This window comes from Micromonospora orduensis, from assembly GCF_006228125.1.
GTDB classification, from domain to species: Bacteria; Actinomycetota; Actinomycetes; order Mycobacteriales; family Micromonosporaceae; genus Micromonospora; species Micromonospora orduensis.
Genome location: NZ_VDFY01000197.1, coordinates 1 through 41,881, shown reverse-complemented (window position 1 = coordinate 41,881; position 41,881 = coordinate 1). Strand labels below are relative to the sequence as shown.

The 41,881-nt window shown below is 72.1% G+C and carries 40 protein-coding genes and 1 pseudogene; 24 read left to right on the top strand and 17 right to left on the bottom strand.

The window, feature by feature from the left end; genetic code table 11:
* Together FHG89_RS22860 and pheA are read left to right on the top strand one after the other, a co-directional pair.
* Positions 1-327 (top strand): annotated as a pseudogene (locus FHG89_RS22860) (hypothetical protein); the annotation flags it as partial.
* Between the two features lie 10 nt (positions 328-337).
* On the top strand, positions 338-1,294 hold the full coding sequence (gene pheA, locus FHG89_RS22855; RefSeq protein WP_139586455.1) for a prephenate dehydratase: 957 nt from the start codon (positions 338-340) through the stop codon (positions 1,292-1,294).
* A 52-nt stretch (positions 1,295-1,346) separates the two neighbouring features.
* Here the strand turns inward: pheA and FHG89_RS22850 are convergent, their stop codons facing one another.
* From FHG89_RS22850 to FHG89_RS22840, 3 genes are all read right to left on the bottom strand, one after another.
* Positions 1,347-2,069 (bottom strand): AIM24 family protein, encoded by a 723-nt coding sequence (locus FHG89_RS22850; RefSeq protein WP_030487734.1) that lies wholly within the window; start codon positions 2,067-2,069, stop codon positions 1,347-1,349.
* A 103-nt stretch (positions 2,070-2,172) separates the two neighbouring features.
* Positions 2,173-2,520, bottom strand: a complete 348-nt coding sequence (locus FHG89_RS22845; protein ID WP_208761067.1) for a metallopeptidase family protein — start codon at positions 2,518-2,520, stop codon at positions 2,173-2,175.
* 128 nt (positions 2,521-2,648) lie between these two features.
* Positions 2,649-3,080, bottom strand: a complete 432-nt coding sequence (locus tag FHG89_RS22840) for an OsmC family protein (protein WP_139586453.1) — start codon at positions 3,078-3,080, stop codon at positions 2,649-2,651.
* Between the two features lie 131 nt (positions 3,081-3,211).
* Between FHG89_RS22840 and FHG89_RS22835 the strand changes: the two genes are divergently transcribed.
* From FHG89_RS22835 to FHG89_RS22825, 3 genes are all read left to right on the top strand, one after another.
* Positions 3,212-3,934, top strand: coding sequence for a hypothetical protein (locus tag FHG89_RS22835; protein ID WP_139586452.1), 723 nt, complete (start codon positions 3,212-3,214; stop codon positions 3,932-3,934).
* 246 nt (positions 3,935-4,180) lie between these two features.
* Positions 4,181-5,002, top strand: coding sequence for an HAD family hydrolase (locus FHG89_RS22830; protein ID WP_139586451.1), 822 nt, complete (start codon positions 4,181-4,183; stop codon positions 5,000-5,002).
* Positions 5,002-5,814 (top strand): Cof-type HAD-IIB family hydrolase, encoded by an 813-nt coding sequence (locus FHG89_RS22825; protein ID WP_139586450.1) that lies wholly within the window; start codon positions 5,002-5,004, stop codon positions 5,812-5,814. Before FHG89_RS22830 ends, FHG89_RS22825 begins: the two co-directional genes overlap by 1 nt.
* Before the next feature lie 10 nt (positions 5,815-5,824).
* Here the strand turns inward: FHG89_RS22825 and FHG89_RS22820 are convergent, their stop codons facing one another.
* Entirely contained in the window at positions 5,825-6,436 is a 612-nt protein-coding gene (locus FHG89_RS22820) for a bacterial proteasome activator family protein (RefSeq protein WP_139586449.1), read from the bottom strand.
* An 84-nt stretch (positions 6,437-6,520) separates the two neighbouring features.
* Between FHG89_RS22820 and FHG89_RS22815 the strand changes: the two genes are divergently transcribed.
* Both FHG89_RS22815 and FHG89_RS22810 read left to right on the top strand, forming a co-directional pair.
* Positions 6,521-7,318: an alpha/beta hydrolase family protein gene (locus FHG89_RS22815; protein WP_139586448.1), complete on the top strand. Its 798-nt coding sequence runs from the start codon at positions 6,521-6,523 to the stop codon at positions 7,316-7,318.
* A gap of 82 nt (positions 7,319-7,400) precedes the next feature.
* Positions 7,401-8,585: an ABC transporter substrate-binding protein gene (locus tag FHG89_RS22810; protein ID WP_139586447.1), complete on the top strand. Its 1,185-nt coding sequence runs from the start codon at positions 7,401-7,403 to the stop codon at positions 8,583-8,585.
* Between the two features lie 75 nt (positions 8,586-8,660).
* On the opposite strand, the gene ddaH is transcribed toward FHG89_RS22810, so the two are convergent.
* Entirely contained in the window at positions 8,661-9,494 is an 834-nt protein-coding gene (gene ddaH / locus FHG89_RS22805) for a dimethylargininase (RefSeq protein WP_341874270.1), read from the bottom strand.
* A 59-nt stretch (positions 9,495-9,553) separates the two neighbouring features.
* Here ddaH and FHG89_RS22800 point away from each other — a divergent pair, with 59 nt between their 5' ends.
* Positions 9,554-10,015, top strand: coding sequence for an Lrp/AsnC family transcriptional regulator (locus tag FHG89_RS22800; protein WP_007453771.1), 462 nt, complete (start codon positions 9,554-9,556; stop codon positions 10,013-10,015).
* 60 nt (positions 10,016-10,075) lie between these two features.
* Entirely contained in the window at positions 10,076-11,032 is a 957-nt protein-coding gene (locus FHG89_RS22795; RefSeq protein WP_139586446.1) for a zinc-binding dehydrogenase, read from the top strand.
* On the opposite strand, the gene FHG89_RS22790 is transcribed toward FHG89_RS22795, so the two are convergent.
* From FHG89_RS22790 to mobA, 3 genes are read right to left on the bottom strand one after another with little or no spacing between them, the layout of a single operon-like run.
* On the bottom strand, positions 11,029-12,126 hold the full coding sequence (locus FHG89_RS22790; RefSeq protein ID WP_139586445.1) for a YbjN domain-containing protein: 1,098 nt from the start codon (positions 12,124-12,126) through the stop codon (positions 11,029-11,031). The genes FHG89_RS22795 and FHG89_RS22790 overlap by 4 nt on opposite strands.
* A 51-nt stretch (positions 12,127-12,177) precedes the next feature.
* Positions 12,178-12,462: a DUF6457 domain-containing protein gene (locus FHG89_RS22785; protein ID WP_139586444.1), complete on the bottom strand. Its 285-nt coding sequence runs from the start codon at positions 12,460-12,462 to the stop codon at positions 12,178-12,180.
* Positions 12,459-13,061, bottom strand: coding sequence for a molybdenum cofactor guanylyltransferase (gene mobA, locus FHG89_RS22780; RefSeq protein WP_139586443.1), 603 nt, complete (start codon positions 13,059-13,061; stop codon positions 12,459-12,461). The genes FHG89_RS22785 and mobA overlap by 4 nt, the downstream gene beginning before the upstream one ends.
* Before the next feature lie 100 nt (positions 13,062-13,161).
* Between mobA and fdhD the strand changes: the two genes are divergently transcribed.
* Entirely contained in the window at positions 13,162-14,028 is an 867-nt protein-coding gene (fdhD, locus tag FHG89_RS22775; RefSeq protein WP_139586442.1) for a formate dehydrogenase accessory sulfurtransferase FdhD, read from the top strand.
* Positions 14,029-14,081: 53 nt separating this feature from the next.
* Here the strand turns inward: fdhD and FHG89_RS22770 are convergent, their stop codons facing one another.
* The gene (locus FHG89_RS22770; protein WP_139586441.1) at positions 14,082-15,128 is read right to left on the bottom strand and encodes a DUF4192 domain-containing protein; all 1,047 of its coding nucleotides are present in this window, start codon (positions 15,126-15,128) and stop codon (positions 14,082-14,084) included.
* Between the two features lie 152 nt (positions 15,129-15,280).
* On the opposite strand from FHG89_RS22770, the gene FHG89_RS22765 reads away from it, so the two are divergent.
* The 5 genes from FHG89_RS22765 to FHG89_RS22745 all read left to right on the top strand — a co-directional run bounded on the left by FHG89_RS22765 (position 15,281) and on the right by FHG89_RS22745 (position 21,965).
* Entirely contained in the window at positions 15,281-16,195 is a 915-nt protein-coding gene (locus FHG89_RS22765) for a fructosamine kinase family protein (protein ID WP_139586440.1), read from the top strand.
* On the top strand, positions 16,192-17,205 hold the full coding sequence (gene moaA / locus FHG89_RS22760) for a GTP 3',8-cyclase MoaA (RefSeq protein ID WP_139586439.1): 1,014 nt from the start codon (positions 16,192-16,194) through the stop codon (positions 17,203-17,205). Before FHG89_RS22765 ends, moaA begins: the two co-directional genes overlap by 4 nt.
* Positions 17,206-17,223: 18 nt before the next feature.
* Entirely contained in the window at positions 17,224-17,463 is a 240-nt protein-coding gene (locus FHG89_RS22755) for a MoaD/ThiS family protein (RefSeq protein WP_139586460.1), read from the top strand.
* A gap of 13 nt (positions 17,464-17,476) precedes the next feature.
* Positions 17,477-18,721, top strand: coding sequence for a metallophosphoesterase (locus FHG89_RS22750; RefSeq protein WP_139586438.1), 1,245 nt, complete (start codon positions 17,477-17,479; stop codon positions 18,719-18,721).
* 61 nt (positions 18,722-18,782) lie between these two features.
* On the top strand, positions 18,783-21,965 hold the full coding sequence (locus tag FHG89_RS22745; protein WP_139586437.1) for a UvrD-helicase domain-containing protein: 3,183 nt from the start codon (positions 18,783-18,785) through the stop codon (positions 21,963-21,965).
* Positions 21,966-21,968: 3 nt separating this feature from the next.
* Here FHG89_RS22745 and FHG89_RS22740 read toward each other — a convergent pair whose 3' ends face one another.
* Positions 21,969-22,598 (bottom strand): A24 family peptidase, encoded by a 630-nt coding sequence (locus FHG89_RS22740; protein WP_139586436.1) that lies wholly within the window; start codon positions 22,596-22,598, stop codon positions 21,969-21,971.
* A gap of 10 nt (positions 22,599-22,608) precedes the next feature.
* Positions 22,609-23,601 carry an EamA family transporter gene (locus FHG89_RS22735; protein WP_208761066.1) on the bottom strand — a complete coding sequence of 331 codons (993 nt, stop codon included), beginning with the start codon at positions 23,599-23,601 and terminating at the stop codon, positions 22,609-22,611.
* 316 nt (positions 23,602-23,917) lie between these two features.
* Between FHG89_RS22735 and FHG89_RS22730 the strand changes: the two genes are divergently transcribed.
* The 3 genes from FHG89_RS22730 (at position 23,918) to FHG89_RS22720 (ending at position 26,658) form a co-directional block, all read left to right on the top strand.
* Positions 23,918-24,442, top strand: coding sequence for an LppU/SCO3897 family protein (locus tag FHG89_RS22730; RefSeq protein WP_139586458.1), 525 nt, complete (start codon positions 23,918-23,920; stop codon positions 24,440-24,442).
* A gap of 383 nt (positions 24,443-24,825) precedes the next feature.
* The gene (locus tag FHG89_RS34335; protein ID WP_425280206.1) at positions 24,826-25,281 is read left to right on the top strand and encodes an LppU/SCO3897 family protein; all 456 of its coding nucleotides are present in this window, start codon (positions 24,826-24,828) and stop codon (positions 25,279-25,281) included.
* Between the two features lie 135 nt (positions 25,282-25,416).
* Entirely contained in the window at positions 25,417-26,658 is a 1,242-nt protein-coding gene (locus FHG89_RS22720; RefSeq protein WP_139586435.1) for an ATP-binding protein, read from the top strand.
* Between the two features lie 9 nt (positions 26,659-26,667).
* Here the strand turns inward: FHG89_RS22720 and FHG89_RS22715 are convergent, their stop codons facing one another.
* Positions 26,668-27,216 carry a GNAT family N-acetyltransferase gene (locus FHG89_RS22715; RefSeq protein WP_139586456.1) on the bottom strand — a complete coding sequence of 183 codons (549 nt, stop codon included), beginning with the start codon at positions 27,214-27,216 and terminating at the stop codon, positions 26,668-26,670.
* Positions 27,217-27,349: 133 nt separating this feature from the next.
* Between FHG89_RS22715 and FHG89_RS22710 the strand changes: the two genes are divergently transcribed.
* The gene (locus FHG89_RS22710; RefSeq protein WP_139586434.1) at positions 27,350-27,898 is read left to right on the top strand and encodes a DoxX family protein; all 549 of its coding nucleotides are present in this window, start codon (positions 27,350-27,352) and stop codon (positions 27,896-27,898) included.
* 215 nt (positions 27,899-28,113) lie between these two features.
* On the top strand, positions 28,114-29,559 hold the full coding sequence (locus FHG89_RS22705) for a glycosyltransferase 87 family protein (RefSeq protein ID WP_139586433.1): 1,446 nt from the start codon (positions 28,114-28,116) through the stop codon (positions 29,557-29,559).
* Between the two features lie 4 nt (positions 29,560-29,563).
* Here FHG89_RS22705 and FHG89_RS22700 read toward each other — a convergent pair whose 3' ends face one another.
* The 5 genes from FHG89_RS22700 to FHG89_RS22680 form a co-directional block, all read right to left on the bottom strand.
* Positions 29,564-29,992 carry a molybdenum cofactor biosynthesis protein MoaE gene (locus FHG89_RS22700; protein ID WP_139586432.1) on the bottom strand — a complete coding sequence of 143 codons (429 nt, stop codon included), beginning with the start codon at positions 29,990-29,992 and terminating at the stop codon, positions 29,564-29,566.
* Positions 29,989-31,245: a molybdopterin molybdotransferase MoeA gene (locus FHG89_RS22695; RefSeq protein ID WP_139586431.1), complete on the bottom strand. Its 1,257-nt coding sequence runs from the start codon at positions 31,243-31,245 to the stop codon at positions 29,989-29,991. Before FHG89_RS22695 ends, FHG89_RS22700 begins: the two co-directional genes overlap by 4 nt.
* Positions 31,246-31,298: 53 nt before the next feature.
* Positions 31,299-31,769 carry a MogA/MoaB family molybdenum cofactor biosynthesis protein gene (locus FHG89_RS22690; protein ID WP_139586430.1) on the bottom strand — a complete coding sequence of 157 codons (471 nt, stop codon included), beginning with the start codon at positions 31,767-31,769 and terminating at the stop codon, positions 31,299-31,301.
* Positions 31,766-32,257: a cyclic pyranopterin monophosphate synthase MoaC gene (gene moaC, locus FHG89_RS22685; RefSeq protein ID WP_139586429.1), complete on the bottom strand. Its 492-nt coding sequence runs from the start codon at positions 32,255-32,257 to the stop codon at positions 31,766-31,768. The genes FHG89_RS22690 and moaC overlap by 4 nt, the downstream gene beginning before the upstream one ends.
* A gap of 266 nt (positions 32,258-32,523) precedes the next feature.
* Positions 32,524-35,592 carry an AfsR/SARP family transcriptional regulator gene (locus FHG89_RS22680; RefSeq protein WP_167517499.1) on the bottom strand — a complete coding sequence of 1,023 codons (3,069 nt, stop codon included), beginning with the start codon at positions 35,590-35,592 and terminating at the stop codon, positions 32,524-32,526.
* 1,421 nt (positions 35,593-37,013) lie between these two features.
* Between FHG89_RS22680 and FHG89_RS22675 the strand changes: the two genes are divergently transcribed.
* The 4 genes from FHG89_RS22675 to FHG89_RS22660 form a co-directional block, all read left to right on the top strand.
* On the top strand, positions 37,014-39,536 hold the full coding sequence (locus FHG89_RS22675) for a putative bifunctional diguanylate cyclase/phosphodiesterase (protein WP_139586427.1): 2,523 nt from the start codon (positions 37,014-37,016) through the stop codon (positions 39,534-39,536).
* 68 nt (positions 39,537-39,604) lie between these two features.
* On the top strand, positions 39,605-40,945 hold the full coding sequence (locus FHG89_RS22670) for a glycosyltransferase 87 family protein (RefSeq protein ID WP_139586426.1): 1,341 nt from the start codon (positions 39,605-39,607) through the stop codon (positions 40,943-40,945).
* 41 nt (positions 40,946-40,986) lie between these two features.
* Entirely contained in the window at positions 40,987-41,619 is a 633-nt protein-coding gene (locus tag FHG89_RS22665; RefSeq protein ID WP_139586425.1) for a phosphoribosyltransferase, read from the top strand.
* A gap of 19 nt (positions 41,620-41,638) precedes the next feature.
* On the top strand, positions 41,639-41,881 hold a 243-nt coding region (locus FHG89_RS22660), incomplete at its 3' end, for a TFIIB-type zinc ribbon-containing protein (protein WP_167517498.1).

The window sequence follows — 41,881 nt, the reverse complement described above, 5'->3', positions numbered from 1 at the left end:
GACCCCGGGCTGGTCGCGGCGCCCTGCCGGAACGGGCCGACCGGGCAGCGGATCGTGCAACTGCTGCACGGCCGGGCCGGCGTGCTTCCACCCAGCGTGCGGGTCCAGGTCCGCACCGGGCCGCTCTGCGCCGCCGACTGGCAGTACACGGTGCTGGAGGTGACCGGGCACGAGGAGCTCCAGGTCGTCACCCGGGGCCGGCCGACCGCGCCGGAGCTGGTCACCGCCGGCACCGACGTGTGCACCATCGAGGTACGCGCCACCGGGCCGACCGGGATCCGGACGCTCGCCTGCGACGCCGGCCCGGTCGTCGGGCCGGGTGCGTAGGCTTGTCGACATGCCGGGAACACCACCGACGCGCTTCGTCTACCTCGGTCCGGAGGGCACCTTCGCCGAGCAGGCCCTGCGCACCCTCCCCGCCGCCGAGCGCGGCACCCGTACGCCCGCCCGCAGCGTCGGGGAGGCGTTGGACCACGTCCGGGCCGGGGACGCCGACGCCGCGCTGGTGCCGCTGGAAAACTCGATCGGCGGCGCGGTGGGCGTCACCCTCGACGAGATGGCCGAGGGCGAGCCACTGGTGATCACCCGGGAGGTGATCCTGCCTGTGGAGTTCGTGCTCGGCGCCCGGCCGGGCACCTCACTGACGTCGGTCCGCGTCGTCGCGGCCCATCCGCAGGCGTCCAACCAGTGCCGGGGCTGGCTGCGCGACCACCTGCCCGACGCGGTGGTGGTGGATGTGCTCTCCAACGGTGCGGCGGCCGCCGGCGCCGGTTCCGGCGAGTACGACGCGGCGATCTGCGCGCCCATCGGGGCGACCCGGCACCGGCTCACCGTGCTCGCCGACAAGATCGCCGATCATCCGGACGCGGTGACCCGGTTCGCGCTGGTGTCGCGCCCCGGGCCACCCCCGCCGCCGACCGGCGACGACCTCACCTCGCTCGCCGTCTACATCGCCCACGACCGGGTCGGCGCCCTGCTGTCGGTGCTGATGGAGCTGGCCGTCCGGGGGGTCAACATGACCCGGATCGAGTCCCGGCCGACCGGCGAGGCCCTCGGCCGGTACGTCTTCTTCCTGGACTGCACCGGGCACGTGGCCGACGTACGGCTTGGCGAGGCGTTGCAGGGTCTGCGCCGGGTCTGCGCCGACGTGCGCTTCCTGGGCTCGTACCCCCGGCACCGCTGGACGCAGGCGGCGGCCGAACGGCCGGTGCCGGCCCCGGCCGGTCTGTCCGACGCCGACTACGCCGACGCGGCGGCCTGGCTGGCCCGGCTGCGCACCGGCGAGTTGACCTGACCGCAGAAACGCGGGCGTCCCCGATGACCCGGGAACGCCCGCAGTGGTGTGCTCAGCTCAGCAGACCGCCGAGCAGACCGCCCTCCTGCTGCTGCTGACCGCTGCCCATGACCGGCGGCTCCTCGGACGGCTGAACCACCACGAAGCCCTGACCGGCGAAGCTCATCGTGAACGACTCCCCGGTACGACGGCCCAGTAGCGTGCCGAGGCCGAGCTGCTCGGCGCGGTGGTAGCCGGTCTGGAGGTTGGCCGACCAGCAGACGGCGGCCTGCGGGTCGACGTACGTGGGCGCGTCCACGTTGAGCACCACCGGGGTGCCCTTGGTGGTGATGGCGATCCGGCCGTAGCCGCTGAACACGCAGTTGAACAGACCGGACGAGGACGCCATCCCGGCCCCGCCGACCATCCTGATGTCGTACTGCAGGGTGGAGTCGAAGGCGAGCACGCTGGACCCGTTGATGGAGAGGGCGTCGCCCGGCTCCAGGTCGATGATGTGCACGTCCTTGGCCAGTTCGGCGAGGAAGACGTCACCCTGACCGGAGACCTTCATCAGCGGGACGCCCTCGCCGGTGAGCTTCTGCTTGAGGAACTTGCCGAGCCCACCCGAGCCCAGCGCCTGGAACTGGACGTTGCCCTGGTAGGCGACCATCGACCCGACCCGGGCCATCGCCTCGCCGTTGAGCTCGATCTTCAACATTTTGGAGTTCTGCAGCCGCATGCCGGGCTGCGCGGACTCCTTCTCCAGATTCTCCGCGGAGAACAGCTCGCTGCGCATGAAAGGGCCTCCTGAATAGGGTCGCGTTCGCTGCACCGACGGTAGGCGACCCCGGCAACCAGGGACCATCAGCCGAGCGGCGCGGCGGGGTCGGCCCCGGGGTTCAGCCCCAGCCCAGCGCGTGCAGGCGCGCGTCGTCGATGCCGAAGTGGTGGGCGATCTCGTGCACCACGGTCACCGCCACCTCGTCGATGACGTCCTCGTCGTTGTCACAGATCCGCAGGATCGGACGGCGGTAGATGAAGATCCGGTCCGGCAGCACGCCCGAGTAGTCCCAGCCGCGGTCGGTGAGCGCGTGCCCCTCGTAGAGGCCGAGCAGCTCGGACTCGCCCGGCGGCGGGTCGTCCTCGACCAGGATGACCACGTTGTTCATCAGGCCGAGCAGTTCTTCGGGCACCTCGTCGAGGGCTTCGCCTACCAACTCCTCGAAGCGCTCACGGCTCATCTCCACCGGCACCTCGCCCATTGTGCCCGACGCGGAGGCACCCGGCCCGGGTGCTGATGGACGACCGGGACCCGCGCGTCCACGAAAGGGGAACTCTCCCGTTCCGTGGACGCGCGGTGTGCCTGTCGTCCGGCTCAGGAAGCCAGGCGCGCGGTGAGGGTGATCTCGGCGCCCGGCGAGAGCAGGCGGGAGATCGGGCAGTTGGCCTTGGCGGCCTCGGCGAGCTTCTGGAACTCCGCGTCGTCGATCCCCGGCACCTGGCCGACGGTCTCCAACTCGATCCGGGTCACGGTCATCCCGGCGTCGGTCTTGTCCAGGTGGACCTTGGCGGTGGTCTCGACCGAGGTGGGGGTCGAGCCGGCGTCGGCGAGAGCCTTGGAGAACGCCATCGAGAAGCAGCCGGCGTGCGCGGCGGCGATCAGCTCCTCCGGGTTGGTGCCCTCGCCCTCCTCGAAGCGCGACTTGAAGGAGTAGTTGCCCGACAGGCCGCCCTTACCGGTGCGGACGGTGCCGGAGCCCTCGGTGAGGTTGCCCTGCCATTGTGCTGAAGCGGTACGAATTGGCATGAGCAGAACGCTAGCGGAAAGGCGACCGCCGAGCGACCGACCGGGACCGACGACCGCCCTGCGATTCCGGTCACCAACCGCTGACTGTGCCATGATTCGACGCAGGCCCGTGACCGGCGGAGGGATGGCCGATGTCCGAGGAGCTGCCGATCCCCCGGCAGGGCGACCCGCCCGACGGCCCGGCCGTGATCGAGTGGGGCGGCGACGACGATCCGGCCCCGGCCCGGCGGTTCGGCCGGTCCCTGGCCGGTCTCACCCGGGATCCCCGGCTGCCGCTGCTGGCCGCCGGTCTCGGCGCGGTCGCCGGTGTCGCGTCGATGGTGGGCGAGTGGCTGGTCATGACCCTGCCCAACGGCGGCCCTGAGGGAAACAGCTCGATCGAGGTGCCGGCGGGCGTGAACGAGATCGGCGGCTTCGGCATCGGTTATCTGGTCGGGCTGCTCCTGCTGGTGTGCACCGTGGCGCTGGCGCTGGGGGGCACGGCGGCCGTCCGAACGAACGCCCGGTTGGTGGGGCTCACCCTGGCCGGCGCGCTTGTGGCGTTGCTGGTCGCGGCCACGGCGACACTCAACGATCCCGGCCAGCGGAACTTCTTCTACTCGCCGCAGGACGGTTTCCGGGCCGAGTACGGCCGGGGCCTGGTGATGGCGTTCGTCGCCTGCGTCCTGTTCGGGGTGGCCCTGCGGCTGGCGCCGACGGCACGAGTGGAGGACGACCGGCCAATGGGCGGGACGGGGCCTCTCTGGCCCCGCCGCCGCCACGGGGACCCGGTCGAGGACGAGGACGGCCTCCGCGCCCCGGCCGACCTGACAGTCACCCCGACAACCCCCTTCGCCCACCCACAAAACCCCTGACCACGCGCCGATTCCGCACTTCCTGGGCCGACAGAAGGTGTAGAACGCCACAGAACGGCGACCGAACGTGCAGGATCACGGGGATGTCGGGCGACATGCCACAGGCACCCGGCGTTGGGGTCCGATTCGCCTGGAAGCCATGGTTGGAGGCTGTTTCGCGAGGTACGGTTGCTGCCCGCCGTCACGCCGGGTCTCTGCACCAGGACCGCACGGCTGGCTGCGACGGCGGCGGGCGAAGGAGGAACGATGACCCGCCCCGGACTACCCAAGCTGATCGCGACCGACCTCGACGGGACGCTGGTCCGCAGCGATGACACCGTCTCCGCGTACACCCATGGGGTGCTCGACCGGGTGCGGGCCGCCGGAATTCCGGTGGTCGGCGCTACCGGACGCGGCCCGCGGTTGACCGAGCTGACCCGCAACGACATCCGGGCCGCCGACTTCCTGGTGATGGCCGGCGGTGGCCGGGTGGTCGACCAGAGCGATCCCGCCGGACCCGTCGTGCTCCGCGACGAGCGGCTGCCCGCCGAGGTGCTGGCCCGCCTGCTCACCGACCTGGAGGCCGAGGTCGGCCCGCTGACCGTCATGGTCGAGGCTTCCGACGAGCACGACGCGCCGCTCTGGGGCGACTACCACGAGAGCTGGCCCTACCAGGACCGGTTCGAGGCACGCACCCGCGACGAATGCCTCTCCTGCGACGTGATCAAGGCATTCGCCAGGACCGCCGACCACCACGTGGACGAGTTGCTGGCGGTGGCCCGCCGGATCATCCCGCCGCAGGTGGCCACGCTCACCCAGGCCGGGCTCGGCTTCGTGGAGATCTGCCCGCCGGGTGTGGACAAGGCGACCGGGCTGACAGTGGTGGCGCAGAGCCTCGGGGTGGACCCGGCCGACGTCCTGGTCTTCGGTGACATGCCCAACGACCTGCCGATGTTCGAGTGGGCCGGCTGGTCCCGGGTGGCGGTCGCCAACGCGCACCCCGCCCTGCGTGCCGCCGCCGACGAGGTGACCCTGCGCAACGACGACGACGGAGTGGCCGTGTACCTGGACCGGCTACTGTCCAGGTGATGGGAGAGACACCCCGCCTGATCGCCACCGACATCGACGGCACGCTGATCCGCGACGACCACACAGTCAGCCCACGCACCGCCGACCTGATCGCGCGGATCTCCGCGCGCGGCACGCCGGTCGTGCTGGTCACCGGCCGCCCGGTCCGCTGGCTCAAGATGGTGTACGACCAGCTCGCCGAGCCACTGCCGGCGGTCTGCGCCAACGGCGCCGTGGTCTACGACCCGTTCGCCGACGAGGTGGTCCGTGCCGATCCGCTCGCACCACAGCACCTGGCGGAGGTGGCCCGGCGGCTGCGCGCCGAGGTGCCCGGCATCAGCTTCGCGGTGGAGATCCTGGACAGCCGGGAGATGCGGCACGAGGCGCACTACCCGCTGCGCTGGGACGCCGACGCCGACGGCATCCGACCGATCGAGACGCCCGAGGAACTGCTCTCGGTCCCGGCGGTGAAGCTGCTGGCCCGAGCCGGCGAGCAGGACCCGGATGCTTTCGCCGAGCTGATCGCCGCGGCGGTGACGGGGCTGGCCGAGGCGACACACTCGTCGGCGTCCGGCCTGGTGGAGATCTCCGCCGCCGGCGTGACCAAGGCCGCTGGCCTGGCGTGGTACTGCGAGCGGCTCGGGATAGCCGCCGAGGACGTGCTGGCCTTCGGCGACATGCCCAACGACGTACCGATGCTGACCTGGGCCGGGCGCGGCGTGGCGGTGGCCAACGCGCACCGCGCCGTCCTGGCGGTCGCCGACGAGGTGACGACGGCGAACACCGAGGACGGCGTGGCGGCCTATCTGGAGAAGGTCTTCGGGGTGGACTGAGCGGGAACGCTTACAGGTACTGGCCGGTGTTGTGACCCTCGCCACCACCGGGCTGGCCGATGCCCGGCATCCCCGGTACGACGCCGCCGACGCCGCCGGGGCCGCTGGGCAGCGCCTGCCGGCCACCGCGCATCTGCTCCAACTGGACCCGGGCTGCCATCTGCTGGGCCACCAGGGCCGCCTGGATGCCGTGGAACAGGCCCTCCAGCCAGCCGACGAGCTGCGCGTGCGCGATCCGCAGCTCGCCCTCGCTGGGGGCCTTGTCCTCGGTGAACGGCAGCGAGATCCGTTCCAGTTCGTCGCGCAGCTCGGGCGCGAGGCCCTCCTTGAGCTCGACGATCGACCGCTCGTGGATCTCCCGCATCCGGTTGCGGCTGGCGTCGTCCAGTGGGGCGGCCTTGACCTCCTCCAGGAGCTGCTTGATCATGCTGCCGATCCGCATCACCTTGGCCGGCTGCTCGACCAGGCGGGTCGGGTCCTCGCCCTGACCCTCCTCTGTCTGCATCGTGCCGATCGGTCGGCCGTCCGGGCCCACCACCACCACGGTGCCGGACTGGCCGGAGTCGTCGGGGCCGGGCTCGTCGTTGTGTCCAGCGGAGCGCGCTTCGGTCATGGGGTCCATCTTTACCCAGCGGACGCGAGCCATGCCTCCCGGGACCGACTCCCGGGGCCGAACCACCCGGGCGGGGCGCGCTACCGTCGCGCCATGCCTGCCGACCCGCGTGCCGTGCTGACCCGGCCCGCCCCGGAGCCCGACCACACAGTGACGTACGGCGATCACCCGGACCAGGTTGCCGACCTGCGGTCCCCGGCGGGCAGCGGACCGGCGCGGCCGCTGGTCGTCGTGGTGCACGGCGGCTTCTGGCGGGCCGAGTACGACAGGCGGCACACCGGTCCGCTGGCCGCCGCACTCGCCGCACTCGGCTATCCGGTGGCGCAGCTGGAGTACCGGCGTACCGGGCAGCCTGGCGGTGGTTGGCCGGGCACGCTGCACGACGCGCTGACCGGCGTCGCCGCACTACCCGGACTGGCCGCCGAGGTGCTGCCCGACCGGGTCAACCGGGCGGCCCCGATCCTGGTCGGGCACTCCGCCGGCGGCCACCTGGCGCTGTACGTGGCGGCCACCTCGCCGACCACGGTGGCCGGGGTGCTCGCCCTCGCCCCGGTGGCCGACCTGGGCGAGGCGTACCGGCGGGATCTGGACTCCGGCGCGGTGGCGGCGCTGCTCGGGGGCGGCCCGGCGGACGTTCCGGACCGGTACGCGGCGGCCGATCCACGGATGTTGGTGCCCGTGCGAACACGGACAGTGGTCGTTCATGGTTCGGAGGATCAGCAGGTTCCGGTGGCGATGAGCCGTGAATTCGTCGCGGCAGCCCATGCCTCAGGATCCGATATTTCCCTTCTTGAACTGCCCGGACACGAGCATTTCGGGCTGATCGACCCGCAGTCCTCGGCCTGGCCCCGAATCCTCGATGTGTTGCGGTCCCTACACGATGATCAATAGCCATTGACGCAGCGTCGCGGAGCAGGTAGAACGCCGGAGGGGCGGTGTGTTCTGCCCTGCAACGCTCCTGGGAAGGAACTCGGTGTCACAGATGAATCGCAGGCGGGCGCTCCAACTCCTGGCCGCGCTCGGTACCACCGGATTCGCCGCCGGTTGTGGCTCCGACACCGACGCCCAGCCCGCCGACCGGAGCCCGATCAAGATCGGTCTGATCACGCCGCAGGCCGGCGGCTTCAAGAGCATCGGTGACGACATCACCAACGGCTTCCAGCTCTTTCTGGACCTGCACGACCAGCGGTTGGGCGGTCACCCGGTCACCCTGCTGACCGCCGACGAGGGCGACAACGCCAAGACCGGCAAGGCCGCCGTCGACGACCTGCTCAAGCAGGGCGTGCTGGCGCTCACCGGGGTCGTCAACTCGGCCGTGATGGTCGGCATCCGGGACACCGTGGAGCAGGCCCGGGTCCCCCTGATCGGCTCCAACGCCTCACCGAGCAGCCTCCAGAGTGTCTTCTACATCTGGCGTACGTCCTACGTGCTGGACGAGGCCGGCCGGGCGCTCGGCCGCTACCTGCGTGACCAGCTGCCGGCCAACGGCCGCGTCGCGATCATCATGCCGGAGAACGTCGGCAGCCCGGACGTGGTGCGAGGCTTCCGGCAGGAGTTCGGCGCCACCGACCCGCGGATCGCCGACCCGGTGACCTACACCACCGCCAACGCCAACCCGGGGAAGACCGCGTTCACCGTGGACATCAACAAGGCGCTGGCCAAGAAGCCGACGGCGGTCTTCTGCTTCTTCGCCGGCGCCGCCGCGGTGGAGTTCATCAAGCAGCTGCGCGAGAAGTTCTCCGGCCCCGTCTACGCGCCCGGTTTCCTCACCGAGGGCACCGTGCTGGAGAACCTCAAGGACAACGCGCTGGGCATCCAGACCGCGCTGAACTACTCGGCCGACCTGAACAACACGTCCAACCGGGTCTTCGCCTCGGCGTACCGCAAGAAGTACCAGGCCACCCCGACCACCTACGCCATGGCGTCGTACGACGCGGCGCAGGTGCTCGACCAGGCCATCCAGCTGACCGGTGGGAAGCCGACGCCGCAGCAGGTCAACCTGGCGCTCGGCAAGATCGGCCAGATCGACAGCCCGCGCGGGATCTGGCAGTTCAACCAGCCGCGTACCCCGCAGCAGAAGTGGTACCTGCGGGAGGTGCAGCGCGACGGCCAGGTCATGTCGAACGTGCTGATCAACGAGCTGGCCACGCTGGGCTGACCGCCCGCGCCCGCAGCAGCAGGGGCCGACCTCCCGTCGGGAGGTCGGCCCCTGGCGTACGCGGCAGTGTTCGGGTCAGTGCCGCAGTTCGGCGATGCAGCACTTCACGCTGCCGCCGCCCTTCTTCAGCTCGCCCAACTCGACCGGGACGGGGTGGTAGCCGGCGGCCTTGAGCTTGCCGGCCAGCCGGGTGGCCTCGCTGTTGAGCACGACGTTCGCGCCGTCGCTGACCAGGTTGAGCCCGAAGGCCATGGCGTCCTCGTCGTCCGCGAGCACGGCGTCCGGGAAGAGCTGGGTCAGCACCCGCTGACTGGCCGCCGAGAACGCCCCGGGGAAGTAGACGACGTTCGAGTCGTCGATGGCGGCGAGCGCCACGTCCAGGTGGTAGAACCGCGGGTCGATCAGGCGCAGCGACACCACCGGCCGGCCCAGCGCCTCCTGCGCCTCGGCGTGCGCCGGGACCTCGGTGCGGAAGCCGTGCCCGGCCAGGATCAGGCCACCGTGCGCCTCCGGCACGTACGCGAAGTCACCCTCGCCCTCGTTGGTCTCGCTCGGGGCGATGAACCGCCAGCCCTGCGCCTCGTAGAAGGCATGGTGCGCGGCGGCCTCGGCGGCCCGCTGCTCGTGCTTGAAGCGGGCGCCGTAGACGCTGCCGTCCACCATGAATGCGCCGTTGGCGGCGTAGACCATGTCCGGCAGGCCCGGCTCGGGGGTGAGCAGGTGCACGTCGTGGCCGAGGCCGACAAGCGTCTCGCGCAGCCGGTCCCACTGCTTGACGGCCAGGTCCCGGTCCACCGGGGTGGTCACGTCCATCCACGGATTGATCGCGTACTCGACCGCGAAGTGCTCGGGCGAGCACATGAGATATGTCCGCTTTCGCGAGACTCGCTGCTGGTTCACGGTCACCAAGAGTAGGTACCGTAGAACTTTGGTAACAGCCACAACCGTTGCTTCCCAGAGGCGGAACGTTGCAGATAGACGCGGTAGACCAGCGGATCATTGCGTTGCTCGTCGCCGACGCCCGTGCGTCGTACGCCGACATCGGCACGCGGGTGTCACTCTCCGCCCCAGCGGTCAAGCGCCGGGTCGACCGGCTGCGGGCCACCGGCGTGATCAGGGGGTTCACGGCCGTGGTCGATCCGGCCGCCGTCGGCTGGACGACTGAGGCGTTCGTCGAGCTGTTCTGCGCCGGCCGGACCACCCCCGCGCAGATCGGCGTCGCCGCGCGTCGACACCCGGAAGTGGTCGGCGCGTACACCGTCTCCGGCGAGGCGGACGCGCTGGTGCACCTGCGCGCCGCCGACATCGCCCACCTGGAGGCGGCCCTGGAGCGGCTGCGCGCGGAGTCCTTCGTGACCTCCACCCGCAGCACCATCGTCCTGTCCCGGCTGGTGGAATCCCCGGGCGTCGGTCCGTCCACCCGGGCTTGACCTCAAGCGCGGTTCAGGTGGTGGACTCGTGGCGGCCTGACACGACACGAGGGGGACTCCATGCGGGCGATCTGGTTACGTGAGTTCGGTGGGCCGGAGGTGCTGGTGCCCGACACCGCGCCCGACCCGACGCCCGGCCCCGGCCAGGTGTCGATCGACGTCGCGCACGCGAACATCACCTTCGTCGAGACCCAGCAGCGCTCCGGCCGGCCCGGCCCGTTCCGGGTCACACCCCCGCTGATCCCCGGCAACGGCGTCGGCGGCGTGATCACCTTCGTCGGGCCGGACGTCGACCCGGCGCTGCTCGGGAAGCGGGTGGTGAGCGCCACCGGCGGCTTCGGCGGGTACGCCGAACGCGCGGTCGTGGACGCGGCAGCAACGATCGAGGTGCCCACCGGCCTGGCCCTCGACGAGGCGGTGGCGCTGCTGGCCGACGGGCGTACCGCCACCATGCTCATCGACGCCGTCGGCGTACGCCCCGGCGACCGGGTGCTGGTGGAGGCCGCCGCGGGCGGCGTGGGCAGCCTGCTGGTGCAGCTCGCCGCCCGGGCCGGCGGCCGGGTGGTCGGCGCCGCCGGCGGGCCACGCAAGGTGGACCTGCTGCCCGGGTTCGGCGCCGAACTGGCCGTCGACTACCGCCGGCCCGGCTGGGCCGAGCGGGTCCTGGACGCCATGGGCGGGGTCGACGTCGTGTTCGACGGCGTCGGAGGGGACATCGCCGCGACAGCGTTCGACCTGCTGGAACCCGGTGGCCGCATGGTCAGCTTCGGGCTGGCCAGTGGCACCTGGTCCCCCATCTCCCCCGAGGCCGCCACGGCCCGACAGGTCACGCAGGTCCGCCCGGAGGTGTCGCCCGAGCGCCTGCGGGCGTACACCGGGCAGGCCCTCGCGGACGCGGCGGCCGGCCGACTCCGGCCGCTGATCGGCCAACGCTTCCCACTGGAGCGCGCCGCCGACGCGCACGCCGCCATCGAGGCGCGCGCGACGGTCGGCAAGACGCTGCTGGACGTCGCCTAGAGGTACATGCCGGTGCGGTGGTCCGACTCGTCGCGGCGGACCGGCTTGTCGCCCTCGCCGAAGAACCGCTTGCCGCCGAACTCGCCGTGCAGCCGGTCGTCCAACTCGTCGGCGAGGCCCGTCATCACCTGCACGGCCAGCATCAGATGGGTGGCCTGGAAGTTGCGGCCGAACACCGGGATGGACGCCCATACCGTGTCGTCGGCGCAGTAGAGCCGGCCGATCGGCATCCGGTTGGTCAGCTCGGAGAGCTTGACGTAGAGCCGCTCGGTCGGCTCCACCTCGGTCAGAACCGGGGAGAAGACGTCCACCAGCGGCGGGTTGTCCCGCACCCGGACGAAGACCATCGCCGAACCGGCGCGGATGTTGATGTCGCCGTCCGAGTCGATCTGCAACCGGTCGGTGTCGGACTTGAGCATGGTGGAGACGACCGTGCGCACCCGGTCGGCCAGGTCGAGCACGTCGTCCCGTTCCACCTGCGCGGCGGCAGCCTCGGCCAGCGCCTCCTCCAGGTCGGCCTCGACGTCGGCGTCCGGACCGAACTCGCTGCGCGCGGTGCCCAACGGCTCCACGGCCAGCGGCTCACCCTCGGCGTCCTGCACCAGGTAGACGAGGAACGCCGGGTGCGGGGCACCGTAGACGTCGCGCAGCGTCCGGGAGAGCAGCGCGGCGACGCGGGTCGCCTCCGCCGTCGTACCGTCCAGCCCGAAGGAGTTGCCCGAACCGGTCACCACACCCGGCGGAGACCAGCCGAGCGCGATCATGTCGGCCACCGCGGCGCGGTCCAGCCGGTAGCCCGCCGGCAGGGCGGCGTTCCCGACCGCCCGGGCGGAGAGGCCGCCGGCATCGTCGACGTCGACACTGATCGAGTAGACGGCGTCCCCCGTCCCGGAGGCGGTCGGGTCCAGGGTCAGCTCAAGGTGCGCGCCCGCGGACAGCTCCCGCAGACGTACGGCCAGGGCTCGGGCGAACTCCTGCCACGCCTCGGTCACCTTGGCCCGCAGGTCGGTGCTGCTGGGTTCGTCGAGCAGAATCGATTCCGCCGCTCCGCCTGGCAGCTCACCGTCCGGCGCCGAGGGGTGGTCAGCCGTCATGATCGCCTCCGTCCGTCACGGCCACCCTACCCACGCCGTCCGGAGGTCGGATCAGCCCGGACCGGGATCGGACAACGAGCCGCGGTCGGCACGGTCGGCGCCCAGCTCCACCGGCCAGCTGGCCGCGAGAGCGCTCAGCCGGGCCGCGGCGTCCGCCGGCTCGGCGCCCCGGCCCACCGCCAACCCGAGCAGGTACGCGCTGACCGGCGCACCCGGTCGCAGCACCTGGTGGGCGACGTCGCGGGCCACGTCCAGCACCGCCGACACGGGGACCTGGGTCGAATCCAGGTCCAACTCGGCGCAGGCCGCCGTGACCCAGTCGTCCAGCACCGTCATCGCACCCACTCCTCCGCCCGGCGTACGTCCTCGTCAGTGTCGCAGTCGAACCAGGGCTGCGGGCCGGCACCGCCCCAGGGCACCTCCCCGACGAGGAGACCGCCCAGCAGCGACCGCACCGACGCCCCGGCCAGGTCGCCGTCGCGCTCCGCCGCCAGCCGGTCCAGTCCGACGCGCAGCGCGGCGACCCGCCACACCCCGCACAGCGACTGCCGTCGACCGTCGGCGTCGACGAAGCACACCCCGTCGAGCTGCCGCCGCCCGTCGAGGCCGGCCAGCAGTTCGCCGATCGCGGCACGGGTGAGCAGCGGCAGGTCGGCGGCGAGCAACGCGACCACCGTCGAGTCGGGATCGAGCAGCGCCAGCCCCGCCGCCGTCGCGGCGACCGGCCCCCCACCGGCAGGGGCCTCCCGGGTGACCCGCACGCCGGACGGTACGGCCTCGGCCGGACCGACCAGCACGCGCGGCGCGGCATCGGCGACAGCCGCCAGCACCCGGTCACGCATCGACCGGCCGCCGACCGGAAGCGCGGGCTTGTCCACCCCACCCATCCGTCGGGCTGCCCCGCCCGCGAGCACCACTGCGGCGTACGACCCCATCCGGTCACGGTAGCCGCGCCGCCCCCGGTCCGCGGCCGGTGCGGGCGCGCGATGGGCGGTGGCCGTGCGGGCGTACCGCCGCGGGGTGCAGGATGGCGGGATGGGACGGGCAACTGACCGACGGGGCGTACTCCGGATCGACCTGGACGCGGCGGGCGACGGACGCGGAGCCGTCCGACGGCCGGACACCCTCGCCGTGGAGGAGCCGCTGGAGATCCGGGTGGGCGCCGCCGGCCCGGGCCGCCGTCGTCCGCTCGCCGTCACCATGCGCACCCCCGGTGACGACCTGGACCTGGCCATCGGCTTCCTGCTCACCGAGGGGCTGATCCGGTCCACCGATGACGTGCACACGGCGCAGCTGTGCGCCGGCGCGGAGACGCCGAACACGTACAACGTGGTGGACGTCGTGCTCGCCCCCGGCGTGCCGGAGCCGACCACCGACCCGTCCCGGAACTTCTACACGACCAGTTCCTGCGGCGTCTGCGGCAAGGCCAGCATCGACGCGGTCCGTACCCGGTCGCTGTTTCCGGTCTCGGCGGACCCGCTCACCGTGCCGGCCACCCTCCTCGCCGAACTGCCCGACCGGATGCGCGCCGCCCAACGCGGCTTCGACCGGACCGGCGGACTCCACGCGGCGGGCCTGTTCACGCCCTCCGGCGAACTCGTGGTGCTCCGCGAGGACGTGGGCCGGCACAACGCGGTGGACAAGGTGATCGGCTGGGCGGTGCGGGAACGCCGGCTGCCCCTGGCCGGGTACCTGCTGCTGGTGTCCGGCCGGGCCAGCTTCGAACTGACCCAGAAGGCGTGGATGGCCGGCCTGCCGCTGCTCGCCGCCGTGTCCGCGCCGAGCACCCTCGCCGTCGAGCTGGCCGACGAGGCGGGGATGACGCTCGTCGGCTTCCTGCGCGGCCGGACCATGAACGTCTACGCCGGCCCGCAACGGATCGCGGTGGAGCAACCGGCCTGACACCCCCGCGACTCAGCGGTCGAGCGGCACTACCGGACGTCCAGCCGGGTCGGTCAGCGCCGGCCACGTCGGCTCCGCTTGCGGGGACGGACCACGCCCGGCATCCCGACCGACGGCCAGCCGTCCAGCTCGGACGGGGGCACCCCACGCCGGAGCAGGTCGTCCAGGAGTTGGGCCAGCGAATAGTCGGGGTGCAGGGCCAGCACACGCTCCAGAGCGACCGCTGCCAGCGCTCCCTGCCCCGCCCGCCAGGCGGCGAACGCCAGCAGCGCGCCGGGTGCGGCGGTCAGCTCCGGTTCGGCGCGGCGCAGCACGTCGGTCCAGAGGGCGATGTCCCGGTCCCGGCCGTCGGTGCGTTCCCAGGCGTGGTCACGGATCGGCAGGTGGGTCAGCAGAACGCTCAACCAGGCCACCTCGTCGTCGTCGAGCCGTACGCCCCGCCGCTGCGCGCGCTGCGCCTCGCGGATCGCCGCCACCCCGGCGGAGCGCAGTGCGCGACCGCCGAGCAGGTCGCTCGCGGGCGCCTGCCCGACCAGCTCGGTCAGTCTCAGCCCGGCGCGGGTGGTGGCGGCGCGGGCCGCGTCCCGGGCGTCGCCGACCACCGGCGCCACCTGCGCCACGAGGGCGGCGCGGTCGGGGAGGGCGACCTGGCCGGCGAACACCGCCGAGGCGGTCACCTGGTTGGCCGTGGCGTCGTAGCGCCGACCTTCGGGAGGGCAGCAGTCGGCCTCGGGGCAGAGGTAGGACCACCAGCGGTCGTCGGTGACCCGCAGCGCGTCGAGCACCTCCAGCCCGGCGCCCGCGAGGGCGACGCGCACCGCGTCCACGCTCGGCGTCACCCGTTCGGGAGGCCCGTAGCCGACCACGGTGGCTGCCTCCGCGCCCTGCCGCAGGATCACCCCGGCCAGGTGCCGGGCCTGCTCGACAGGATCGGTGGACGGGGCCGGCAGGTCGGCGCGGGCAGCGAAGATGATCTGCCGGCCGCGCAGCGCCACCGCGACCACGCTGTCGGCGGGGTGGAAGCCGAGCAGGTACGGCACGGCGGCGATCAGGTCGGCGGGCGAGCGGACGGCGAGCTGGGCACGTTCGGTCGAGGTCATGTCCGGAGCCTGCGACCCACCCAACCGTCCCCGCCGCCCCTGTGGATGACACGCGGCTTATCCACAGTTACTGAGCGTATTTGTCCAGGTGAACGCATTCCGATGTGCTCACACGACACAGATGTGTCACGGGGAGCGGTTACCGTGCGCTGATGGACCTGGCGTACCTGCGCGCGCACCCGGCACACCTGCCGACGTTCCGTACCCACCAACGGATCCGGGAGACACCGGTCGCCGGTGGGGACATCTGCGCGGCGGCCCGGCTCACCCTCGACGACGGGCACTCCGTCTTCGCCAAGTCCTGGCCCGAACAGGCCGACCGGCCGGCGCCGGAGGGATTCTTCGAGACCGAGGCGGCCGGGTTGCGCTGGCTTCGGGAGGCGGGCGCGGTGGCCGTACCCGAGGTGCTCGTGGCGTTGCCCGACCTGCTGGCGCTCGACTGGGTGGAGCCCGGCGAGCCGACGAGGGAGGCGGCGGAGCGGTTCGGCCGCGAGCTGGCCGACCTGCACCGGGCCGGCGCCCCCGCCCTCGGCGCGCCCTGGCCCGGCTTCATCGGAGCGCTCCCGCAGGACAACACGGCCGACGACGGTCCCTGGTCGACCTGGTTCGCCGAACGACGACTCGCCCCTTACCTGCGCCACTCGGTCGACCGGGGCGCTCTGACAAACGAGGACGCCGCGCTCGTCGAGCAGGTGATGGGCCGGTTGGGCGAGTTCGGCGGCGACGAGCCGCCGGCACGCATCCACGGCGACCTGTGGCCGGGCAACGTGCTGTGGGGCGCGGACGACCGGGTCTGGCTCGTCGATCCGGCGGCGCACGGCGGGCACCGCGAGACCGATCTCGCCCAGCTGGCGCTCTTCGGCGGCCTCCCCCACCTGGACACGGTGCTGGCTGCCTACCGGGAGAGCTGGCCGCTGTCGGCCGGCTGGCGCGAACGGGTGCCGCTGCACCAACTCCACCTGCTGCTCGTGCACACCGCGCTGTTCGGCGGCGGCTGGCGCGATGCGGTCGTCGAGAATGCCCGCGCCGCCCCTGGCCGGGCCGGGCGCGCTACGGTCGACAGGTGAGCGTCGCCCCACGGACCGACGGCGTCCTCGTCGACCGGTACGGCCGCGTCGCCCGGGACCTGCGCGTGTCCTTGACCGACAAGTGCAATCTGCGCTGCACCTACTGCATGCCGGCCGAGGGGCTGCCCTGGCTGGCCGGCCCCGAGCTGCTCACCGACGCGGAGATCGTCCGGCTGGTCCGGTTGGCCGTCGAGCGGCTCGGCGTGACCGAGGTGCGGTTCACCGGGGGCGAGCCGCTGATCCGGGCCGGCCTGGTCGACATCGTGGCCTCGGTGGCCGCCGTCGAGCCCCGCCCCCGGATCTCCCTCACCACAAACGGCATCGGCCTGGACCGGCTCGCCCCGGCGCTGCGTACGGCCGGCCTGGACCGGGTGAACGTCTCCCTGGACACGCTCGATCCGGCCCGGTTCACCCAGCTCACCCGTCGTCCCCGGCTGGACGCGGTGCTCGCCGGGCTCGCCGGGGCCGCCGCTGCGGGCCTCGACCCCGTGAAGATCAATTCGGTGCTGATGCGCGGCGTGAACGAGGACGAGGCGCCGGCGCTGCTCCGCTTCGCCCTCGACCACGGCTACCAACTGCGGATCATCGAGCAGATGCCGCTGGACGCCCAGCACGGCTGGGACCGCGACACGATGGTCACGGCCGAGGAGATCCTGGCGTCCCTGCGTACCCGATTCGACCTCAGCCCCGATCCGACCGAACGCGGCGCGGCCCCGGCGGAGACCTGGCTGGTCGACGGCGGCCCGGCCCGCGTGGGCGTGATCGCAAGCGTCACCCGCCCGTTCTGCGGTGACTGCGACCGCACCCGGCTGACCGCCGACGGCCAGGTCCGCGCGTGCCTCTTCGCCACTGAGGAGTCCGACCTGCGGGCCGCGCTGCGCGGCGGCGCGGACGACGAGGAGCTGGCCCGACGCTGGCGCACCGCCATGTGGGGCAAACGCGCCGGGCACGGCATCGACGACCCCACCTTCCTCCAGCCGACCCGCCCGATGTCCGCGATCGGAGGCTGACCCGTGGACCCGACACCGATGACCGTCCGCTACTTCGCGGGCGCCCGCGCCGCCGTCGGGCGCTCCGAGGAGGTCGTGCCCGCCGGCCGGTCGCTCGACGACCTCACCGCCGACCTGGCCCGACGGCACGGCGACCGTCTCGCCGCCGTGCTGCGCGTCGCGAGTTTCCTCGTGGACGGCGTCAGCTGTCATGATCGTGCGACACCCCTGCCGGGCGGGGCCACGATCGACGTCCTGCCGCCGTTCGCGGGCGGCTGAGGGAGGCGCACAGATGTTGGCGGTTGTGGGGTTCGTGGCCGTCCTGGCGCTGGTCACCGGCCTCATCCACCTCTACCTGTGGAAGCGGCTCGTCCGGGACACCACCACGCCGGGCCGCTGGCGGCGGGCCGGCGGGGTCGCGGCGCTGGTGCTTGCGTTCCTCGTGCCGGTCACCCTGACCGGCACTCAGGCCGGCCTCTACTGGCTCGCCTGGCCGGGTTACCTGTGGCTCGCGCTGATGTTCTACCTGCTCGTCGCGCTCATCGTGCTGGAAGTGCCGATGCTGGTCACCCGGCTGGTGCTGCGCCGCCGCGTGGTGGCCGCCGAGCCCACCACCGCCGCACCCGAGCCGGTGCTTGTCGGTGCCGCCGGGCCGACCGAGCCGCCGGCCGCCGCGGCCACCGTGGCGCCCGACCACGACCCGTCCCGTCGGTTGCTGCTCGCCCGTGGGGCGGCCATCTTCGCCGGCCTCACCGCCGCCGGCGTCACGGGGTACGGGGTGCGCACCGCCCTCGGCCCGCCGCGACTGGACCGGGTACGGATCCCGCTCGCCAAGCTCCCGCGCAGCATGGATGGCCTGCGCATCGCCACCGTCTCCGACATCCACCTCGGCCCGCTGCGCGGCCGGGCGCACACCGAGCGGATCGTCGCCGCCATCAACCGGCTCGACGCCGATCTGGTGGCGGTCGTCGGTGACCTGGTCGACGGCTCGGTGGCCGAGCTGGGTTCGGCCGTCGCGCCGCTTCGTGGCCTGCGCTCCCGCTACGGCAGCTTCTTCGTCACCGGCAACCACGAGTACTACTCCGGCGTCGAGGAGTGGGTCCAGGAGGTCGACCGGCTCGGCCTGCGGGTCCTGCAGAACCGGCGGCAGGAGATCCAGGCCCGGGGCGGCGTACTCGACCTGGCCGGCGTGAACGACCTCACCGGCGCGGGCACCGGCCTCGCCGCCGGTCCGGACTTCGCCGCCGCCCTCGGTGACCGCGACCCGAGCCGTCCGGTGATCCTGCTCGCACACCAGCCCCTGGCGGCGGTGGAGGCGGCCACGTACGGCGTCGACCTGCAACTGTCCGGGCACACCCACGGCGGTCAGATGGTGCCGTTCAACCTGGCCGTGCGGTTGGAGCAGCCGGTGGTCAGCGGGCTCGGCGAGGTCGACGGCACCAAGGTCTACGTGACCAACGGCGCCGGTTTCTGGGGCCCTCCGGTGCGGGTCGGCGCGGAGCCGCAGATCAGTCTGGTCGAGTTGCGCTCGGCATAGCGGACGTCACGTCCGCGCGTGGCGGCGGGCGACCCGCGCGGCGGGCGTGACAGGATGCGGCGTGCCCCCGTTCAGCGCCGTACCCTCCGGTGGCCTTTCGCCATTCGTCGCGGACCTGCACATCCACTCGAAGTACTCGCGCGCGTGCAGCCGGGACCTCACTCTGCCGAACCTCGCCTGGTGGGCGCGGCGCAAGGGCATCGCCCTGCTCGGCACGGGGGACTTCACCCACCCCGCCTGGTACGACCACCTGGTCGAGACGCTGCGCCCGGCGGAGCCGGGGCTCTACCGGCTCGACCCGGAGGCGGAGCGGGACATCGCCCGCCGGCTGCCACCGCGGCTCGCCGGTACGACCGACACGGACGCGGTCCGGTTCATGCTGAGCGTGGAGATCTCCACCATCTACAAGCGGGACGACCGGACCCGCAAGGTGCACCACCTGATCTACCTGCCGGATCTGGAGGCGGTGGCCCGGTTCAACACCGCGCTGGGGCGGATCGGCAACCTCGGCTCCGACGGCCGACCGATCCTGGGCCTCGACTCGCGGGATCTGCTGGAGATCACCCTGGAGGCGAGCCCGGACGGCTATCTCGTCCCGGCGCACATCTGGACGCCGTGGTTCTCCGCGCTGGGCTCCAAGTCGGGCTTCGACGCGATCGCGGACTGCTACGCCGACCTGGCCGGGCACATCTTCGCGGTGGAGACGGGCCTCTCCTCCGACCCGGCGATGAACTGGCGCGTCGGCAGCCTGGACGGCTACCAACTGGTGTCCAACTCGGACGCGCACTCGCCGCCGGCGCTGGGCCGGGAGGCCACCGTGCTGACCGCCGAGCGGGACTTCTTCGCCGTCCGGGAGGCGCTGCGCACCGGCGACGGCCTGGCCGGCACGATCGAGTTCTTCCCGGAGGAGGGCAAGTACCACGCGGACGGGCACCGGCTCTGCGGGGTCAACTGGTCCCCGGAGCGGACCCGGGCCGCCGGGGGGCGCTGCCCCGAGTGCGGCAAGCCGCTCACCGTGGGCGTGCTCAGCCGGATCGAGGAGCTGGCCGACCGTCCGGAGGGGCACCGCCCGGCGCAGGCCCGCGAGGTCACCCACCTGGTGCCGCTGGCCGAGATCCTCGGCGAGATCAACAAGGTGGGCGCCCGCTCGAAGAAGGTCGAGGGGCGGTTCAACGAGCTGCTCGCCGCGCTCGGCCCCGAGCTGGAGATCCTGACCACGACGCCGCTGACCGACATCGCGCAGGTCGGTGGTGAGCTGCTCGCGGAGGGCATCGGCCGGCTGCGGCGCGGCGACGTGCGCCGGGTGCCCGGCTACGACGGCGAGTACGGAGTGATCACCCTGTTCGACCCGTCCGAGCTGGGTACGCAGGAGACGCTGTTCGACGTACCCGTGCCGGCGCAGCGGCGTCCCGCGGAGCCGGCGCCCCGGGCCGCGACCAAGCGCCCGGCGGCGCCCAGGGCGGAGCCGAAGCGCAAGGCCCCGACGCCGCCGCCCGCCCCGCCGATCGCGTCGCCGCCATCGCCACACGAACCCTTCGAGCCGATGCTCTCCGGCATGGAGGAGGTCGGCACGGGTCTGCTGGACCGGCTGGACGCGATGCAGCGGGTGGCCGCGTCCGCGCCCGGCGGGCCGCTGCTCATCGTGGCTGGTCCGGGCACCGGCAAGACGCGGACGCTCACCCACCGGATCGCGTACCTCTGCGCCGAGCTGAACGTCTTCCCCGAGCACTGCCTTGCCATCACGTTCACCCGCCGCGCGGCGGAGGAGCTGCGGCACCGCCTCGACAGTCTGCTCGGCCCGGTCGCCGAGGACGTCACCGTGGGCACGTTCCACGCGCTGGGGTTGACCATCCTGCGGGAGAACGCCGACGCGGTGGGCCTGCCGGTCGGTTTCCGGATCGCCGACGACCCCGAGCGGGCGGCGGCCCGGTCGGAGGCCGGCGACGACCTCGACGCCTACACGGCGCTGCTGCGCAAGCAGGACCTCGTCGACCTCGACGAGCTGGTGAGCCTGCCCGTGGAGCTGCTGCGGGCCGACCGGAAGCTGGTCGAGCGGTACCGGGACCGCTGGCGGTGGATCTTCGTCGACGAGTACCAGGACGTCGACGCGGTGCAGTACGAGCTGCTGCGGCTGCTCAGCCCCGCCGACGGCAACCTGTGCGCGATCGGTGACCCGGACCAGGCGATCTACTCGTTCCGGGGTGCCGACGTCGGCTACTTCCTGCGCTTCTCGCAGGACTTCACCGACGCCCGACTGGTCCGGCTCAACCGCAACTACCGCTCGTCGGCGCCGATCCTGGCCGCCGCCGTGCAGGCCATCGCCCCGTCCTCGCTGGTCCGGGGCCGGCGGCTGGACCCGGCCCGACTCGACCCGGAGGCGCCGCTGGTCGGCCGCTATCCGGCGGCGTCGGTCGCCGAGGAGGCCGACTTCGTGGTGCGTACGGTCGACGAGCTGGTCGGCGGGCTGTCCCACCGTTCACTGGACTCGGGCCGGATCGACGGCCGGGCCACCTCGCTGTCGTTCTCCGACATCGCCGTGCTGTACCGCACCGACGCGCAGGCCGCGCCGATCGTGGACGCCCTGGCCCGGGCCAACATCCCGGTGCAGAAGCGCTCGCACGACCGGCTGCGGGACCGGCCGGGGGTGGCGGCCATCGCGCGCGAGCTGCGGCACGCCGACGGGTTGTCCGGCTCGCTTGCCGCCCGGGTGCGGCTGGCCGGCCAGGTGGTCGCCGAGCGGTTCGCGGTGCCCACCCTGGACGGCGCCGGCGGGGCTGTCCGTCCCGAGGACGTCCGCTCGGCGGTGGATCTGCTGACCCCGTTGGCCCGTCGCTGCGGCGACGACCTGGAGGCCTTCCTGTCGCAGTTGGCCACCGGCGCGGAGGTGGACGCGCTCGACCCGCGCGCGGAGGCGGTCACCCTGCTCACCCTGCACGCCGCGAAGGGCCTGGAGTTCCCGGTGGTCTTCCTGGTCGGGGCCGAGGACGGGCTGCTGCCGCTGCGCTGGCCGGGCTCGACGCCGGACGAGGACGCGGTCGCCGAGGAGCGCCGGCTCTTCTTCGTCGGCCTGACCCGGGCCCAGGACCGCCTGTACGTCAGTCACGCCGCCCGCCGCACCCGGCACGGTGTGGAGCGCGAGTGCGACCCGTCGCCGTTCCTGAACACGATCGACCCGGGCCTGTTCGAACGGTTCGGCGAAACCGAGCCCCGCCGCCCCAGGGACCGCCAGCTCCGCCTCATCTGACCGTCAGGTCACGAGCACCGCGAGCCAGGTGCCGGTGAGCAGGGCTGGCCCCAGGGGGAGCATCGTTTTCCGGTCCACTCTCCTGGTGGCCAGCAGGGTGAGCACCAGGGCGCCGTGCAGCAGATGCGGCAGGAGCAGGCCGGTGAGCAGGGCGTCGCGGCCCAGCCAACCGAGCGGCAGGCCCAGGACGGCTGCGAGTTTCACGTCCCCGAAGCCCAGCCGCGACCCGGGGAGCAGAGCCAGCAGCACGTGCGCCGCCCCGGCGACAGTCGCGCCGGCCAGCGCACCGAGCAGCCGCGCCGCGTCGTTGGCCAGCACGGCCGCGCCGGTCAGGCCGGCGAGGGCCAGCACGCCCGCGGCGAGGACGAGCGGGTCGGGCAGCCGCAGGCAGACCAGGTCGACCCCGGCCAGCACCAGCCCCACCGCCGCCACCGCCAGGAACACCGGCAGCGCCGGATCGTCAGCCTGCGAAACGGCGAGCCCTCCGAAAACCACCGCCGCCACCACCGGACCGAGCCGGAACCACCGGCCGCGCCGGGCCGGCGGGCCGGTGAAACGCCAGGCCAACGGGGGTACGACAAGACCGACCAGCCCGCCGAGCACCACCACCCCGAGCAGCACAGCCGCCGACATGGGCCGGACGTTACCGGCGGTCTCCCACCGGCGCGGCCCCCGAACGCGTCTCCGCGCTGACCCGGCGCGGCCGTTCGGTGCTCACCACCACGGCCACCCCGGCCACGATCACCGCACCGCCGAGCAAAGTCTGGGCGGTGACCGGCTCGGCCACCAGCAGCGCGCCGAGCGCCATCGCGACCGCCGGATTGACGTAGGCGTACGTCGAGACCAGCGAGAGGGGCGCGTTGTGCAGCAGCCACACGTACGCGGTGAAGGCCACCAGCGAGCCGGCCACCATGAGGTACGCCAGCGCCAGCCAGGATCGGGTGCTGACCGAGGCGGGGTGGAAGTCGCGCAGTTCGCCCCGGCCGGCGGCGATGACGGCGAGCACCAGCGCGCCGGCCAGCATCTCGTACACCGTCGCGACGAACGGGTCGGCGGGCATCCGCAGACGTCCGGACAGGAATGATCCAACCGACCAGGACGCGGTCGCCGCGACCACGGTCAACGCTCCGACCAGCGGCACCACGCTCGTGCTGCCCGCCGGCAGCACGAGCAGGACCAGGCCGACGAAGCCCACGGTGACCCCGACGAACGTCCACGCCGGTGGCCGGTCCCCGGTGCCGGAGCGCAGCAGCACCACGAGCAGCGGCACGGTCGCCACCAGCAGCGCGGCGATGCCGGAGGGCACCGCCACCCCGGGCGGCCCGGACTCGGCGAGCACCACCAGGCCGTTGCCGCCGGCGAGCAGGAGCACCCCGACGAACGCGGCGGAGGCGAGCTGCCGACGGTCCACCCGCAGCGCGCCCGGCCCGCGACGCAGCCGTAGCACCACGGCGAGCACCAGACCCGCGGCGGCGAACCGCATGGCCGCCGACGTCAACGCGGGCAGCGTCTCCACGGCGATCCGGATGGCCAGGTAGGTGGAGCCCCAGAGGACGTAGACCACGATCAACGCGGTCCAGATCAGGGTCGGTGCGGCGCCGGGGCGGCCTGCGGCACTCGTCGGAGATGAGCTCATCGGTGGACCACGCTACGGTGACGTCGGAGCCCGCGTCCCGCTTTGGTGGCCGGCCTCACCACTCGTGCAGGAGGGCGGCATGACGAACTACGGACCACCGGGTGGCGGCGTGCCAGGAGCATGGCGTGGGCAGCGACCCGACGAGACGCCCGGTCGCCCGGTGCAGCAGCCCTACCCGCCGGTGCAGCAGCCGTACCCGCCGGTGGCCCAGCCCTATCCGCCGGCGCAGCAACCCGGCCGACCCGGTCAGTACGGTGACGGCTCCTACGGTGGGGCGCCCACCTACGGCGGCGAGTCCTACCGGCCGGCCGAGCCGGTGACGCCGTACGGCGGGCAGCCGTACCGGCCCGACGACCCTCCGTACGGCGGGGATCCCGAACCGCCCCCGGGTCGCTCGGGCCGCTTGCCGCTGCTCGCGGTGCTTGTCGTCCTGCTGCTGCTCGTGGCCGGTGGCGGCGCCTACTGGTTCTTCAGCAATCGGGACGACCCCGCACCGGTTGCCGCGCCGACCGCCTCGGCTCCGGCCGTGGACGCCGCACCGAGTGTGGACGCGACCGAGCCGGCACCGAGCGCGGCGGCACCGGAGTCGTCGGCCGACCCGAGGTTCGCCAAGGTCGGCCAGTGTGTCCGCAACGACGGCGCGGCCGGTGGCAAGCCCAAGCTGCTGATCAGCGAATGCGCACCGAAGTCGTACCAGGTGCTGAGCCGGATCGACGGCGCGACAAGTGGCGAGCGTGACGCCGAAGCCAAGTGCGCCAAGGTCGAGGGCTACACCAACTGGTACTTCTTCGACAGCGAACTGGACACCCTCGACTTCGTCCTCTGCCTCAAGCAGCGCTGAGCCCACCCACCCCTGGGGATGACATGACGACCTACGGCCCACCGGGCTCCGGACAGCCGGACGACCCGTACCAGCGCCCGCCGACCGGCTCCGACGGCCCGCCGCCGGTCGACCCGACCGTGCCGCAGTGGGACCAGTCCCCGCAGTGGGGTCCGCCACCGCCCGGCGACGATCCGACCAGGCAGCAGTGGGGTCCCCCGCCGGCCGGCGGGGAGCCGCCGACGGCGCCCCTGTGGGGGCCGCCGCCAACGTCGGGACCGGGTTACCCGCCGCCCACGTCGGGACCGGGTTACCCACCGCCGCCCGGTCCGTTTCCGCCGGCCGGGCCGACGCCGGGAGCGGCGCCCGGTCCGTGGGGTCCGCCGATCCCCGGTGGGTACGGAATGCCGCCCGGCCCACCGGCGAAGAGGTCCGGAGGGAAGATCGCCCTGATCATCGGCCTCGTGGTGGTGCTCCTGCTGTGCCCGTGTCTGGGTCTGGCGGGGTGGGCGATCTGGAGGGCGGCCGACACGGGCGACGACGCGGCGTCCGCCCCGCCGACGAGGACGACCGCTCCGATCGTCCCGCCCGCGCTGCCCAGCGCCGCCCCGAGCCCGAGTGAGGACGACGACCAGGACGAGTTCGCCAAGGGTGACTGCGTGGTGAACGACGGCACCGAGGACGACGCTGAGCTGCGCAAGGTGTCCTGCGCCCCGGGCACGTACCAGGTTCTGCTGCGGATTCCGGCGACCACCGACGGGGACCGGTGCGAGACGCTCGCGCCGCAGGCCACCGCGAACTACGTGCACGACAACTCGATCGACCTGTTCGACTACGTGCTCTGCCTGAAGAAGCGGTAACCGGTAGACAAGACTAGGGCTGTCTAGCGTGGACGCTAGACAGCCCTAGTTTGTTGTCGACGATTCCCGACACGCCGGTAGCTCCATCTATCCATGTCTAGGCCCCCAGCTAGATGGCCCGATACTCTGCGATGCGTGGATCCGGTCCGCAACCCGTACGCACCGGGCGCCGGTCAGCGCCCGCCCGAACTCGCCGGGCGGGGGCGGGAGCTGGACGTCTTCGACATCGTGCTGGAGCGCATCGCCCGGGGCCGACCCGAGCGCAGCCTGATGCTCACCGGGCTACGCGGCGTCGGCAAGACAGTCCTGCTGAACACCCTCCGTTCGCAGGCGATCAACCGGCTCTGGGGCAGCGGCAAGATCGAGGCTCGTCCGGACCAGTCGCTGCGCCGCCCGGTCGCCGCCGCGCTGCACATGGCGGTCCGGGAGCTGGCTCCCCGCCACCGGGCGCCGGACCGGATCGACGCCTTCCTCGGCGTCCTCAAGGCATTCGCCCAGCGGTCCACCCCGACCGGTCGGGCCGGCGCGTCCACCAAGCTCCGGGACCGGTGGCAGCCCGGTATCGACGTGCCCGCCGCCAGCGGCCGGGCCGACTCCGGCGACATCGAGATCGACCTGGTCGAGCTGCTCAGCGACGCCGCCGCCGTGGCCAGCGACGTGGGCACCGGCATCGCCATCTTCATCGACGAGATGCAGGACCTCGGCTCGGAGGACGTGTCGGCGCTCTGCGCCGCCTGCCACGAGCTGTCCCAGCTCGGCGCGCCACTCATCGTCGTCGGTGCCGGCCTGCCGCACCTGCCGGCCGTGCTCAGCGCCGCCAAGTCGTACTCCGAACGGCTGTTCCGCTACCAGCGCATCGACCGGCTCGACCGGATCGCCGCCGACCAGGCGCTCTGCGCGCCGGCCGACCGGGAGGACGTCGAGTACGAGCAGAAGGCGCTCGACCTGCTCTACGAGAAATCCGGCGGCTACCCGTACTTCGTCCAGGCGTACGGGAAGGCGACCTGGGACCACGCGCCCCGCTCACCGATCACCGCCGCCGACGTGCGGGTCGCCGCGCCGGAGGCGGAGGCCGAGCTGGCGGTCGGCTTCTTCGGCTCCCGGTTCGAGCGGGCCACCCCGGCCGAACGCGAATACATGCGGGCGATGGCCACATTGTCCCTGGTCGAGGGCGAGTCCGGCGGCGTGGTGCGCGACGACATGGACGCCGCGGTGCCGACGGCGGAGATCGCCCGAGCCCTCGGCCGCAAGCCCGCGAGTCTCTCGCCGGCCCGGGACGCCCTGATCAAGAAGGGGCTGATCTACTCCGGCGAACGCGGCACTGTGGCGTTCACCGTTCCGCACTTCGGCAGGTACCTGCGCACCCAGCCGGCCTGACCGGCCCGGTCAGACCCGGGACCAGGGGGCCGGAAAGACCACCTCGCCGCGGGGCGGCGCCCCCTCCTCGCTGGTGGACGGCGGCAGCACCAGCGCCTGCCAGGGCTCACCGAGGCCGGCCCACGGGCTGGTCAAACCCAGGTCGCCGGCCGGTCCGAAGCCGAACCGGCGGTAGAAGGCCGGATCGCCGAGGACCACCACGAGACGCTCACCCAGCTCGGTGGCGGCGTCCAGAGCGGCCTGTACGACTGCCGTCCCGTGCCCGACGCGCTGCCGGTGCGGGGCCACCGCCACCGGGCCGAACGCCAACGCCGGCGCGGCGACTCCCCGGTCCGGTCGGACTCGGACGCGGCTCAGCAGCGCGTACCCGACCACCTCGCCGCCGTACTCGGCGACCATGGCCAGCTCCGGCAGCCAGGCGTCGGTGCCGCGCAGCTCGTCGACCAGGACCACCTCCGGCGGCGTCGTCACGTCGGGGCGGGCGAAGGCGGCGGCCAGCACCCTACGTACCGGCCCGGAGTCGGCCGGGTCCTCGGGGCGTAGCCGCAGCGTGGTCACCCGCGCGACGTTACCCGCCACGGCTCGTCCATCAGCGATGGTCGCTCGAATCGGCGTGGCGACGTGCACGCTCACCGATTCGGATCCGGCGGTTGCCGGGGTAGGAAACGCCGCGACGGGGTATGACTGATCCATGAAGCCTGTACGCTCCCTCGCTCGCGCCATGCTGAGCGGCATCTTCGTGGTCAGCGGATACCGCAACTTCCGCGCGCCGCAGCGGCTGGCCCAGAAGGCCGCGCCGGTGACCGACCGGGCCGCGCCGCTGCTGCGGAGGGTGCACCCCAACTTCCCCACCGAGACCGAGCAGCTGATCCGGCTCAACTCGGCGGTGCAGCTCGGCGCCGGGCTGATGCTCGCCACCGGGCGGCTCACCCGGCCGGCCGCCCTGGTCCTCGCCGGCACGATCGTGCCGACGACCATCGCCGGGCATCCCTTCTGGAACAAGGAAGACGATGCGGCCACCCGCGATACGAACAAGATCCACTTCCTGAAGAACATGGGGCTTCTCGGCGGGCTGCTGCTCGCCGCCGCCGACACCGAGGGCAAGCCGGGTCTGCGTTGGCGTACCGGCCACCGCATCGGCCACTCTCGACGTTCCGTGAAGCGTGCCGTCCGGACGGCCCGGCGGGAGGCGCGGATCGCCGTCCGATCCGCCGCAACCGCTCGACGCATCCCGGGCTGACCTGCGTCGATCCTCCCCCTCGCCGCCGCCACCCCCCGATAAGGCCGCGAATTACCTGAACCACCCGGTAGGCGTTAACGCGGTGGAAATGTCAAAAACATGTGTGGGATCGGACACGGTCGCATAACGTGGGAGGCACTGACGTGAGGTGCCGTTCTAGGCTCCGTGCAGGACCTGGACGGGTAGGACGACCTTGGTACGGGGGTGGCCACGCCATGCCGACGGCTGTCGGTAGACGGGCGGACCGCCTCGCCCCAATCCAACGCGTGACGCGCAGGATCGATCGCAGGAAAGTCGTACGTGGCGCCATCGTGGCTGCCGTCGCCTATGCCGCATGGCTCGCCATCGGCACCTTCGGGCGTCCGTACAACTTCTTCGATATGAAGATCTACCACGGCGCGGTGGTGTGGTGGGCGAGCGGTCACGAGCTCTACGAGTTCATCGCGCCCGGCACCACGCTCGGTTTCACCTACCCTCCGTTCGCCGGGCTGGTGATGCTGCCGATGGCGCAGCTGCCGATCGAGGCCGCCGGCATGGTCAACGCCCTCGCGAGCATCGCCGCGCTGGCCCTGGTGCTGGCCGGGCTCCTGCGGCCCATCGTGGACCGGCTGGCCTGGCCACTGTGGTTCACCGTGGCCCTGGCAGTGCCGCTCGCGGTCGCCATCGAACCGGGCCGGGAGACCCTCGGCTACGGCCAGGTCAACATCCTGCTGTTCGCGTTGATCATGGCCGATCTGATCGGGCTGCGCTGGCGTTCCCGCCGGGGCACCCACTACGCCGCGACGGACGGCCCCCTGCTGCGCTTCGTCTACGGCGGCGCCTGGGCGGGCGCCGGCATCGGTCTCGCCACCGCCGTCAAGCTCACCCCGGCGCTGTTCATCGCGTACCTGCTGATCACCCGCCAGTGGCGGGTGGCGGCCACCGCCATCGGCACCACGATCGGCGTGACCCTGGGTACGTTCGCGATCGTCGGCGACGAGTCGCGGACGTACTTCGGCAGCGTGCTCTGGCAGACCGAGCGGGTCGGCGCGGCGGACATGACGCCGAACCAGTCGCTCGCCGGCCTGCTGGCCCGGCTGTACGACTCGATCGAGACCCCGGGGCTGCTGTGGTTCTCCTTCTCGGTGCTGATCCTGGCGCTCGGCCTGTCCCGGGCGGCCAGTTCCCGCGCCGACGGTGACGAGCTGACCGCGTTCACGCTGGTCGGGCTGACCGCCAACGTGATCAGTCCGATCTCCTGGACGCACCACCTGGTCTGGGTCATCCCCGCGATCATTGTCCTGGCCGACGCGGCCGTACGCCGCCGCGAGGCGAGCCGGGGGGTGACGCAGCGCGCCGGCCAGGGCCCGGCGTTCGGCGGGTTCCCCGGGCTCAACGGGCTCCGCCCGCCGATCTGGTATCCCACGTTGACCGGGCTCCGGCACGGTGTCGCCGCGATCGGGCTCTACCTGCTCTTCCTGATCTCGCCGATCTGGCCGTACGAGCACCAGCTGCCCGAGATGTCGCATTACCAGGACGGCCTGTTCGGCGCACTGATGGAGAACTCGCTCGCGCTGGCGCTGATCGTGCTGGTCGCCGCGTTGCCCTGGCGGCCGGGCGCCGAGCCGGCGTTCTACGGCGATCGGCTCGCCCGGGCCGTGACGGTCAACGGCCGCCGCTGAACGATCAGGGGCAGTTGACCCATTCCTCAGTGCCGTCGGCGAAGACCTGCCGCTTCCAGATCGGCAGCCGGGCCTTGGCCTCGTCGACGAGCCGGGCGCACGCGGCGAAGGCCGCCGCGCGGTGCGCGGTGCTCACCGCGGCGACCAGCGCCACGTCACCGATGGCCAGCGGCCCGACGCGGTGCGACACCGCCACCGCGTAGACGTCGGGGTCGGCCGCGATCTCGGCGGCCACCTCCCGTAGCACCTGCACGGCACTCGGGTGCCCTTCGTACTCCAGACTCACCACGGGTCGGCCGTGGTCGTGGTCGCGGACCACGCCCTGGAAGGAGACAACCGCGCCGGCCCTGCGGTCAGCGACGGCCGCCTCGTGCGCGGCGAGGTCGAGCGGCTGGTCGGTGACCTCGCCGAAGGTGATGGCCGGCGCGGTCACGACGCACGCTCCCCGGGCAGCAGCGGCAACGGCACGATCGGCACCCGGTCGCCCGCGGCGGCGCTGGTGCCCGGCCGGATCACGGCGAACCCGTCCGCGCCGGCCAGTCCACGGAGCATCGCCGAGCCGACGTGCCGCACCGGGAACGCGGTGCCGGTCAGCCGGTCCACACGGACCAACGCCAGGTGGGTGTGGTCACCGCGACCGGGCACCGCCTCGGCCAGTGTGACCTGCGGCAGCATCGGCATCGGGCGGCCCTGGAGGCCGGCGAGCAGCGGGGCGACAAGCGACACCAACGCGACGATCGCGGACTGCGGATTACCCGGCAGCCCGGCCACGAACCGGACCCGCCCGTCGTCACCGACCAGGCGGGCCAGCAGCATCGGGAAGCCCGGCCGGACGGCCACCGTGTTGACCACGTAGTCGGCGCCGAGCGCCTGCAACGTCGGGTGCAGGTGGTCGACCGGGCCGTTCATCGTGCCGCCGGTGGTGCAGACCAGATCAGCGCTGGCCAGGGCGGCGCGCAGGGCCGCCACGTGCGCGGGCAGCGTGTCGGCCACCGGGCCGACCACGTCCGCCGCCCGCACCTGGCAACCGTACCGGCGAAGCCACCCCGGCACCGCCGGGCCCAACGCGTCCCGAACCCGACCGGCTGCGGGCGGCCCGGCCGTGAGCAGCTCGTCGCCGAACACCAGCAGCGCGGCACGCGGCGCCCGCCGGACCCGCAGCGTGTCGTGCCCGCAGGAAGCCGCCAGGCCGATCACCGCCGGGTCGACAGGCGTGCCGGCGGGCAACAGCTCCTCATCGGCGTACGCCTCCTCGCCCGGCTGCCGCCACTCCGGTGTCGACCGGGGAGTGCCGCGCACCAGGCCGTCGGCGACCGTCGACTCCTCCACGCGCAGCACCGCCGTGGCGCCCTCGGGCACCATCGCGCCGGTCGCGATCTCGACGGTCGTGTCGTCCTCGGTGAGCGGCGCCGGGGTGTTGCCGGCCAGCACCCGACCGACGACGCGCCACGGGCCGGCGCCGCGCACCGCCCAGCCGTCCACGCTCGAGGTGGGGAAGGCGGGCAGGTCGGTGCGGGTGGTCAACGGCTCTGCCAGGGTCGACCCGTCGGTGTCGGCCAGCGGTCGGGCGACCACGGGGAGCGCGGCGGCCAGGCCGACCGCGTACACCCGGGATCGCGCCTCCTCCCAGCCGGCCGGCGGGGGAGCGGCGACCCGGTCCGTGGGTGGTGCCGTTTCCGTACTCACCGGCCGAGCCTATCGGGACGCGCCGACACCCGTCGGTGCCTGGCAGGGACCGGTCAGTGGTCGCCGCCGCGAAGCTGGTCGACGGTGTGCCCGAGGATCGGGCCGAGCACGGCCAGCCCGTCGCGCGCGCCGCCGGTGGAACCCGGCAGGTTGACCACAAGCATCCGGCCGGCCACCCCGGCCAGCCCTCGGGACAGCACCGAGGTGGGCACCCGCTCCCGGCTGTGGGCGCGGATGGCCTCGGCGATGCCGGGGATCTCGTAGTCGAGCAAACCCCGGGTCACGTCGGGCGTCCGGTCCGACGGGGTGACGCCGGTGCCGCCGCTGGTCAGCACCACGTCGACGCCGTCGTCGACGGCCGCCCGCAGGGCCACGCCGACCGGTTCGCCGTCGGGCACCACCACCGGCTCGTCGACCTCGCAGCCCAGCTCACGCAGCCCAGCCACGAGCAGCGGCCCGCTGGTGTCGGCGTAGACACCGGCCGAGGCCCGGTTGGAAGCGACGATGACCCGGGCGCGGATCACGACCGGTCCTCCGGTCGAACCCACTCGCCGGTCTTGCCGCCCTCCTTGCGCAGCACCCGGACCGCCTCCACGGAGGCCGCGGGATCGACCGCCTTGACCATGTCGATCAGAGCGAGACCGGCGACGGCGACGGCGGTGAGCGCCTCCATCTCGACGCCCGTCCGGTCGGCCGTGCGCGCGGTGGCCGTGATCTCGACGGTGTCGGCGGTCAGCAGCAGGTCGACGGTGACGCCGTGCAGGGCGATCGGGTGGCAGAGCGGAATCAGATCGGGGGTGCGCTTGGCGCCCATGATCCCGGCCAGCCGACCGACCGCCAGCGCGTCGCCCTTGGGCAACCCGTCGCGGTGCAGCAGGTCGATGACCTCGGGCGTCGTGCGCAGGCGGCCACCGGCGACGGCCATCCGGCCACTCACCGGCTTGGCGGAGACGTCGACCATGCGGGCCGCGCCGGCGCGGTCGACGTGGCTGAGCTGGGCGGGTTCGGTCACGGGCGTGAGCCTATCGGGACGGTACGACGTCCATCTGGTCGGAAAGGAGCGGTGCCCGACCGCCGACCGCGCCGGGTGCTGCGGCGCAGGGACTCAGGCACCGCTCCTTCCTCACCACCCGCAGTCGAAGTCGCTGGGGGGACCTGGCCGCGGGCGCGTGTCGGCGACCCGGTTCTGCCCACGGGCAGAACCTCCCCCGTTCGCCGCTACGCCGCAGAAGCTACCGGGGGCGGCGATAAGAAATCGATAAGCGACGTACCGGCAGGTCAGTTGGCGTTCACCGCGGTGGCGCCCAGCTCGGCGAGGCGACGCTCGACCTCGAAGCGCTCCGGCACACCCATCCGCCGGAAGATCGCCAGCGCGCGCTCCCAGTGCCGGCGCGCCTCCGCCCGGTCGGTGCGGGCGAAGTGCTCGGCCAGGCCGGCAAGCGCACGGCCCTGCTCGTACGGGTTGGAGATTCGCCCCGCGAGCTGAAGCCCTTGACGGAGAACATCCGATCCTGCGGCCAGATCCCCCATCGCCAGCAGCGTCATGCCCAGATCGTTGAGTGCGGCGCACTGCGCATGCCGCTCGCCCGAGTCGTTGGCCAACTCGAAAGCAGTCTCGTGCTGCCGTCTGGCCAGATCCAGTTGCTCCAATCCTCGATAGGCCACACCAAGGGTGTTCCGCGCCTCAGCCTCGCCGTACCGGTGCCCGGTACGACGAAACAGCGCCAGCGAGGAACCCAACAGGATCACAGCTCGCCTGAACTGTCCGATCCGGACGCGTACCGCCGCGAGATGGCTCAGGGCGTTCGCCAGGTGGTAGTAGTCCTGCTTCAGCCGAGCCTGGAAGAGGTGTTGCCGGTGAACCTTCATGGCCTCGTCCCAGCGACCCAGCGAGGCCAACGCGAGACCCAGATTCGGCAGCGCCAGTGGTACGCGGTTGTCGTAGAGTCGGCGCTCGGCCAGGCTCTGCCGCCCCAGAGCCACAGCCTCCTCGAGATTGCCGCTCAGCCAGTTGACGACGCTCAGATTCGAGCGAAGCTTGGCCAACTGCCGCCAATCGTCCGTTTCCTGAAACAGTGCGATCGCCGCGTGGAGATGGGTGGATGCCAACCGGTGGGAGCCGGTCTTCACCAAGGCCGAGGCGAGGTAGTTGTGCATCGCACCGATCGCCCGTTGGTGACGGAGGATCTTCGCCGAGGCAAGCCCCAGCCCATGGGTGTACAGGATGTCGTCGAAGTAGCCGCGCACGTAAAAGAAGCGCCAGAGAACCCGGGACAGCTTCCATACGTGGTGGTGGAGCCCGTGCGTGGCCCCGAGACCCACCAGCATCGCCAGGTTCACGCGCTCCCGCTCGAGCCATTCGACCCCACCGATGGCGTCGGGACCGGTCAGATCGGGACGCGAAGGCAGGCCCGGGTCGACCTCTCCACGGACATCGACTGCCCGATGTAATTCCATGGCAGCCTCCAGGGAGGCATGGAGCGCGAAGTCCAGGAACCGCCGCACAGCCATCCTGGTGGCTTCGGAGCCGTCGGCCGCCAGAAGCTGCGAGCGGGAGTACTGACGTAAGAGGTTGTGTAGCCGGTACCGACCTCCTTCGGTCTCCTCGACCAGGTGCCGATCGACCAGATCATCGAGCAGTCTGACGGCACTGGTGCGAGGTAGATCGAGCAGAGCTGCGACCATCTCGGCGCTGTACTGACCGGCGTGGATGCTCAACAGACGAAAGGCACGCTTGGCAGGCTCCGGGATCGGGTCGTACGACGCGGCGAAGGCCCGCGCGAGGGTCCGGTCGCCTACGTGCAGCTGGTTGACCGACGGTGGCTCGGCGGCCAGCAACGTGGCTAGTTCCGTGACCCTTCGTGTCGGGCGATGCGCGAGGCGGGAACCGGCGAGCCGAATCGCCAGTGGGAGGTACCCGCACCGACGGACGACCTCAGCGGCCGCCTCCGGCTCCGACGCGATCCTCTCGACGCCACCACTCTGCGACAACAGCGCCAGCCCTTCCGCGAGAGTCATCAGGGGCAGCGACTCAGGCGGGCCAACGTCCAGGTCAGTCAATCGCCGACGGGAGGTCACGAGGAGGACAGCGCCCGGCGCGGTTGGCAACAGGGGGAGGATCTGGGTGCTGTCGGCGGCGTTGTCGAGGACGACGACGGCTCTTCTGGCTACCAGTTCCCGACGCCACAACTCGACGCGATGATCTAGCTCGGCCGGGATGCGGCCACCGGGAACACCCAACTGGCGGAGCAGGGTGAAGAGCGCCGTGAACGGCTCGATGGGTTCTTCGTCCCCCTGCCCTCGCAGGTCGATGAAGAGTTGCGCGTCGCGGTACTTCGGAGCGAGCTTGCGTGCCACGTGGAGAACGAGTGTCGTTTTTCCACTGCCCGCCATCCCATCAACCACAAGTACCGCCGACGCGCGGTCCTCCACTCGTCTGACTCGTCCGAGCAGGCGACTGACGCATTCCTCCCGCCCGACGAACTCGACGACGGTTCTGGGAAGCCAATCGGCAGTGGTCCCCTCAACCCACGACCCCGCGCCGGGCTCGAACGGCGAACGGGCGTCATCGTGGCTTGGCACGCCGGTTCCGGTTGGCCTTCGTACCCGACCCAATTCGGCCTCGTACAGCGCGTGGATCTCCGCCCCAGGCTCAACTCCGAGCTGATCATGCAACAGGCGGCGTATCTCGTGATACGCGTCGACCAGTCCGGCTGTGTCGCCGTTCTGCTGGAGAGCTCGCATCAGCAGTAATCGAGCCGATTCACGCAACGGATTCTCGGCGATCAGCCGCCGCAGTAATGGCACCCCCCGCTGTGCGCGGCCGCTCTGTAACTGAAGATCGACGAGGAGTTCAACCGCAAGAGCCCGCTCCTCTTCTATCGCCAGACGCTGAGTCGCCAGCACGGGGCCGAGCGTCATCCCTGCGAGCGGTGCCCCCCGCCACTCCGACATCGCTCGTTCCAGAAGCACTTCAGCTCGGTCCATTTCGCCTGCGGCAACGAGCGTTCGAGAATGCTGATGATCTGCCACGAAACGGAAAGAGTCGATCTTCTCGGCCGGCAGCTCCAATCGATAGCCGCCCGCCTGTCGTACGAGTACACCACGGCCCCCGTCAGTGGCGTCCAACGTACGGCGCAGGCTGGCGGCGTAGGTGCGAATATTGGGCAATGCGGACCGCGGGGGGTTGTCACACCACAACTCATCGATCAGCTCGTCGAGGGTGACAAGCCGACCTGGATGAAGCGCGAACATGGCCAGCACCATGCGCTGCTTCGGGGTCCCCAATCCCTGACGCTCTCCGGAGACGAGCAGCGAAAGGCCACCTAGTACCTGAATCTCCACCATCCCTCGGCTCCCCAGCCTTGAGGGCGATCTCATCCGGCCCACCATAACCACCAACAGGTTCTGCGAGTGGACCGTCAACCGCTCCAACGCAAGCGAGGTGCGACGATCCAGTACCCACACTGATGGTTACGGCCCAGGCCATCGATCACTCGGCGACATCCTGCAACAGCGGCGTCGAGCAAGCTCGCGGCGCCGGAGGGACGCCGGGTCTTCAATGTGCGCGGGCATCCGGGTGCCGGTTACCCCGAGCTGCCGCAGCAGCGCGGCTGGTGCGGCCGTCGGCGACACCAGCTCGTGCCCGTGCCCATGACCACGGAGAGACGTCCCCTCGAATCGTGCGGTGTCCGGCAGCATCCTGACCACGAGTCCTTCGCGTCCAACGTGTTGCCCGGTCGTGCGGGGCAGCCGCTGCGCGACAGGACAGGGCGGTCTGCTCGCTCGGCGGTCTGCGGCTCTGATGCCGTCTCACCAGGGCGCGTACCAACCCGGGCCGCGGGGCGACCGCCGGCCAGCGGGCCCGCAATGCTCCGATGCACAGGTTCCAACTCCGCGCCAGGTTGAGCCGAGTTGCCCACGTAGGGCGGGCCCGCGGAGCGGTTGAAGGGCGAGAAGCTGCCTGAGCAGCGGGATCGCCAACGCAGGGTGCCCCATGCGGGGAAGTCACTCAGCGGCCAACTCCGATGCGGCACGGTCACCAGATCCCGCTTCCCGGTACCAACTCTAAATCGGCGTGCTGAGTCGGCGGGTCTCGCCGACACCGACTGATTCGAACATATGTCGGAGATTGGCCGCGTAGCTTTGCGCGTTGGGCACGGCTTGCTGTTCCGGGATGCAACAACCCATCAGCAAGTCGCACTCGAGGCCGCCGATCTCCTGCAGACCTCGGAGTCCAGAATCAGCCGGTGTTCGCATGATCACTCTGAGAGGATTAGCGTTGTCATGGAATGCGGGCGCGCCTGTTCGCGACGACGATCGGACGGACGGTAATCGAGCGCTGCGCAGATTCATCCAACCGGGGTCCGCCCCGAACCCGAACACTGGATGAGGTCGACGGCCCCGCTCGACACACTGAGGAGGAACCGCTGCGCAAGTCAGCGTTCACGTTCCCATGTCGGTTGGCAACATGGGGCTTGCATCATCGAACAGTTCGACCCCGCTCCGCTTAGATGGCATGGACACAACGTCACAAAACCCTCTAGCTTGGCTAATGTTGCGCATACCGACATTTATTACTGCTAAGCACATCGATTTCGCCTTAAGCTCTCGTCACCAAGACCGACCGGGATACGTCAAGCCCGATTCGGGGGACGAGAGTGGAGGGGGCGTGCAATGCGCGGCAGCGACTGGCACTGACATCCAAGTGAGACACAGCGGTAAGCTCCTGTCGTCAGCATGTAACTGTCGGCGACGACAGGAGCTTCATGAGTCGGGTTGCATCCGAGACCACGTCGAGGACAGATCGGCGACTTCTACTGCTCGTCGGCCTCGTTGTACTGCTGGCCGGTGGGCCGACCTTCGTTGCCCTCACCGACGCCCTGGCCCATCCACCCGACTCGATGGGCGACGGGGCGACCCTCCTTGCGCTGACGTTCATGACGGCGGTCGGGACGATCGTCAAGTCGCCGATCCGCATCCGCTCGACCACGCATGCCATCACCTGGATCGAGGCGGCGATCGTGCTCGGGCTCGCAGTGGCCCCGCCATCGTGGGTGCTGCTGGCGACCGGAGCCGGCGTCGCCGTCGCCTCGACGATCATGAAGCTTCCTCCGATCAAGACCGCCTTCGGCGTCAGCAAGAACATCCTAGTTGCCGCCGGAGCTGGAGCCACCGCGCTGGCGGTCCACTGGCACTGGCCACCGGTGGGGCCGGTGGAACTCGTCGCCTTGCTGGCAGTGATCTACCTGGTGGCAGCTCTGCTGGACGACCTGCTGGCAATCCCGGTGATCGCACTCGCGACCGGCAACCGGATCTCACGTCAATTCTCGAACAACCTTGACCTCCGGCTCGCCGGCTTCGGTGTGCGTTTCGTCGTGGCCCTCTGCACGCTGTTCATCCTCTGGGCGGACCCCCGCCTGCTGCTCGCCGTCCCGCCCCTCGTCCTGAGCCTGCACCTGGCCTACTCCGCGCGCATCCGGGGCCGCACCGAACAGCAGGCGTGGCAACGACTCGCCCGCACCACCGACGCGCTCAACGTGGTCGACCTGGACGAGGTCCTCACCACCGCCGTCACCCAGGCCGCCGAGTTGTTCTCCGCCGACGAGGTCGAGATCGAGCTGCGCGACGGCGGCCGCACCGTACGCGGTGGCACGGGCGGCATCTCCTTCGACGGCCCGACCGGCACACCCACCGAGGTGAACGCCACAGTCATCCCGGCACCTCTGGAGGGCCACGACCGCTCCGTCGACGTCGGCGTGCTGCGACTGCGTTTCCGTGGGCCGGTACAGCTCTCCGAACGGGAGCAGTACACGCTGCGCACCTTCGCCTCCGCGCTCTGCACCGCCGTCCGCAACGCCCAGGCGTACGCCGAACTGGCCCGGGTTGCCGACGAGCACGCGTACGCCGCCACGCATGACGCGCTCACCGACCTGGCGAACCGGCGGCACCTGCTCGACCAGGGCACCGAGCAGTTGAGCGCGCGGCACGCCGACGGCGTCACCGCGCTGGTGTTGATCGACCTGAACCACTTCAAGGAGGTCAACGACACCCTCGGGCACGCCGCCGGTGACCAGGTGCTGGTGCAGGTCGCCGACCGGTTGAGCAGGGCCGCCCAGTCCAGTGATCTCGTGGCGCGCCTCGGCGGCGACGAGTTCGCCGTACTCCTGCGTGGGCTGCCGGCCCCGGCGGTGGCCGCGCACCGCGCGGAGACGCTGCTCGCCGCGCTGCACGAGCCGTTCGAGCTGGACGGCATGCGGATCAGCGTCGAGGCCAGCGGCGGAATCTCCGTCGCCCCGACCAGCGGCGGCATGCCCGAACTGCTGCGCCGCGCCGACGTCGCGATGTACCAGGCGAAGCGCGCCGGGCTGCGGATCTCCACGTACGCCCCGGCGCGGGACACCGCCGACCTGGGCCGCCTCACCCTCGGCGGTGACCTGCCGCGGGCGGTCGAGGACCACGAGTTCGTCGTCAACTTCCAGCCGATCGTCGACCTGGGCACCGGCGAGGTGACAAGCGCCGAGGCCCTGGCCCGCTGGCACCACCCCATCCACGGCATGATCGACCCGCTGCGTTTCCTGGAGGCGGTGGAGCGCTCCGGGCTGCTGCCGGCGTTCGCCGAGGCGATCCTCGACCAGGCGCTGACCGCGGCGGGCAGTTGGCGCGACGCCGGCTTCGACGTACCGGTCGCGGTAAACGTGTCGCCGCGCAGCCTCCTCGACGCGCGTTTCCCAGGTTCGGTGCTGGCCCGCCTGCGCGCCCACGACCTTCCACCGGACCGACTGGTGCTGGAGTTGACCGAGACGCTGACGCTCAGCCAGCTCGACGTGGTCGACCAGGTGCTGAGCCGGCTCCGCGAGGAGGGCGTACGGCTGGCGTTGGACGACTTCGGCACCGGTTACTCCTCCCTCTCCCTGCTCTCCCGGATCCCCGTGCACGAACTCAAGATCGACCGCAGCTTCGTCACGACGATGGAGAGTTCGGCCGAGGCCGCCGCCGTCATCCGTTCCACCCTCGACCTGGGCCGCAGCCTCGACCTGGACGTGGTCGCCGAGGGGGTGGAGAGCGAGCCGCAGCGCCGCGCCCTCTGGGAGTTGGGCTGCGTGGCCGGCCAGGGGCACCTGTTCGCGCGACCGATGCCGGCCGGCACCCTCCTGGCGGCCCTGCAACGCGGCTCGGGCGGCCGACCGGGTGCTCTGGCCGCTCCGCTGCACGACGCCGGGGCGGTGATCCGGCTGAACCAGAACCGCCGCCAGGCCGGCCGCAACCGACTCCCGCACCTCCCCGCCTGACCGGGCGACGGTCTGCGGGAGTGACGCCGTCCAGTGCGGGCGCTGCCTGGTCTGCCAAACTGTCGCCCGTGACCGCCGACGACCCGACCACCCGCCGCTGGCACTGGCGGGCATTCGACACCGCCGCCGGCGGGCTCGCCCTCGACCTCGGCCTCTACGCCGTCTCGGCCCTCTTCGCCGCGATCACCGCGGTCACGTCGACGCTGCTGCCGCACCGCGCCTGGGGGGCGGTCGCCGCCGTCGGTTACCTGGTCGCGGCGCTGGCGGTGGTCGTCCAACTCCTGCTACGCCGGCGTACCCCCACCTCCCGGCTCGCCGGTCTCCCCGCCCGGTGGACCGTCACGGCCCTCACCTGGGCGAGCACCGCGCTGCTGCCGGTCATCTGGCAGAGCGTCGAACGCACCGCCGGACGCACCGACCGGGCCCAGGAGGAGGTGCTGGTCGTTGAGCACGCGGGCGCCCGCCTGCTGGAGCACGGCACCCCGTACCTCGGCCCCGACGCCATCGCCGCCCTCCCGCCCGGCGAACAACTGCTCGGCTACACCCCGTACCAGCCGGGCATGGCCCTGTTCGGCCTGCCCAGAGCCCTGACCGACAGCTGGTGGACCGACTCCCGGGTCTGGTTCGCGGTGGGTACCGCGCTGGCGCTCGCCCTCGCCGTGGCCGCCCTGCGCCGCGCACCGGCCACCACCGCCGGCCCGGCCGCCCCGCAGCCCCATCGGGACGCCGCGCTGCTCCGCGCCGTCCAGGCCGCCACCGTCCTGCCGATCTGCGCCCTCACCCTCGCCACCGGCGGCGACGACCTCCCCGTACTCGCGCTCTGCCTGCTGGCCCTCGCGTTCGCCGCCGCCGACCGGCCCGGCCTGGCCGGCATCGCGGTCGGCCTGGCCGGCGCGCTCAAGCTGTTCGCCTGGCCGGTCGCCCTCGTCCTGATCGTCTGGGGCCTGACCCGGCGGGCCGGCGCGCGGGTCGCCGCCGGCGCGATCGGACTGCCCGTCGCCGCGCTGGTCCCGGCCCTGCTGGTCGACCGCGACGCACTTGTCGAGAACGTCCTGCGCTTCCCCCTCGGCCACGGCCTGGTGACCAGCCCGGCGCAGTCCCCCTTCCCCGGCTACCTGATCGCCTCGGCGCTGCCCGCCGGCCGGATCATCGCCGCCGCCCTGCTGGTCGCGGCCGGCGTGGCCATCGCCGTCCGGCTCGCCCGCCGACCGCCCCGCACGGCCGTCACCACCGCGCTGATCTGCGGGTACGGGCTACTCGCCGCCATCGCCCTGATGCCCTCGACCCGGTTCGGCTACCTGCTGTACCCGCTGGCCCTGCTCACCTGGGCACCCGCCCTGCACCGCCCCACCGGCGAGTCGAACATCCCCGCGCTCGACGAGCTGTCCGGTCGGGCCACTTCGGCGTAACTGCCCGGCGCGATCCCACCTCAGGGCGTAGACCTGAAGGCATGAACACGTACCGCGACCGCGCCGAGGCGGGCCAGGTGCTCGCCGAGCGACTCACCGCACTCATCGGCGAACCCGACGTCGTCGTCCTCGGCCTCGTCCGCGGCGGCGTACCTGTCGCCCGCGTCGTCGCCGAACGACTCGGCGCCCCCCTCGACGTACTCGTGGTCCGCAAGCTCGGCATGCCGTGGGCCCGCGAGGTCGCCTTCGGCGCACTCGGTCCGGGCGGCGTGCAGGTCCTCAACGACGCGGTGGCCAGCCGACTCAGCGGCGACGACATCGCCGAGGTCAGACACCGCGAACAGACCGAGTTGGAGCGCCGGGAACGCCTCTACCGCGCCGGGCGGCCCCCGCTGGCCCTCGCGGGGCGGATCGCGGTCATCGTCGACGACGGCCTGGCCACCGGGGCGACCGCCCGCGCCGCCGTCGAGGTCGTCCGCCAACTCGGCGCCCGCCGCGTGGTGGTCGCCGTCCCGGTCGGCGCCCAGGAGGCGTACGAGCTGCTCGCCGCCGAGGCCGACCAGGTCGTCTGCGCCCAACGCCCCACCGACTTCGGTGCGGTGAGCGTCTACTACGAGGACTTCCACGAGGTGTCCGACGAGGAAGTCACCGAGGCGCTCACAGCAACCGCATAGCTGGACCAGGTACCGTCGGGTGATGAGTCTCACCTGTCCCAAGTGCCACGGAGAAATGCGGCAGTACGAGCGCAGCGGTGTCGTCATCGACCAGTGCGGGGAGTGCCGGGGCATCTTCCTGGACCGCGGCGAGCTGGAGAAGCTGTTCGAGGCGGAGGCCAACTGGAGCCGTCAGCAGGCTGGCGGCCCGCCCCCGGCACCGATGCAGCAGCCCGGCGGCTACCCGCCCGGCCAGCACCAGCCCGGCTACGGCGCTGTCCCC

Excerpts from the sequence above, each read along its gene's own strand:
- pheA (WP_139586455.1), top strand. The coding sequence starts at position 338 with ATGCCGGGAACACCACCGACGCGCTTCGTCTACCTCGGTCCGGAGGGC.
- FHG89_RS22850 (WP_030487734.1), bottom strand. The coding sequence starts at position 2,069 with ATGCGCAGCGAGCTGTTCTCCGCGGAGAATCTGGAGAAGGAGTCCGCG.
- FHG89_RS22840 (WP_139586453.1), bottom strand. The coding sequence starts at position 3,080 with ATGCCAATTCGTACCGCTTCAGCACAATGGCAGGGCAACCTCACCGAG.
- FHG89_RS22835 (WP_139586452.1), top strand. The coding sequence starts at position 3,212 with ATGTCCGAGGAGCTGCCGATCCCCCGGCAGGGCGACCCGCCCGACGGC.
- FHG89_RS22830 (WP_139586451.1), top strand. The coding sequence starts at position 4,181 with ATGACCCGCCCCGGACTACCCAAGCTGATCGCGACCGACCTCGACGGG.
- FHG89_RS22825 (WP_139586450.1), top strand. The coding sequence starts at position 5,002 with ATGGGAGAGACACCCCGCCTGATCGCCACCGACATCGACGGCACGCTG.
- FHG89_RS22820 (WP_139586449.1), bottom strand. The coding sequence starts at position 6,436 with ATGGACCCCATGACCGAAGCGCGCTCCGCTGGACACAACGACGAGCCC.
- FHG89_RS22815 (WP_139586448.1), top strand. The coding sequence starts at position 6,521 with ATGCCTGCCGACCCGCGTGCCGTGCTGACCCGGCCCGCCCCGGAGCCC.
- FHG89_RS22795 (WP_139586446.1), top strand. The coding sequence starts at position 10,076 with ATGCGGGCGATCTGGTTACGTGAGTTCGGTGGGCCGGAGGTGCTGGTG.
- FHG89_RS22790 (WP_139586445.1), bottom strand. The coding sequence starts at position 12,126 with ATGACGGCTGACCACCCCTCGGCGCCGGACGGTGAGCTGCCAGGCGGA.
- FHG89_RS22785 (WP_139586444.1), bottom strand. The coding sequence starts at position 12,462 with ATGACGGTGCTGGACGACTGGGTCACGGCGGCCTGCGCCGAGTTGGAC.
- mobA (WP_139586443.1), bottom strand. The coding sequence starts at position 13,061 with ATGGGGTCGTACGCCGCAGTGGTGCTCGCGGGCGGGGCAGCCCGACGG.
- fdhD (WP_139586442.1), top strand. The coding sequence starts at position 13,162 with ATGGGACGGGCAACTGACCGACGGGGCGTACTCCGGATCGACCTGGAC.
- FHG89_RS22770 (WP_139586441.1), bottom strand. The coding sequence starts at position 15,128 with ATGACCTCGACCGAACGTGCCCAGCTCGCCGTCCGCTCGCCCGCCGAC.
- FHG89_RS22765 (WP_139586440.1), top strand. The coding sequence starts at position 15,281 with ATGGACCTGGCGTACCTGCGCGCGCACCCGGCACACCTGCCGACGTTC.
- FHG89_RS22755 (WP_139586460.1), top strand. The coding sequence starts at position 17,224 with ATGACCGTCCGCTACTTCGCGGGCGCCCGCGCCGCCGTCGGGCGCTCC.
- FHG89_RS22750 (WP_139586438.1), top strand. The coding sequence starts at position 17,477 with ATGTTGGCGGTTGTGGGGTTCGTGGCCGTCCTGGCGCTGGTCACCGGC.
- FHG89_RS22740 (WP_139586436.1), bottom strand. The coding sequence starts at position 22,598 with ATGTCGGCGGCTGTGCTGCTCGGGGTGGTGGTGCTCGGCGGGCTGGTC.
- FHG89_RS22735 (WP_208761066.1), bottom strand. The coding sequence starts at position 23,601 with ATGAGCTCATCTCCGACGAGTGCCGCAGGCCGCCCCGGCGCCGCACCG.
- FHG89_RS34335 (WP_425280206.1), top strand. The coding sequence starts at position 24,826 with ATGCCGCCCGGCCCACCGGCGAAGAGGTCCGGAGGGAAGATCGCCCTG.
- FHG89_RS22710 (WP_139586434.1), top strand. The coding sequence starts at position 27,350 with ATGAAGCCTGTACGCTCCCTCGCTCGCGCCATGCTGAGCGGCATCTTC.
- FHG89_RS22705 (WP_139586433.1), top strand. The coding sequence starts at position 28,114 with ATGCCGACGGCTGTCGGTAGACGGGCGGACCGCCTCGCCCCAATCCAA.
- FHG89_RS22680 (WP_167517499.1), bottom strand. The coding sequence starts at position 35,592 with ATGGTGGAGATTCAGGTACTAGGTGGCCTTTCGCTGCTCGTCTCCGGA.
- FHG89_RS22675 (WP_139586427.1), top strand. The coding sequence starts at position 37,014 with ATGAGTCGGGTTGCATCCGAGACCACGTCGAGGACAGATCGGCGACTT.
- FHG89_RS22665 (WP_139586425.1), top strand. The coding sequence starts at position 40,987 with ATGAACACGTACCGCGACCGCGCCGAGGCGGGCCAGGTGCTCGCCGAG.